At 55.0% G+C, this 56,353-nt stretch carries 59 protein-coding genes, 2 tRNA genes and 1 other RNA gene (2 of these 62 running past the window's edge); 33 read left to right on the top strand and 29 right to left on the bottom strand.

Going from position 1 to position 56,353, the window contains the following annotated elements; translation table 11 throughout:
* From exuR to AC236I_RS03010, 10 genes are all read left to right on the top strand, one after another.
* Positions 1 to 124: the end of a transcriptional regulator ExuR gene (exuR, locus tag AC236I_RS03055; protein ID WP_004867938.1), read on the top strand. It extends 653 nt beyond the left edge of the window; only the last 124 of its 777 coding nucleotides appear in the window; the start codon falls outside the window, past its left edge; the stop codon is at positions 122 to 124.
* Between the two features lie 336 nt (positions 125 to 460).
* Positions 461 to 1,123: a DedA family general envelope maintenance protein YqjA gene (yqjA, locus tag AC236I_RS03050; protein ID WP_004867940.1), complete on the top strand. Its 663-nt coding sequence runs from the start codon at positions 461 to 463 to the stop codon at positions 1,121 to 1,123.
* A gap of 2 nt (positions 1,124 to 1,125) precedes the next feature.
* Complete coding sequence (gene mzrA / locus AC236I_RS03045; RefSeq protein ID WP_004867943.1) at positions 1,126 to 1,509, top strand: EnvZ/OmpR regulon moderator MzrA; 384 nt, start codon at positions 1,126 to 1,128, stop codon at positions 1,507 to 1,509.
* Between the two features lie 150 nt (positions 1,510 to 1,659).
* On the top strand, positions 1,660 to 2,028 hold the full coding sequence (locus tag AC236I_RS03040; protein WP_032690623.1) for a DUF1090 domain-containing protein: 369 nt from the start codon (positions 1,660 to 1,662) through the stop codon (positions 2,026 to 2,028).
* Positions 2,029 to 2,069: 41 nt separating this feature from the next.
* Positions 2,070 to 2,375, top strand: a complete 306-nt coding sequence (locus AC236I_RS03035; RefSeq protein WP_004867946.1) for an ElaB/YgaM/YqjD family protein — start codon at positions 2,070 to 2,072, stop codon at positions 2,373 to 2,375.
* 2 nt (positions 2,376 to 2,377) lie between these two features.
* Positions 2,378 to 2,776 carry a phage holin family protein gene (locus tag AC236I_RS03030; RefSeq protein WP_004867949.1) on the top strand — a complete coding sequence of 133 codons (399 nt, stop codon included), beginning with the start codon at positions 2,378 to 2,380 and terminating at the stop codon, positions 2,774 to 2,776.
* A complete protein-coding gene (locus AC236I_RS03025; RefSeq protein ID WP_004867953.1) occupies positions 2,773 to 3,069 on the top strand; it encodes a YqjK-like family protein in 297 nt (98 codons plus the stop codon). The genes AC236I_RS03030 and AC236I_RS03025 overlap by 4 nt, the downstream gene beginning before the upstream one ends.
* A 311-nt stretch (positions 3,070 to 3,380) precedes the next feature.
* Positions 3,381 to 3,773, top strand: a complete 393-nt coding sequence (locus AC236I_RS03020) for a DoxX family protein (protein WP_004867955.1) — start codon at positions 3,381 to 3,383, stop codon at positions 3,771 to 3,773.
* 77 nt (positions 3,774 to 3,850) lie between these two features.
* A complete protein-coding gene (locus AC236I_RS03015; protein ID WP_004867958.1) occupies positions 3,851 to 4,837 on the top strand; it encodes a glutathione S-transferase family protein in 987 nt (328 codons plus the stop codon).
* A gap of 127 nt (positions 4,838 to 4,964) precedes the next feature.
* Complete coding sequence (locus tag AC236I_RS03010) at positions 4,965 to 5,333, top strand: DUF805 domain-containing protein (protein ID WP_004867959.1); 369 nt, start codon at positions 4,965 to 4,967, stop codon at positions 5,331 to 5,333.
* 38 nt (positions 5,334 to 5,371) lie between these two features.
* Here the strand turns inward: AC236I_RS03010 and AC236I_RS03005 are convergent, their stop codons facing one another.
* Positions 5,372 to 6,268 carry a LysR family transcriptional regulator gene (locus AC236I_RS03005; protein WP_004867964.1) on the bottom strand — a complete coding sequence of 299 codons (897 nt, stop codon included), beginning with the start codon at positions 6,266 to 6,268 and terminating at the stop codon, positions 5,372 to 5,374.
* A gap of 104 nt (positions 6,269 to 6,372) precedes the next feature.
* Between AC236I_RS03005 and AC236I_RS03000 the strand changes: the two genes are divergently transcribed.
* Both AC236I_RS03000 and AC236I_RS02995 read left to right on the top strand, forming a co-directional pair.
* Entirely contained in the window at positions 6,373 to 7,074 is a 702-nt protein-coding gene (locus AC236I_RS03000) for a pirin family protein (RefSeq protein WP_004867969.1), read from the top strand.
* A gap of 24 nt (positions 7,075 to 7,098) precedes the next feature.
* Positions 7,099 to 7,266: a hypothetical protein gene (locus tag AC236I_RS02995; protein ID WP_004867972.1), complete on the top strand. Its 168-nt coding sequence runs from the start codon at positions 7,099 to 7,101 to the stop codon at positions 7,264 to 7,266.
* A gap of 433 nt (positions 7,267 to 7,699) precedes the next feature.
* Here the strand turns inward: AC236I_RS02995 and rnpB are convergent.
* The 4 genes from rnpB to garL all read right to left on the bottom strand — a co-directional run bounded on the left by rnpB (position 7,700) and on the right by garL (position 11,007).
* Positions 7,700 to 8,076: RNase P RNA component class A (gene rnpB, locus AC236I_RS02990), an RNA gene on the bottom strand.
* Positions 8,077 to 8,108: 32 nt separating this feature from the next.
* On the bottom strand, positions 8,109 to 9,254 hold the full coding sequence (garK, locus tag AC236I_RS02985; protein ID WP_004867976.1) for a glycerate 2-kinase: 1,146 nt from the start codon (positions 9,252 to 9,254) through the stop codon (positions 8,109 to 8,111).
* Positions 9,255 to 9,317: 63 nt separating this feature from the next.
* The gene (gene garR, locus AC236I_RS02980) at positions 9,318 to 10,208 is read right to left on the bottom strand and encodes a 2-hydroxy-3-oxopropionate reductase (protein ID WP_004867977.1); all 891 of its coding nucleotides are present in this window, start codon (positions 10,206 to 10,208) and stop codon (positions 9,318 to 9,320) included.
* 28 nt (positions 10,209 to 10,236) lie between these two features.
* Positions 10,237 to 11,007 (bottom strand): 2-dehydro-3-deoxyglucarate aldolase, encoded by a 771-nt coding sequence (gene garL / locus AC236I_RS02975; protein WP_004867979.1) that lies wholly within the window; start codon positions 11,005 to 11,007, stop codon positions 10,237 to 10,239.
* Between the two features lie 511 nt (positions 11,008 to 11,518).
* Between garL and garD the strand changes: the two genes are divergently transcribed.
* The gene (gene garD, locus AC236I_RS02970; protein ID WP_438303327.1) at positions 11,519 to 13,090 is read left to right on the top strand and encodes a galactarate dehydratase; all 1,572 of its coding nucleotides are present in this window, start codon (positions 11,519 to 11,521) and stop codon (positions 13,088 to 13,090) included.
* Between the two features lie 65 nt (positions 13,091 to 13,155).
* On the opposite strand, the gene AC236I_RS02965 is transcribed toward garD, so the two are convergent.
* Entirely contained in the window at positions 13,156 to 13,977 is an 822-nt protein-coding gene (locus AC236I_RS02965; protein WP_004867990.1) for a DeoR family transcriptional regulator, read from the bottom strand.
* Between the two features lie 238 nt (positions 13,978 to 14,215).
* Between AC236I_RS02965 and kbaZ the strand changes: the two genes are divergently transcribed.
* From kbaZ to AC236I_RS02920, 9 genes are all read left to right on the top strand, one after another.
* Positions 14,216 to 15,523, top strand: coding sequence for a tagatose-bisphosphate aldolase subunit KbaZ (gene kbaZ, locus AC236I_RS02960; protein WP_071984184.1), 1,308 nt, complete (start codon positions 14,216 to 14,218; stop codon positions 15,521 to 15,523).
* 19 nt (positions 15,524 to 15,542) lie between these two features.
* Complete coding sequence (gene agaV / locus AC236I_RS02955) at positions 15,543 to 16,016, top strand: PTS N-acetylgalactosamine transporter subunit IIB (RefSeq protein ID WP_015585677.1); 474 nt, start codon at positions 15,543 to 15,545, stop codon at positions 16,014 to 16,016.
* Positions 16,017 to 16,026: 10 nt separating this feature from the next.
* The gene (agaW, locus tag AC236I_RS02950; RefSeq protein WP_015585676.1) at positions 16,027 to 16,806 is read left to right on the top strand and encodes a PTS N-acetylgalactosamine transporter subunit IIC; all 780 of its coding nucleotides are present in this window, start codon (positions 16,027 to 16,029) and stop codon (positions 16,804 to 16,806) included.
* Positions 16,796 to 17,674, top strand: coding sequence for a PTS N-acetylgalactosamine transporter subunit IID (agaE, locus tag AC236I_RS02945; protein WP_015585675.1), 879 nt, complete (start codon positions 16,796 to 16,798; stop codon positions 17,672 to 17,674). The genes agaW and agaE overlap by 11 nt, the downstream gene beginning before the upstream one ends.
* 17 nt (positions 17,675 to 17,691) lie before the next feature.
* The gene (gene agaF / locus AC236I_RS02940) at positions 17,692 to 18,126 is read left to right on the top strand and encodes a PTS galactosamine/N-acetylgalactosamine transporter subunit IIA (protein ID WP_015585674.1); all 435 of its coding nucleotides are present in this window, start codon (positions 17,692 to 17,694) and stop codon (positions 18,124 to 18,126) included.
* On the top strand, positions 18,123 to 19,256 hold the full coding sequence (gene nagA / locus AC236I_RS02935) for an N-acetylglucosamine-6-phosphate deacetylase (RefSeq protein ID WP_065907118.1): 1,134 nt from the start codon (positions 18,123 to 18,125) through the stop codon (positions 19,254 to 19,256). Before agaF ends, nagA begins: the two co-directional genes overlap by 4 nt.
* Positions 19,257 to 19,555: 299 nt before the next feature.
* The gene (locus AC236I_RS02930; RefSeq protein WP_048023316.1) at positions 19,556 to 20,713 is read left to right on the top strand and encodes an AgaS family sugar isomerase; all 1,158 of its coding nucleotides are present in this window, start codon (positions 19,556 to 19,558) and stop codon (positions 20,711 to 20,713) included.
* A gap of 12 nt (positions 20,714 to 20,725) precedes the next feature.
* Positions 20,726 to 21,598 carry a tagatose-bisphosphate aldolase subunit KbaY gene (gene kbaY / locus AC236I_RS02925; protein ID WP_048023314.1) on the top strand — a complete coding sequence of 291 codons (873 nt, stop codon included), beginning with the start codon at positions 20,726 to 20,728 and terminating at the stop codon, positions 21,596 to 21,598.
* A 94-nt stretch (positions 21,599 to 21,692) separates the two neighbouring features.
* Complete coding sequence (locus AC236I_RS02920) at positions 21,693 to 23,582, top strand: alpha-galactosidase (protein ID WP_015585670.1); 1,890 nt, start codon at positions 21,693 to 21,695, stop codon at positions 23,580 to 23,582.
* Between the two features lie 32 nt (positions 23,583 to 23,614).
* On the opposite strand, the gene rsmI is transcribed toward AC236I_RS02920, so the two are convergent.
* On the bottom strand, positions 23,615 to 24,475 hold the full coding sequence (gene rsmI / locus AC236I_RS02915; protein ID WP_015585669.1) for a 16S rRNA (cytidine(1402)-2'-O)-methyltransferase: 861 nt from the start codon (positions 24,473 to 24,475) through the stop codon (positions 23,615 to 23,617).
* A 63-nt stretch (positions 24,476 to 24,538) separates the two neighbouring features.
* On the opposite strand from rsmI, the gene AC236I_RS02910 reads away from it, so the two are divergent.
* The 4 genes from AC236I_RS02910 to dolP are packed head-to-tail and all read left to right on the top strand — an operon-like array spanning position 24,539 to position 28,189.
* Positions 24,539 to 26,647 (top strand): penicillin-binding protein activator, encoded by a 2,109-nt coding sequence (locus AC236I_RS02910; RefSeq protein WP_015585668.1) that lies wholly within the window; start codon positions 24,539 to 24,541, stop codon positions 26,645 to 26,647.
* Positions 26,605 to 26,991, top strand: coding sequence for a YraN family protein (locus AC236I_RS02905; protein WP_004868021.1), 387 nt, complete (start codon positions 26,605 to 26,607; stop codon positions 26,989 to 26,991). Before AC236I_RS02910 ends, AC236I_RS02905 begins: the two co-directional genes overlap by 43 nt.
* Positions 26,992 to 27,013: 22 nt before the next feature.
* Positions 27,014 to 27,604 carry a DnaA initiator-associating protein DiaA gene (diaA, locus tag AC236I_RS02900; RefSeq protein WP_004868024.1) on the top strand — a complete coding sequence of 197 codons (591 nt, stop codon included), beginning with the start codon at positions 27,014 to 27,016 and terminating at the stop codon, positions 27,602 to 27,604.
* Between the two features lie 9 nt (positions 27,605 to 27,613).
* Positions 27,614 to 28,189: a division/outer membrane stress-associated lipid-binding lipoprotein gene (gene dolP, locus AC236I_RS02895; protein WP_004868028.1), complete on the top strand. Its 576-nt coding sequence runs from the start codon at positions 27,614 to 27,616 to the stop codon at positions 28,187 to 28,189.
* Between the two features lie 81 nt (positions 28,190 to 28,270).
* Here dolP and AC236I_RS02890 read toward each other — a convergent pair whose 3' ends face one another.
* The 3 genes from AC236I_RS02890 to AC236I_RS02880 all read right to left on the bottom strand — a co-directional run bounded on the left by AC236I_RS02890 (position 28,271) and on the right by AC236I_RS02880 (position 30,530).
* Complete coding sequence (locus tag AC236I_RS02890; RefSeq protein WP_004868030.1) at positions 28,271 to 29,308, bottom strand: permease; 1,038 nt, start codon at positions 29,306 to 29,308, stop codon at positions 28,271 to 28,273.
* 47 nt (positions 29,309 to 29,355) lie between these two features.
* On the bottom strand, positions 29,356 to 30,000 hold the full coding sequence (locus tag AC236I_RS02885; protein WP_015585665.1) for an NAD(P)H-binding protein: 645 nt from the start codon (positions 29,998 to 30,000) through the stop codon (positions 29,356 to 29,358).
* A 92-nt stretch (positions 30,001 to 30,092) separates the two neighbouring features.
* Complete coding sequence (locus AC236I_RS02880) at positions 30,093 to 30,530, bottom strand: YhbP family protein (RefSeq protein ID WP_004868037.1); 438 nt, start codon at positions 30,528 to 30,530, stop codon at positions 30,093 to 30,095.
* A gap of 55 nt (positions 30,531 to 30,585) precedes the next feature.
* Here AC236I_RS02880 and AC236I_RS02875 point away from each other — a divergent pair, with 55 nt between their 5' ends.
* The gene (locus AC236I_RS02875; protein ID WP_004868040.1) at positions 30,586 to 30,870 is read left to right on the top strand and encodes a GIY-YIG nuclease family protein; all 285 of its coding nucleotides are present in this window, start codon (positions 30,586 to 30,588) and stop codon (positions 30,868 to 30,870) included.
* Here AC236I_RS02875 and AC236I_RS02870 read toward each other — a convergent pair.
* Positions 30,857 to 31,360, bottom strand: a complete 504-nt coding sequence (locus AC236I_RS02870; RefSeq protein WP_004868043.1) for a GNAT family N-acetyltransferase — start codon at positions 31,358 to 31,360, stop codon at positions 30,857 to 30,859. The genes AC236I_RS02875 and AC236I_RS02870 overlap by 14 nt on opposite strands.
* On the bottom strand, positions 31,354 to 31,878 hold the full coding sequence (ubiT, locus tag AC236I_RS02865; RefSeq protein WP_004868045.1) for a ubiquinone anaerobic biosynthesis accessory factor UbiT: 525 nt from the start codon (positions 31,876 to 31,878) through the stop codon (positions 31,354 to 31,356). Before ubiT ends, AC236I_RS02870 begins: the two co-directional genes overlap by 7 nt.
* A gap of 221 nt (positions 31,879 to 32,099) precedes the next feature.
* Between ubiT and ubiU the strand changes: the two genes are divergently transcribed.
* The 3 genes from ubiU (at position 32,100) to AC236I_RS02850 (ending at position 35,132) form a co-directional block, all read left to right on the top strand.
* Positions 32,100 to 33,095 carry a ubiquinone anaerobic biosynthesis protein UbiU gene (gene ubiU, locus AC236I_RS02860; RefSeq protein ID WP_004868047.1) on the top strand — a complete coding sequence of 332 codons (996 nt, stop codon included), beginning with the start codon at positions 32,100 to 32,102 and terminating at the stop codon, positions 33,093 to 33,095.
* 8 nt (positions 33,096 to 33,103) lie between these two features.
* Positions 33,104 to 33,982: a U32 family peptidase gene (locus tag AC236I_RS02855; RefSeq protein ID WP_487608685.1), complete on the top strand. Its 879-nt coding sequence runs from the start codon at positions 33,104 to 33,106 to the stop codon at positions 33,980 to 33,982.
* A gap of 142 nt (positions 33,983 to 34,124) precedes the next feature.
* Entirely contained in the window at positions 34,125 to 35,132 is a 1,008-nt protein-coding gene (locus AC236I_RS02850) for a luciferase-like monooxygenase (RefSeq protein ID WP_004868051.1), read from the top strand.
* An 83-nt stretch (positions 35,133 to 35,215) separates the two neighbouring features.
* Here the strand turns inward: AC236I_RS02850 and mtr are convergent, their stop codons facing one another.
* The 12 genes from mtr to AC236I_RS02790 form a co-directional block, all read right to left on the bottom strand.
* On the bottom strand, positions 35,216 to 36,460 hold the full coding sequence (gene mtr / locus AC236I_RS02845; RefSeq protein ID WP_004868052.1) for a tryptophan permease: 1,245 nt from the start codon (positions 36,458 to 36,460) through the stop codon (positions 35,216 to 35,218).
* A 142-nt stretch (positions 36,461 to 36,602) separates the two neighbouring features.
* Complete coding sequence (locus AC236I_RS02840; RefSeq protein WP_004868054.1) at positions 36,603 to 38,570, bottom strand: DEAD/DEAH family ATP-dependent RNA helicase; 1,968 nt, start codon at positions 38,568 to 38,570, stop codon at positions 36,603 to 36,605.
* A complete protein-coding gene (yrbN, locus tag AC236I_RS02835) occupies positions 38,563 to 38,643 on the bottom strand; it encodes a protein YrbN (protein ID WP_099001532.1) in 81 nt (26 codons plus the stop codon). The genes AC236I_RS02840 and yrbN overlap by 8 nt, the downstream gene beginning before the upstream one ends.
* A gap of 102 nt (positions 38,644 to 38,745) precedes the next feature.
* Complete coding sequence (nlpI, locus tag AC236I_RS02830; protein ID WP_004868058.1) at positions 38,746 to 39,630, bottom strand: lipoprotein NlpI; 885 nt, start codon at positions 39,628 to 39,630, stop codon at positions 38,746 to 38,748.
* Positions 39,631 to 39,738: 108 nt separating this feature from the next.
* Positions 39,739 to 41,874 (bottom strand): polyribonucleotide nucleotidyltransferase, encoded by a 2,136-nt coding sequence (gene pnp, locus AC236I_RS02825; RefSeq protein WP_004868062.1) that lies wholly within the window; start codon positions 41,872 to 41,874, stop codon positions 39,739 to 39,741.
* Positions 41,875 to 42,116: 242 nt separating this feature from the next.
* Positions 42,117 to 42,386: a 30S ribosomal protein S15 gene (gene rpsO, locus AC236I_RS02820; protein ID WP_004868066.1), complete on the bottom strand. Its 270-nt coding sequence runs from the start codon at positions 42,384 to 42,386 to the stop codon at positions 42,117 to 42,119.
* A gap of 147 nt (positions 42,387 to 42,533) precedes the next feature.
* The gene (gene truB / locus AC236I_RS02815) at positions 42,534 to 43,478 is read right to left on the bottom strand and encodes a tRNA pseudouridine(55) synthase TruB (protein ID WP_004868069.1); all 945 of its coding nucleotides are present in this window, start codon (positions 43,476 to 43,478) and stop codon (positions 42,534 to 42,536) included.
* Positions 43,478 to 43,879: a 30S ribosome-binding factor RbfA gene (rbfA, locus tag AC236I_RS02810; protein WP_004106092.1), complete on the bottom strand. Its 402-nt coding sequence runs from the start codon at positions 43,877 to 43,879 to the stop codon at positions 43,478 to 43,480. Before rbfA ends, truB begins: the two co-directional genes overlap by 1 nt.
* A gap of 289 nt (positions 43,880 to 44,168) precedes the next feature.
* Entirely contained in the window at positions 44,169 to 46,853 is a 2,685-nt protein-coding gene (gene infB, locus AC236I_RS02805) for a translation initiation factor IF-2 (RefSeq protein WP_004868071.1), read from the bottom strand.
* 24 nt (positions 46,854 to 46,877) lie between these two features.
* Positions 46,878 to 48,365, bottom strand: coding sequence for a transcription termination factor NusA (gene nusA / locus AC236I_RS02800; RefSeq protein WP_004868073.1), 1,488 nt, complete (start codon positions 48,363 to 48,365; stop codon positions 46,878 to 46,880).
* A gap of 27 nt (positions 48,366 to 48,392) precedes the next feature.
* Positions 48,393 to 48,845: a ribosome maturation factor RimP gene (gene rimP / locus AC236I_RS02795; protein ID WP_004868075.1), complete on the bottom strand. Its 453-nt coding sequence runs from the start codon at positions 48,843 to 48,845 to the stop codon at positions 48,393 to 48,395.
* A gap of 206 nt (positions 48,846 to 49,051) precedes the next feature.
* Positions 49,052 to 49,128: transfer RNA gene (locus AC236I_RS02790), tRNA-Met, on the bottom strand.
* Positions 49,129 to 49,581: 453 nt separating this feature from the next.
* On the opposite strand from AC236I_RS02790, the gene argG reads away from it, so the two are divergent.
* The 3 genes from argG (at position 49,582) to AC236I_RS02775 (ending at position 52,963) form a co-directional block, all read left to right on the top strand.
* Complete coding sequence (gene argG / locus AC236I_RS02785; protein WP_004868077.1) at positions 49,582 to 50,925, top strand: argininosuccinate synthase; 1,344 nt, start codon at positions 49,582 to 49,584, stop codon at positions 50,923 to 50,925.
* 169 nt (positions 50,926 to 51,094) lie between these two features.
* The gene (locus tag AC236I_RS02780; protein WP_004868081.1) at positions 51,095 to 51,724 is read left to right on the top strand and encodes a helix-turn-helix domain-containing protein; all 630 of its coding nucleotides are present in this window, start codon (positions 51,095 to 51,097) and stop codon (positions 51,722 to 51,724) included.
* Positions 51,725 to 52,411: 687 nt separating this feature from the next.
* The gene (locus AC236I_RS02775) at positions 52,412 to 52,963 is read left to right on the top strand and encodes a YfaZ family outer membrane protein (protein ID WP_004868084.1); all 552 of its coding nucleotides are present in this window, start codon (positions 52,412 to 52,414) and stop codon (positions 52,961 to 52,963) included.
* Between the two features lie 37 nt (positions 52,964 to 53,000).
* Here AC236I_RS02775 and AC236I_RS02770 read toward each other — a convergent pair whose 3' ends face one another.
* The 5 genes from AC236I_RS02770 to folP form a co-directional block, all read right to left on the bottom strand.
* Entirely contained in the window at positions 53,001 to 53,402 is a 402-nt protein-coding gene (locus tag AC236I_RS02770) for a hypothetical protein (RefSeq protein WP_004868088.1), read from the bottom strand.
* Positions 53,403 to 53,548: 146 nt separating this feature from the next.
* Positions 53,549 to 53,635: transfer RNA gene (locus AC236I_RS02765), tRNA-Leu, on the bottom strand.
* Between the two features lie 13 nt (positions 53,636 to 53,648).
* On the bottom strand, positions 53,649 to 53,978 hold the full coding sequence (secG, locus tag AC236I_RS02760; RefSeq protein WP_004868090.1) for a preprotein translocase subunit SecG: 330 nt from the start codon (positions 53,976 to 53,978) through the stop codon (positions 53,649 to 53,651).
* 305 nt (positions 53,979 to 54,283) lie between these two features.
* On the bottom strand, positions 54,284 to 55,621 hold the full coding sequence (gene glmM, locus AC236I_RS02755) for a phosphoglucosamine mutase (protein WP_487608684.1): 1,338 nt from the start codon (positions 55,619 to 55,621) through the stop codon (positions 54,284 to 54,286).
* A protein-coding gene (folP, locus tag AC236I_RS02750; RefSeq protein WP_004868096.1) for a dihydropteroate synthase crosses the window boundary here: on the bottom strand, positions 55,614 to 56,353 show its 3' portion. The gene runs 109 nt beyond the window's last position; the window shows 740 of its 849 coding nt (coding positions 110-849); the start codon falls outside the window, past its right edge — the gene reads right to left on this strand; the stop codon is at positions 55,614 to 55,616. Before folP ends, glmM begins: the two co-directional genes overlap by 8 nt.

The raw sequence follows: 56,353 nt of genomic DNA, 5'->3' as shown, positions 1-56,353 counted from the left end.
GGAGAACACTAAGCTGATGTTGTTCAACGAGACCAGCGACGATTTTGAATTCAATGCCGACCGCTATCTGTTTGCAGAAAATCCGGTCGTTCACCTCGATACCGCGGCCAATGGCGCAAAATAAGCGGTTATCTTCATTTCAGGCAGGCTGTCAGCGCCTGCCCGCAAACCCGCCAGGGTAAGCAAACATCTATAGTGTCAGCCTGTGTAAAGAGACTCGCCTCCCGCCACCGCAATCAGCAAAATCAACGAGCAACCGACTGCAATTTTTCTGACGTAAACTCAGCGATTTTGTTACAATTAGATGCATTTTGACGTTCTGAAGTAGGCTTGCGTTGATTTCACTTTTAACAGGGAACCGTTCAGAACGCACCAACAGCGACCATAATCTCATAAGAATCTATGTCGCAATACACGCTGCGTTCAGACATACCGTTAACCGATGTACCAGGAATCGTGAATGGAACTATTAACCCAATTGTTGAATGCTTTATGGAGCCAGGATTACGAGACCCTCGCGAATCCCTCCATGATTGGCATGCTTTACTTTGTCTTATTTATGATTTTGTTCCTTGAAAACGGCCTGCTTCCCGCCGCCTTTTTACCCGGCGACAGCCTGCTGGTGCTGGTCGGCGTTCTGATAGCCAAAGGGGCGATGGGTTTTCCCGAAACCCTGCTTCTGCTGACGACGGCAGCCAGCCTGGGTTGCTGGCTCAGCTACATTCAGGGCCGCTGGCTCGGCAATACGCGAATTGTGCAAAACTGGCTTTCACATTTGCCCTCCCACTACCACCAGCGCGCACATCACCTGTTTCATAAGCACGGGCTCTCCGCCTTGTTGATGGGCCGCTTTATTGCCTTCGTTCGTACGCTGCTGCCGACCATTGCCGGACTTTCGGGTCTGAACAATGCCCGCTTCCAGTTCTTTAACTGGATGAGCGGCCTGCTGTGGGTTTTGATTCTGACTTCCCTGGGTTACCTGCTGGGTAAAACCCCGGTATTCCTCAAATATGAGGATCAGCTGATGTCCTGCCTGATGCTGCTGCCGGTTGTGCTGCTGGTGTTTGGCTTAATCGGCTCGTTAGTTGTCCTGTGGAAGAAAAAATACAGAAGCCGGAGCTGATAATGGCCATAAAAAGCCTCTCCCGACGCCGGATTAGCTGGCTGCTGGGCGGTTCTGTTTTTTTGTGCGCGCTGTTCTGGCTATGGCTGGCGGTGCAGCAACAGGAATCAACCCTGACTATCCATCCTGTCTCCCAGGGCGTTGGCATGCCTGACGGTTTTTCCGTCTGGCATCATCTCGACGCAAACGGCATTCGTTTTAAAAGTATCACCCCGCAAAAAGACGGCCTGTTAATCAAATTTGATTCCAGCGCCCAGGGTATCGCCGCGAAAGAAGTGCTGGGCCGCGCCCTGCCACATGGTTATATTATTGCTTTGCTGGAGGAAGAAAATACGCCGACAGCATGGCTCTCCCGTCTGCGCGATGCGCCACACAGGTTGGGATAACTAGCCAAAATTCTGAATATTTTCACGCAGTTTGGTGGTTTCCCGTTTTCCTGACTATGCTTAAGACTGCGGGAGCCACCGGGCTGACGTTTATCGACTGGATCGGGCATATCTCCCGGGTATGCCCTCACACAATGGAAGGTAGCATCCATGAAATACCGCATCGCTTTGATTCTGGTTTTGACTTCGCTGAGCTCCAGCGCCTTTGCCATCTCCCCCTGTCAGGAAAAAGAGCAGGATATCCAGCGGGAGATTAGCTACGCCGAAAAACATCACAACCAGAACCGGATTGATGGTTTGAACAAAGCGCTTCGTGAAGTCAGAGCGAACTGCAGCGACGGTAAGCTCAAAGCCGAACATCAGCAAAAAATCGCAAAACAACGCGAGGAAATTACCGAGCGTCAGCGCGATTTGAAGGAAGCTGAGCAGAAAGGCGATGCCGATAAAATCAGCAAGCGCCAACGCAAGCTTGATGAAGCGCAGCACGAGCTGAAAACGCTTGAGTCGCGTGATTACTAATAAGCCACACTTTACATGGACCCACTCTACAGGAGAGAAAGATGCCTAAAGACAACGTTGCAGACGATCTGCGTGCAGAACTGAAGACGCTGGCTGATACCCTGGAAGAAGTGCTTAACTCCTCCACGGATAAGTCAAAAGAAGAGATTGGCAAACTGCGTAGCAAAGCAGAGAGCGCACTGAAAGAGAGCCGCGTCCGGCTCGGTGAAACCAGCGATGCCATCGTCAGACAAACGCGTGAAACCGCCGCCCGCGCCGACGAGTACGTCCGTGAAAATCCGTGGACCGGTGTAGGTATTGGCGCAGCCGTCGGGCTGGTGCTGGGTGTCCTGCTGACGCGTCGTTAATTATGGCGGATTCTCAACACACGCAGGGGCCGGGAAAGAGCGTTTTCGGTATCGGCCAGCGGATCATTACGCTGCTGGTTGAAATGGTCGAAACGCGCCTGCGCCTGGTGGTCGTGGAGCTGGAAGAAGAGAAGGCGAACCTCTTCCAGCTGTTTTTGATGCTGGGGCTGACGCTGCTGTTTGCCGCCTTTGGCCTGATGAGCCTGCTGGTTCTGATTATCTGGGCCATCGATCCCCAGTATCGGCTGTACGTAATGATTGCGACCACCGCTGTGCTGCTGCTCAGCTCGTTAATCGGCGGTATCTGGACGCTGCGCAAAGCCCGCCGTTCGACTTTCCTGCGCTTGACGCGCAAAGAGCTGGCTGAAGACCGCGCTCTGCTGGAGGACGAACGCCTATGAACAGCAAACAGCAACGCGAGCAGCGGAAAGCGCTGCTGCTGCGCCAGATCCAACAGCAGCGGCTGGATTTAATCGCCAGCCGTCGCGACTGGCTCGAAGCGACCGCCCCGTTCGACCGCGGCTGGCTGACCCTCCAGCATCTTCGCTCCTGGGCGGTGGTCGGCAGCGGTATCATGGCAGTATGGTCCGTTCGTCACCCGCGCTTTTTACTGCGCTGGACTAAACGCGGCTTCGGTCTCTGGAGCGCCTGGCGCATGGCAAAACGCCTGCTGCGCCAGACATCCTCCCTCTAAACACCCTGCCCGTCACACCTCCGCCATCCCTGTTTTCCTTGTTCCGGGGCGTAAACGCCTCGTAACTGGCGCCGCTCTTCGTCACCACTCCAGCCGCCGACGGCGGCGTTGAGCTCTGCTCGTGGCCCTTGTCAGGTCGCGTTTACCGATCGCGATCACTCAGAATCTTTGATGAAGATCTACAGTTTTCCTTGCTAACAATTCCTTTCGAGCCTCGCTAATATTCTCTCCATCGACAGCAACCCCGCGTAACTACGCAGGATTGCACCAAAAAACAAAATCGCCGCCCTTTGGGTTTTCTGGAGTAAGAAATGAAAAAATTAGAAGATGTTGGTGTACTGGTAGCACGCATTCTGATGCCAATCCTGTTTATCACTGCAGGTTGGGGAAAAATCACCGGTTATGCGGGTACTCAACAATATATGGAAGCCATGGGCGTACCGGGCGCATTACTGCCGTTAACCATTCTGCTGGAGTTCGGCGGCGGTCTGGCGATTCTGTTCGGTTTCCTGACACGTACTACCGCGCTGTTCACCGCAGGCTTCACCCTGCTGACCGCGTTCCTGTTCCACAGCAACTTTGCTGAAGGCGTGAACTCGCTGATGTTCATGAAAAACCTGACCATCGCAGGCGGTTTCCTGCTGCTGGCCATCACCGGTCCGGGCGCATTCAGCATCGACCGCGTGCTGAATAAAAAGTGGTAAGCACACTATACTGAGTGAAGAACAAAGCGAGGAGATATCTCCTCGCTTTTGCTATCTGAAGTCTGAAGGAGGAAAAAATGGGACAATTAATCGACGGCGTCTGGCACGATACCTGGTATGACACCAAATCCACCGGAGGGCGTTTCAAGCGTTCCGTTTCAGCCTTCCGCAACTGGCTGACCGCCGATGGCGCACCGGGCCCCTCCGGCGACGGCGGCTTTGCTGCAGAAAAAGATCGCTATCATCTGTACGTATCCCTCGCCTGCCCGTGGGCGCACCGCACGTTAATTCTGCGCAAGCTCAAAGGTCTGGATCCTTTTCTTTCCGTCTCGGTGGTTCACCCCCTGATGCTGGAAAACGGCTGGACTTTCGACGACGATTTTCCCGAGGCGACCGGCGATACGCTGTATCAACATGAATTTCTCTATCAGCTCTACCTGCACGCCGATCCGCACTACACCGGACGCGTCACGGTGCCGGTTCTGTGGGATAAAAAGCAGCATACGATCGTCAGTAATGAGTCGGCTGAAATCATCCGCATGTTCAATACCGCCTTTGACGGACTGGGCGCCACCGCCGGCGATTACTACCCGCCCGCGCTGCGCGAAAATATCGATGCGCTGAACGGTTGGATCTACGACAACGTCAATAACGGCGTCTATAAAGCCGGGTTCGCCACCAGCCAGCAGGCCTATGATGAGGCTGTCGATGCGGTGTTCACCTCGCTGGAGCGCCTGGAACAAATTCTGGGCCAGCATCGCTATCTGACGGGTAGCCAGCTGACCGAGGCCGATATTCGTCTGTGGACAACCCTCGTGCGTTTCGACCCGGTCTACGTGACCCACTTTAAGTGCGACAAACGCCGTATCAGCGACTACCCCAATCTGTATGGTTTCCTGCGCGATATCTACCAGATGCCGGGTATTGCGGAGACGGTGAATTTTGCCCACATCCGCCACCACTACTATCGCAGCCATAAAACGATTAACCCAACCGGGATTATCTCCGTCGGTCCTCAGCAGGATCTCACCGAGCCGCACGGCCGGGACCTTCTGTTCCGCTAACCTGCCGGGCGCCCTTCCCGGCGCCCGATATTTTCAGATCCGGCATATTTACCCGTCTGCTATTCGCGTCTATTCTTATTGCGATCGCTTTAAAAACAAGTGATTGACCGTTAATCGAGGCGTAAAAATGGACTGGTATTTAAAAGTACTGAGAAACTACATTGGATTTGGCGGCCGCGCACGCCGCAAAGAGTACTGGATGTTTATTCTGGTCAACATCATCCTGACCGGCGTACTGAGCATCATCGATAAAATGCTGGGATGGCAGCGCGCAGGAGGTGAAGGCATCCTGACGACGATTTATGGCGTGTTGGTCTTTTTGCCGTGGTGGGCGGTGCAGTTTCGCCGTTTACACGATACGGATCGCTCGGCGTGGTGGCTGTTGCTGATGCTGATTCCGGTTATTGGCTGGCTGATCATTCTGCTCTTCAATTGCCAGAACGGCACGCCTGGGAACAACCGTTTCGGGCCGGATCCCAAATCCCTGTCATCGTGAATGATGCGCTCCTCCCGCGGAAGGAGCGCATAGCGGATTTACTTCCCGGCAAACAGCTTAGGGATCTCCCGCAGACACCATGATTTCGCTTCGCCCATACTGTCGCGGCGCCACGCCATAATGATGTCAATTTCATTGGTATATTCCGGGCTGACAACCCGTAAGCGCCCTTCGGCGATGTCTTTCTCGACCAGCGGATAGGGCATCGTCGCCACCCCCAGTCCCGCCAGCAGAGCCTGACGTTTATCTTCAATAGTACTGACCGTTAAGCGCGGCTGTTTGTCGAGCAGCTGTACCGTCAGAACCGGACGCTCGCGGGCGGTATCTGCCACCGCCACGCCGCGATATTTTACCCGCGTCACTTCGGAAAGCGGCTCCGGCTCCTGGTGAATGGGGTGATCCGGCGCAGCAACATAGACGTTCAGCACCGAATAGAGTTTGCGGGAGTTAATCTCCGATGAGGAACGAAAATGCATATCAGGGGCGACAACGATATCCGCACGTCCCTGCTCCAGCCGCTCCCACGCGCCGGCCAGCACTTCGGTAAGCACCGACAGCTGGGTATTCGATTTGGTCGCCAGCTTCTCAATCAGCGGAAAGAAGTCCTGGGTTGGTACCAGGGCTTCGGTCACGATGGTCAGATGCGTTTCCCAGCCGCGCGAAAGCGCTTCGGCATCGGTGGTGAGCTTATCGGCCGCTTCCAGCAGCACGCGCCCGCGCTCCAGCAGCATCCGCCCAACGTTGGTGAATTTTGTCCGATGACCTGAGCGGTCAAACAGCACTACATCCAGTTCCTCTTCCAGCTTTTGCATGGTGTAGCTGAGGGCTGAGGGCACCCGTCCGAGTTCGTCGGCCGCAGCAGCAAAGCTCCCACGCCTGTCGATAGCGTCCATTACGCGTAACGCTTCCAGCGTCAATGCTCTCTCTTTAGCCATAGCACTCTCATTCAGGAAATTTGAATATACCGGGCAGAATATCTGGCTAACAATACAGCGTCCATACCTTTACCATTGATTTAGTGTAAAGAGAGGTCAAGAAAATGATTACTACCCGAACAGCCAAACAATGCGGACAAGCAGATTTCGGCTGGCTGCAGGCCCGCTACACCTTTTCCTTTGGACACTACTTTGACCCTAAACTGTTAGGCTACGCCTCTTTGCGCGTGCTCAACCAGGAAGTTCTGGCACCCGGCGCGTCGTTTCAACCGCGTACCTACCCGAAAGTCGATATCCTGAACCTGATTCTGGAAGGGGAAGCGGAATATCGTGACAGTGATGGCAACCATGTGCAGGCAAAGGCCGGCGAAGCGCTGCTGATATCCACTCAACCAGGGGTGAGTTACAGCGAGCACAATTTGAGTAAAGACGGTTCGCTGACGCGGATGCAGCTGTGGCTGGATGCCTGTCCGCAGCGGGAAAATCCGCTGCTGCAGAAAATGGCTATCGCTGGTAGCGGGCAACAGCTGCTCGCTTCACCTGACGGCGCGCACAACAGTTTACAGCTGCGTCAGCAGGTCTGGATCCACCATCTCGATCTCGCCAAAGGCGAGCGGGTTGATGTCCAGCTACACGGGCCGCGCGCCTACCTGCAATCGATTCATGGAACGGTGCATGCCGTCGCCCATGAAGAAGCAAAACAGGCCCTGACCTGCGGTGACGGGGCATTTATTCGTGACGAAGCTAACATTACCCTTGTTGCCGACACGCCATTGCGCGCTTTACTGATAGATTTACCGGTGTAATAACGGGAGTCATGGAGTCTGTCAGTGAGTAAGCATAAGAAGAAAGCAAAGAAAGCCGTATCGTCGCCCGAGCCGCTGTTAACGGAGCCAACGAAGGCCGTAAGTTTTGGCTATGAAGAGATGCTAAGCGAACTGGAAGCAATTGTTTCAGAAGCCGAAATTCGGATTCAGGACGAAGAAAACACCGCCTGAACGGCCACCTTCGGAAATAGCAAAACGCCCTGCTTAGCTTATCCTGCGCAGGGCGTTTTTGCATGATTGACGCTGACCGATAAGCCGCTTTCTTGTCATTGAGAGCGGAGTGGACTGTCATTCATCGTCTTCTGCCGCATATCGCAAAACGCCCATACAGATTGCGCTGTATGGGCGTTTTTGAATGAGTTGATGCTGACCGATAAGCCGCTTTCTTTTCATTGAGAGCGGAGTGGACAGTCATTCATCGTCTTCTGCCGCATATCGCAAAACGCCCATACAGATTGCGCTGTATGGGCGTTTTTGAATGAGTTGACGCTGACCGATAAGCCGCTTTCTTTTCATTGAGAGCGGAGTGGACAGTCATTCATCGTCTTCTGCCCCATATCGCAAAACGCCCATACAGATTGCGCTGTATGGGCGTTTTTGAATGAGTTGAAGCTGACCGATAAGCCGGGTTCTGTCGTGGACAGTCATTCATCTAGGCCAGCAATCGCTCACTGGCTCAAGCAGCCTACCCGGGTTCAGTACGGGCCGTACCTTGTGAACCCCTATTTGGCCTTGCTCCGGGTGGAGTTTACCGTGCCACGAACTGTTACCAGTCGCGCGGTGCGCTCTTACCGCACCCTTTCACCCTTACCTGATCCCGCTTGCGCGGGCCATCGGCGGTTTGCTCTCTGTTGCACTGGTCGTGGGTTTCCCCCCCAGGCGTTACCTGGCACCCTGCCCTATGGAGCCCGGACTTTCCTCCCCTCCGCCCGTCTCCCCCGAAGAGGACGACGACGAAGCGGCGACTGTCTGGTCAGCTTCGGCGCGAAGTATAAAAGGTTTACCGTCGGTTGTCATCCTTCCATCACAATCCCGACCTGCAAAGTCGCGGCAACATTCCGTGAAGCGCGATAAATATTGTCCGAAGCACCGCGGAAGGCCTCCTCCAGGCTCGTGATAGTGGTCAGCACGCTGAACACCGCGTCGATACCATACTGATGTACCACGCCGACATCGCGGGCCAGGCTGCCGGCAATACCAATCACCGGCTTACGGTATTTTTTCGCCACGCTCGCGACGCCGACCGGGACCTTACCGCTAATGCTTTGACTGTCGAGCCTTCCTTCACCGGTCACCACCAGCGAACAGTCAAGAATATGCTCTTCCAGATTCAGCGCCTGGGTCACAATCTCGATACCGCTACGTAATTCAGCATTCAGAAATGCCATCAGCGCCGCCCCCATGCCACCTGCGGCACCGGCTCCGGCGACCTCTTTGACATCGACACGCAGAGTTCGCTTAATCACATCCGCATAGTGCTCAAGATTACGATCCAGCTCGAGGATCATCGCTTCCGTCGCCCCTTTTTGCGGGCCGAAAATCCACGAAGCGCCCGTCTCGCCAGTCAGTGGGTTAGAGACATCGCAGGCCACGTGAATTGAACACTCCTGCAACCGAACATCCAGTGCGGACAGGTCAATCGAATTCAGGCAGGCAAGGCTGCCACCGCCGTCACCAATATCAACGCCGTTCGCGTCGCGAAGCCGCGCGCCCAGCGCCTGCACCATCCCTGCGCCACCGTCGTTGGTTGCACTGCCGCCAATACCAATAATGATCTTTCTCGCCCCATGCTCCAGCGCCTGCAAAATCAGCTCACCGGTACCACGCGAGGTCGTCAACAGCGGATTGCGCTGCGCGGGAGGCACCAGCCCCAGCCCGCTGGCCGCCGCCATTTCAATAAACGCGGTTTGACCATCCCCGGAAAGCCCCCAGCAGGCATCAACCGGCACACCCAGCGGCCCCGTCACACAAGCGCTCATTTTGGTTCCCTGTGTCGCGGCGATCATCGCCTCAACGGTCCCTTCTCCGCCATCGGCGAGAGGGACCTTCACATAGAGCGCATCGGGGAAAATCTCCCGAAAACCTTTTTCTATAGCCTGTGCAACCTCAGTGGCCGAGAGGCTTTCTTTATATGAGTCTGGGGCGATTACGATTTTCATAGTTATTAGCCTGACAGTGCCGCGCAAGGCAAGAATTACAGGGCGCTATCCGCGCCCTTCTTGTTAGCGAGTGACTTCCACTTTCGCCAGTTTTTCGTAGTAGCACGCAAGCGCGCTGTGGTCGGCGGTACCCAGACCGTCAGCGCGCAGCGCCTGCATCATCTCCATCACCGCCGCGGTCAGCGGCAGCTGCGCCCCCACGCCGTGGGACGTATCCAGCGCATTCGCCAGATCTTTGATATGCAAATCGATACGGAAGCCCGGTTTAAAGTTGCGATCCATCACCATCGGCGCTTTGGCATCCAGTACGGTGCTGCCGGCCAGACCGCCGCGGATTGCCTGATACACCAGATCCGGGTTCACACCTGCTTTGGTCGCCAGGGTCAATGCTTCAGACATGGCCGCAATATTCAGCGCCACGATCACCTGGTTGGCCAGCTTGGTCACGTTGCCCGCACCGATATCGCCGGTATGCACGACAGAACCCGCCATCGCTTTCAGCAGGTCATAATATTGGTCAAAAATCGCTTTATCACCGCCAACCATGACCGACAAAGTACCGTCAATGGCCTTCGGCTCGCCGCCGCTGACCGGCGCATCCAGCATATTTACGCCTTTCGCCTTTAGCGCATCGCTGATTTCGCGGCTCGCCAGCGGAGCAATGGAGCTCATATCAATCAGCACGGTGCCCGGCTTCGCCCCTTCAATAATGCCGCCTTCGCCCAGCGCCACCTCTTTCACATGCGGAGAGTTCGGCAGCATGGTGATGATCACCTCACACTGTTCAGCTATCGCTTTCGCCGAAGCGGCGGTTTCAGCGCCTGCGGCAATCACTTCTGCGATGGCTTCCGGATTACGATCGGCAACCACCAGCGAGTAACCCGCTTTGAGGAGGTTTTTACTCATGGGTTTACCCATGATGCCAAGGCCAATAAAACCAACTTTCATTGTCATGTCTTTATCTCTCTTGTTCCGGTGGCGGTTATTTCTTAAAGGAATCAGCCAGTTTCTGCGTGGCGGAGCGGAATACGCCCAGATCGCTGCCGACGGCGACAAAGGTCGCGCCCCATTCCAGATAACGACGCGCATCCGCTTCTACCGGCGCCAGAATACCGCTCGGCTTGCCGTGCTTTTTCGCGCTCGCAAAGATGTGCTGGATAGCCTGCTGGACCTGCGGGTGAGAGGCGTTGCCCAGATGTCCCAGCGCGGCGGCCAGGTCGCTTGGGCCGACAAAAATACCGTCAACGCCCGCAGTCGCGGCAATCGCATCGACATTATCCACCCCCTGCTGGCTTTCAATTTGTACCAGGAGGGTGATGTTTTGGTTCGACTGCGCGAAGTAATCCGGCACCGTGCCAAACATGTTGGCGCGGTGCGACACGGAAACGCCGCGAATTCCTTCTGGCGGATAGCGCGTGGCGGCGACAGCGTCGAGCGCTTCCTTTTCGCTTTCCACAAACGGGATCAAAAAGTTATAGAAACCAATATCCAGCAGGCGCTTAATGATCACCGGCTCGTTAGTCGGTACGCGCACAACCGGCGCGCTGACGCTGCCTTTCAGCGCCATCAACTGGGGGATAAAGGTGGAGATATCGTTCGGCGCATGTTCGCCGTCCAGCACCAGCCAGTCGAAACCGGCCAGGCCTAATACTTCTGTCGTGATGGGGCTGGCCAGGGCGGACCAGCAACCAATTTGAATCTGATGCGCCGCCAGGGCCGCCTTAAATTTGTTCGGGAAGATATCGTTATTCATCACTTATACCTTGTCACTCAACCGTTAATTATTTCTGCAGTTACACATATTGAATGTGGTCGACAATAAACGGATAGCCAATCATTGCTATCAGGCCGAACATTCAATGAAGATTAGCGCTGCGTTGAATAAGCGCATTGCACTTCATTTATTTATTTTTGGTGTGCCTCTTAATTGTTTATAAACCGATATCAGAAGCACTCGATTTACTCATCTGGCGCATAGCAAGCATGACTCAGTATAATCAGCTGGCGGTCATAGAACACCGTGCAAAAAACCCATAAAATAGAATAAATAATCATTATAATTGTGCATACGCCATAATCAGTGGGCGCTGATGCACAGTTCCAGTGTTTTCCCTTGGCAGCGGTTTTGCTCCCGCGACAATGAGTGACTGGGATCACACATCCAAATCAAAACACCTGACATTCTTTGCCGAAGAAATTCGTTCATCAGAAACTGAATAGCCGTTTTATTTTATTATTCGCACCTTGCTGGAGAATACTGGACAATGGCCGACATTGAAATCAGACAGGAATCGCCGACGGCGTTTTATATAAAAGTACACCAAACGGATAATGTAGCGATTATTGTTAACGATCGAGGTTTAAAAGCCGGAACGCGTTTCCCTGACGGACTGACGCTCATCGAACATATCCCGCAAGGTCACAAAGTAGCATTGATTGATATTCCTGTACGCGGTGAAATCATCCGCTATGGCGAAGTCATTGGCTACGCGGTGCGCGACATCCCGCAGGGTAGCTGGATTGACGAATCGCTGGTTGAACTGCCGAAAGCGCCGCCGCTGAACACGCTACCGCTGGCAAACAAAGTTCCGGAGCCTCTGCCTGCGCTGACCGGTTACACCTTTGAAGGGTATCGCAACGCCGATGGCAGCGTCGGCACCAGAAACCTGCTCGGTATCACTACCAGCGTGCACTGCGTCGCGGGAGTCGTCGACTATGTGGTGAAAATTATTGAACGAGACCTGCTGCCGAAATACCCGAATGTCGACGGTGTGGTCGGTCTCAACCACCTGTATGGCTGCGGCGTGGCGATCAACGCCCCGGCCGCCGTGATCCCTATTCGCACGATCCATAATCTGGCGCTAAACCCCAATTTCGGCGGTGAAGTCATGGTGGTTGGGCTCGGCTGTGAAAAGCTCCAGCCGGAACGCCTGCTCCAGGGCACCGAAGATGTTCAGCCCATCGCCGTCGACAGCGCCAGTATCATCCGCCTGCAGGATGAACAGCATGTCGGGTTCCAGTCAATGGTTGACGATATTTTGCAGGTAGCGGAACGGCATCTGACAAAACTGAATGCCCGCCAGCGTGAAACCTGTCCGGCCTCAGAGCTGGTGGTGGGCATGCAGTGCGGCGGCAGCGATGCCTTTTCCGGCGTGACCGCCAATCCGGCGGTGGGCTACGCTTCCGATCTGCTGGTCCGCTGCGGCGCCACCGTCATGTTCTCTGAGGTCACTGAGGTTCGCGATGCTATCCATCTGCTGACGCCGCGGGCGATCAACGAAGAAGTGGGTAAGCGTCTGCTCGAAGAGATGGCCTGGTACGATAACTACCTCGATTCAGGTCAAACCGATCGCAGCGCCAATCCCTCCCCCGGTAATAAGAAGGGCGGCCTGGCGAACGTAGTGGAAAAGGCGCTGGGTTCGATCGCCAAATCCGGCAAGAGCGCGATTGCCGAGGTCCTCTCACCAGGCCAGCGCCCAACCAAACGCGGCCTGATCTTTGCGGCTACCCCGGCCAGCGACTTTGTCTGCGGCACTCAGCAGGTTGCTTCGGGGATTACGGTTCAGGTGTTTACAACCGGGCGCGGCACGCCGTATGGTCTGGTCGCCGTGCCGGTCATCAAGATGGCAACCCGCACCGAGCTGGCAAACCGCTGGTATGACTTAATGGATATCAACGCCGGGACTATCGCCACCGGCGAAGAGACGATTGAAGAGGTTGGCCAGAAGCTGTTCGGGTTTATTCTTGATGTCGCCAGCGGCCGTAAGAAAACCTTCTCCGATCGGTGGGGCCTGTATAATCAGCTGGCGGTCTTTAACCCGGCGCCGGTGACCTGATTGCCCCTCGGGCGGCACGGTGCCAGCCGCCTGACCGCAGACCCTCTCCCCCTCGGGAAGGGGGTCTATGCCGCGTCCTGGCGCTTCACCAGTCGCACATCAATCCCGCTCTTGCGCAGCCCTTCCAGACTTTCCGTCGGAATGCCTTCATCGACAATAATCATATCAATGCGTTGCGTATCGATGATCTTATGCAGACTCGAACGATTAAATTTGGTGGAATCGGTGACGACGATAATGCGTTCCGCCACTTCACACATCCGCCGGTTCAGGCGGGCTTCATCTTCATTGTGGGTACTCACACCGCGATCGAGGTCGATGGCGTCGACGCCGAGAAAAAGCATATCGAAGTGGTAATTCAGTAAAGACTGCTCGGCCTGATCGCCATAAAACGACTGCGACTGACGGCGCAGATGTCCCCCGGTCATTAACAGTTCCACCCCTTCAGCATCCAGCAGCGCATTCGCCACATTCATCCCATTGGTCATCGCAATAATGTCCGTATGTTGATGCAACAGACGGGCGATTTCATAGGTGGTGGTCCCGGAATCGAGAATAATACGATGCCCCGGTTGAATCAGTTCTACCGCCGCCCGCGCGATGCTGCGCTTCACCGCGGTATTGAGCGAACTTTTATCTTCCACCGACGGTTCGGGAGCCGGCATTGTCCCGTCGCAGATCAGCGCGCCGCCGTAAGCGCGAACCGCAATACCTTGTTTTTCAAGGAAGGCCAGATCGTTGCGAATCGTCACCGTCGAGACACCGTATAAAAGAGAAAGATCGTTCACCTGCACGCTTCCCTGCTGCCGTAAGCGCTGGATAATCTGCTCACGCCTTTCACTGGTGCCGCTGATGCGCTTATCTGCAGAAGAGTCGGTACCGCTCATAAGTATTCCTTTCATCAAATCTTTCGTTTCATTTCGTTTGGTCTATTAACACCTTTCTTTTAACGGAATGCAAGCCCCATAAAGGCAGAGAGCAGCGCAACGCCCCTCGCTGAAACCTTTCATTATGTTTCTTTTGTGAAACAGATCGGAAAACTATTATCTTTCGTTTTATTTTTACATCACCATGATGCAGTATTAAATGAAACAAAACGAAAGATTAATCTCATTACCATCCGAAATGGAGAGGAAAGTGAAACATCTGACAAAAATGGTGGCGCAGCATAAACAAGGTAGAGGCAACGGTATTTATGCCGTCTGTTCCGCCCATCCACTGGTACTTGAGGCCGCCATTCGTTACGCCCGGGCGCAGCAAACCCCGTTACTGATTGAAGCCACATCCAATCAGGTCGATCAGTTCGGCGGTTATACCGGCATGACGCCGGCCGATTTCCGCGGTTTTGTCCACCAGCTCGCCGACTCGCTCGATTTTCCCCAATCACAGCTGATCCTCGGCGGCGATCACCTTGGGCCCAACCGCTGGCAAACCCTGCCTGCCGCCCAGGCGATGGCGAATGCCGATGATTTAATAAAAAGCTACGTCGCCGCCGGTTTTAAGAAGATCCACCTCGATTGCAGTATGTCCTGCGAAGGTGATCCGCTGCCGTTAACCGATGACATCGTCGCTGAACGCGCCGCGCGCCTGGCCGCGGTGGCGGAAGAGACCTGCCGTGAACGTTTCGGTGAATCTGACCTGGTCTACGTCATCGGCACCGAAGTCCCCGTCCCAGGCGGGGCTCATGAAACCCTGACCGAGCTACAGGTTACGACGCCTGATGCCGCGCGTGCGACGCTGGAAGCACATCGACATGCCTTTGAGCTACGCGGGCTGACCCACATCTGGCCACGTATCATCGGATTAGTGGTCCAGCCTGGCGTCGAATTCGATCACACGCATATTATCGACTATCAACCCCAGCAAGCCGAAGCGCTTAGCGCCATGGTTGAAGACTATGACGCGCTGGTCTTTGAAGCCCACTCGACCGATTACCAGACGCCGCAGGCGCTGCGGCAGCTGGTTAAAGATCACTTTGCTATTTTGAAGGTTGGCCCGGCGCTCACCTTCGCCCTGCGTGAAGCGCTGTTCTCACTGGCGGCAATAGAGGAGGAGCTGCTGCCTGCGAAGGCCTGCTCCGGGCTGCGTCAGGTGCTGGAAAACGTGATGCTCGATCGCCCGGAATACTGGCAAAACCACTATCACGGCGATGGTCATGCGCGACGTCTGGCGCGAGGCTATAGCTATTCAGACCGCGTGCGCTACTACTGGCCGGATCGGCAAATCGATGAGGCGTTTGCCCGCCTGGTGCGTAATCTCGCGGACTGGCCGCTCCCGCTGCCGCTCCTCAGTCAGTATATGCCGCTGCAGTACATCAAAGTTCGCGAGGGCGATCTCAAGGCGGAGCCGCGAGAACTCATCCTCGATCACATTCAGGACATACTGCAGCAGTACCACGCCGCCTGTGTGGGCGTTACGTCCCATAACGCATAACAACGAAGAGGAAAACGCGATGCCAAACATTGTCTTAAGCCGTATTGATGAACGTTTGATCCACGGTCAGGTAGGTGTCCAGTGGGTCGGATTTGCGGGAGCAAACCTGGTACTGGTGGCCAATGATGAGGTTGCTGAAGACCCGGTGCAGCAAAACCTGATGGAAATGGTCCTGGCAGAAGGGATCGCCGTACGCTTCTGGTCACTGCAAAAGGTTATCGACAATATCCACCGCGCCGCCGATCGACAAAAGATTCTACTGGTCTGCAAAACGCCAGCAGATTTCTTACGCCTGGTCGAAGGCGGCGTTCCCGTCACACGTATCAACGTAGGCAATATGCACTACGCCAATGGCAAACAACACATTGCCAAAACGGTTTCTGTAGACGCTGACGATATTGCGGCGTTTAACGGCCTGAAGGCCGCCGGGGTGGAATGCTTTGTTCAGGGCGTTCCGACAGAACCCGCTTTGGATCTCTTTAAACTACTCTGAGGGATTCATAATGGAAATCAGTCTGTTGCAGGCATTTGCGTTGGGCATTCTGGCCTTTATTGCGGGCCTGGATATGTTCAATGGTTTGACACATATGCACCGTCCGGTGGTGCTCGGCCCGCTGGTTGGCCTGATTCTGGGCGATCTGCATACCGGCATTTTAACCGGCGGTACGCTGGAACTGGTCTGGATGGGGCTGGCACCGCTGGCCGGCGCTCAGCCGCCAAACGTGATTATCGGTACCATCGTCGGCACCACCTTTGCCATTACTACCGGCGTGAAACCTGACGTTGCCGTCGGTGTCGCCGTGCCCTTCGCCGTCGCAGTACAAATGGGGATCACCTTCCTGTTCTCGGTGATGTCAGGGGTGATGTCTCGCTGCGACCGTATGGCAGCGAATGCTGATACCCGCGGTATTGAACGGGTTAACTATCTGGCGCTGCTGGCGCTGGGGATTTTCTATTTTCTCTGTGCTTTTCTGCCGATCTATTTCGGCGCGGAACATGCGAAAACGGCCATTGATGTTCTGCCTGAGCGCCTGATTGACGGTCTCGGCGTGGCTGGCGGCATTATGCCTGCTATCGGCTTCGCTGTTCTGCTGAAAATCATGATGAAAAACGTCTATATCCCCTATTTTATCATCGGTTTTGTCGCCGCTGCCTGGCTGAAGCTACCGGTGCTGGCCATTGCCGCCGCGGCGCTGGCAATGGCGTTAATAGACCTGCTGCGTAAATCTCCTGAACCGACTGCTTCTGCGGCACAGAAAGAGGAATTCGAAGATGGCATCTAATCAAACCACTCTGCCAGGCGTCTCCGCTCCTGAAGAGACGTTGCTTTCCGGCGTGAATGAAAACGTCTACGAAGACCAGAGTCTCGGTGCGGAGCTGACGAAAAAAGACATTAACCGCGTCGCCTGGCGGTCCATGCTTTTACAGGCCTCCTTCAACTATGAACGTATGCAGGCTTCAGGCTGGCTGTACGGTCTGCTGCCCGCGTTGAAAAAGATCCATACCAACCAACGCGACCTGGCACGAGCCATGAAAGGGCATATGGGGTTCTTCAACACCCATCCTTTTCTGGTGACTTTTGTTATCGGCATCATTCTCGCCATGGAACGTTCCAAGCAGGATGTCAACAGCATTCAGAGCACCAAAATTGCCGTGGGTGCCCCGCTCGGCGGGATTGGCGATGCAATGTTCTGGCTGACGCTACTGCCCATTTGCGGCGGGATTGGGGCCAGCCTCGCGCTACAAGGCTCTATCCTCGGCGCGGTGGTGTTTATTGTGCTGTTTAACGTGGTACATCTCGGATTGCGCTTTGGTCTTGCACACTACGCGTATCGTATGGGCGTGGCGGCGATCCCTTTGATTAAAGCCAATACCAAAAAAGTCGGACACGCGGCGTCTATTGTTGGCATGACGGTCATTGGCGCGCTGGTGGCCACCTATGTCCGTCTCAGCACTACGCTGGAGATCACCGCGGGTGATGCGGTGGTGAAACTGCAAACCGATGTCATCGATAAACTGATGCCGGCGTTTCTTCCACTGGTTTATACCCTGACCATGTTCTGGCTGGTGCGTCGCGGCTGGAGTCCGCTGCGCCTCATCGCGCTCACCGTTGTGCTGGGCGTTGTGGGTAAATTCTGCCACTTCCTGTAAAAACAAAGAGGTATTCGATGTTAGGCATTATTTTGACGGGGCATGGCGGCTTTGCCAGCGGTATGGAAATGGCGATGAAACAAATTCTGGGTGAACAATCGCAGTTTATTGCCATCGACTTTCCAGAAACCTCAACCACGGCCCTGCTGACTGCGCAGCTTGAGCAGGCAGTCAACGCACTGGATGCTCAGGACGATATCGTTTTTCTGACCGATCTCCTGGGGGGAACCCCCTTTCGCGTAGCCTCGACGCTGGCAATGCAAAAAACCGGGCGCGAGGTGATTACCGGCACGAATTTGCAGCTACTGCTTGAAATGGTGCTGGAACGCGAGGGGCTGAACAGCGAGGCGTTTCGCCTGCAGGCGCTGGAATGCGGGCATCGCGGGTTAACCAGCCTGGTCGATGAACTGGCGCGCTGTCGCGAAGAAAAACCGGTTGAGGAAGGAATATGACGCAAATTCTGCGTGCCAGACGCTTGCTAACCGAGCAGGGCTGGCTTGCCGATCATCAGCTTCGGATGGAAGCGGGCGTTATCACCGCCATCGAGCCCGTTCCGGTTGGCGTCACCGCGCGCGATGCCGATCTGCTTTGCCCGGCCTACATCGATACGCATGTCCACGGCGGCGCGGGTATTGATGTGATGGACGAGGCACCGGAAGCACTCGACAGGCTGGCGATGTATAAAACTCGCGAGGGAGTGGGGGCCTGGCTCCCGACTACCGTCACCGCGCCGTTGCAGGCCATCCACGATGCGCTGGAACGTATCGCCCGGCGCACGCTTTCCGGCGGCCCCGGCGCCCTGGTATTGGGGAGCTATCTTGAAGGCCCCTACTTTACGCCAGAAAATAAAGGCGCCCATCCACCCGAGTTGTTCCGTGAACTGGATATCGCCGAGCTGGATACGTTGATTACTCGCTCCCGGCAAACGCTGCGGGTCGTGGCCCTGGCACCGGAAAAACCGGATGCCATACGGGCTATTCGCCATCTTAAACAGCAGGGTATCCGCGTCATGCTGGGCCATAGCGCTGCCACCTATGCACAGACCCGAGCGGCGTTTACCGCAGGCGCTGACGGGCTGGTGCATTGCTACAACGGCATGAGCGGATTACATCATCGGGAGCCTGGCATGGTCGGTGCCGGGTTAACCACCCGGCATACATGGCTGGAACTTATCGCCGATGGTCATCATGTCCATCCTGCCGCCATGCAGCTGTGTTGCAGCTGTGCCAGAGAGAGGCTGGTCCTGATCACCGATGCGATGCAGGCAGCCGGCATGCCGGATGGCCACTATTCGTTGTGCGGCGAAGAGGTAGAAATGCGTAAGGGCATCGTACGTACCGCTTCCGGTGGCCTCGCGGGCAGCACGCTCTCTCTTGATGCCGCCGTTCGCAACATGGTTGAACAAGCAGGGGCCACGCCAGAACAGGCCATTCATATGGCATCGCTCCACCCTGCTCGTCTGTTGGGTATCGACGATCGGCTGGGATCGCTGCGGGCGGGAAAATACGCCAACGTTATTGCGCTGGATGACAGCCTGCAGCTGCAAAAAATCTGGATTCAGGGACAGGCTCTCTCCCTTTAATCCTTTCGTTATGTATCACATTGGCCTTCGGCGTTGTACCGAAAGGCCTTTTCCTTTCTTTCTGAAATAACGCCAGTCTGACAATAAAAACACGTAATTTATTGTTTATCAGTCACATAAAAACATCATAACTTCAAAGATCACAGTTTTCGTTTTATTTCTAATTTCTTCCATTGAACTTTCGATTTCTTTCATATAGATTTTATCTAACTGATTACATGAATAAGTGAAACGAAACGAAAGATAGCGACATTTTTGCCAGCGTCTGATGTGGAATTCACACGACTAAGGACTGAGTTATGCCTGAAACCTATACCGCCGCCTTTGCCTCGACTGGCACCTGGACTGAAGCAGAGATTCGTCAACAGCCCTCCTGCTGGCTTCGCTCACTCAACAACATCGACAATAATCGTGCAACGATCGACAGCTTCCTCGCCCCGCTGCTGCGCAAAAACGATCTGCGGATTGTCCTGACTGGTGCTGGCACCTCCGCCTTTATCGGCGAGATCATCGCGCCCTGGCTGTCGCGCCAGAGCGGAAAAAATATCAGCGCGATCCCAACGACGGACCTGGTCACCAACCCCATGGACTATTTTAACGCCGCACATCCGCTGCTGCTGGTCTCCTTTGCCCGCTCCGGCAATAGCCCGGAGAGCGTCGCCGCCGTTGAGCTGGCCAATCAGTTCGTACCGGAATGCTACCACCTGTCGATTACCTGTAATGAAGCCGGCAGCCTGTACCAAAATGCGGTGAACCGCGATAACGCCTTTGCGCTATTGATGCCGGCAGAAACACATGACCGCGGCTTCGCAATGACCAGCAGTATCACCACCATGATGGCAAGCTGCCTTGCGGTATTCGCGCCGGAGACGATCAACAGCAAAACCTTCCGTGACGTAGCGGATCGTTGCCAAACGATCCTCACGTCGCTGGGTGATTTTAGCGATGGGGTGTTTGGTTATGAGCCGTGGAAACGGATCGTCTATCTTGGCAGCGGCGGATTACAGGGCGCGGCTCGTGAATCGGCCCTCAAGGTCCTGGAGCTGACCGCCGGTAAGCTGGCGGCGTTTTATGACTCCCCAGTCGGCTTTCGCCACGGACCTAAATCGCTGGTGGATAATGAAACGCTGGTGGTGGTGATGGTGTCCAGCCATCCCTATACCCGCCAGTACGATCTCGATCTACTGGCCGAGCTGCGTCGCGACAACCAGGCCATGCGCGTGGTAGCAATAGCGGCCGAAAGCGACGCCGCCGTCGAAGCCGGCCCACACATCCTGTTACCGTCTTCTTCCCGCACCTTTAGCGATGTCGAGCAGGCGTTCTGCTTCCTGATGTATGCCCAGACGTTTGCGCTCGCACAATCTATCCGCGTTGGTAATACCCCGGATACCCCTTCCGCCAGCGGTACGGTTAACCGCGTGGTGCAAGGTGTTGTCATTCACCCCTGGAATGCTTGAGAGGAACGCATCATGAGTATTATTTCGACGAAATATCTCCTGCTGGATGCCCAGGCAAAAGGCTATGCGGTACCGGCATTCAACATTCATAACGCCGAGACGATCCAGGCGATCCTTGAAGTCTGCAGTGAAATGCGATCGCCGGTGATCCTCGCAGGAACGCCGGGCACGTTTAAGCACATCGCGCTGGAGGAGATCTATGCGCTATGCAGCGCTTACTCCACTACCTACGACATGCCGCTGGCGCTGCATCTCGATCATCACGAATCGCTGGAAGATATTACCCGTAAAGTAAATGCCGGCGTTCGTAGCGCCATGATCGATGGTAGCCATTTCCCGTTTGCAGAGAATGTCCGGCTGGTGAAATCGGTCGTGGATTTTTGCCATGCCCGTGATTGCAGCGTCGAAGCAGAACTCGGACGCCTGGGCGGCGTGGAAGATGATATGAGCGTTGATGCTGAAAGCGCTTTTCTGACCGATCCGCAGGAGGCAAAGCGTTTTGTTGAATTGACCGGAGTCGACAGTCTTGCGGTAGCAATCGGCACCGCCCACGGGCTCTACAGCAAAACGCCAAAAATTGACTTCCAGCGTCTGGCGGAAATCCGCGAGGTCGTGGACGTACCGCTGGTGCTGCACGGCGCAAGCGACGTACCTGACGATTACGTTCGCCGCACCATCGAACTGGGGGTATGTAAAGTCAACGTCGCCACCGAGCTAAAAATCGCCTTCGCCGCGGCGGTCAAAAAATGGTTCGCCGAAAATCCGCAGGGTAACGATCCTCGCTACTACATGCGCGTCGGTATGGATGCCATGAAAGAGGTGGTCAGACACAAAATCACCGTCTGCGGCTCAGCCAGCCGTCTACTGCTCCCCGCTGAAGCCTGATCGCTTTCGCAGGCGGTCATGATACGCCTCTGTCCCACAGCGTTATTCACGACAGGATAACGCTGATAAAACGAAAACAAAGGACCTCTGCCCCATGAAAAAAGCGCTCAATGTTTCGTTGCTCGCCCTGTTTATTTCACAAAGTGCCTTTGCGGCGAACTATGCACTGAATAACGACAATATGGCTTTCTCATTCGATGATGCCAGTTCGGCTGTGGTGGTTAAAGATACGCATTCCGGCCATCAGCTGTCGCCCCAGGAACCATTCTTTCTGACGCTACCGGATGAGACCGTTATCCATACGGCTGATTTTAAAATCAGCCACGTTGAGAAAAAAGAGAATACGCTGGTGGTGGAGTACGTCCATCCCGATTTCAACGTGACCATGACGCTGAACCTGCTGAAAGGCAAGTACGCCAGTATCGATTACACCATTGCCGCCGTTGGCAAAGCGCAGAATGTCGCGAAAATCACCTTCTTCCCGACCAAAAAACAGGCGCAGGCCCCTTATGTCGATGGCGCAATTAACAGTTCGCCGATTATTGCCGACACGTTTTTCATGTTGCCGAATAAGCCTGTCGTCAATACTTATGCCTATGAAGGCACCACCAATCTCAACGTCGAACTGAAAACGCCCGTCCAGCCAGAAACACCGGTGAGCTATACCACCTGGTTTGGCACCGTGGCGGAAACCAGCCAGCTGCGCCGCAGTGTTAACCAGTTTATCGATGCCGTTCGCCCGCGCCCTTATAAACCCTACCTCCACTACAATAGCTGGATGGACATCGGCTTCTTTACCACCTACACCGAGCAGGACGTGCTGGGGCGTATGGATGAATGGAATAAGGCGTTTATTACCGGCCGCGGCGTACCTCTCGATGCTTTCCTGCTGGATGATGGCTGGGACGATCGTACCGGCAGATGGTTATTTGGCCCGGCATTCAGTCAGGGTTTCGGCAAGGTCAGGGAGAAAGCGGACAGCCTGCATAGTTCCGTCGGTTTATGGCTCTCACCGTGGGGCGGCTACAATAAACCGCGCGATATTCGCGTCTCTCATGCCAAAGAGTATGGTTTTGAAACGGTCGACGGTAAATTTGCGCTCTCAGGGCCTCGTTATTTCAAGAACTTCAATGAACAGATCGCCAGCCTGATTAAGAACGAACACATCACCTCCTTCAAACTGGACGGCATGGGCAATGCCAACTCACATATTGAGGGTAGCCCGTTTGCTTCCGATTTTGATGCCTCTATCGCCCTGCTACACAACATGCGTAGCGCAAACCCGAACCTGTTTATCAACCTGACGACCGGCACCGATGCCAGCCCGTCATGGCTGTTCTACGCTGATTCGATCTGGCGTCAGGGCGATGATATCAATCTGTACGGTCCCGGAACGCCGGTACAGCAGTGGATGACCTATCGCGACGCGGAAACCTGGCGCTCAATCGTAAGAAAGGGGCCATTATTCCCACTTAATTCCTTGATGTATCATGGTATTGTCAGTGCAGAGAATGCCTATTATGGACTGGAGAAAGTGCAGAGCGACGGCGATTTTGCCGATCAGGTGTGGAGCTATTTCGCGACGGGGACCCAGCTACAGGAGCTGTACATCACGCCGTCCATGTTGAACAAAGCCAAGTGGGACGTTCTGGCAGAGGCCGCAAAATGGTCGCGTGAAAATGCCCACGTGCTGGTGGATACACACTGGGTCGGCGGCGATCCGACGGCGCTTGAGGTGTATGGCTGGGCCTCCTGGAGCAAAGACAAGGCGATACTGGGACTGCGTAACCCTTCCGATAAACCGCAAAGTTACTACCTGAATCTGAAAAAAGAGTTTGAAATTCCTCAGGGCGAAGCAACCCGGTTTACTCTGACCGCTCGCTACGGCAATAACCCAACGGTTCCGGAGCATTATCAGGACGCCGTGGTTATTACGCTACAGCCGCTACAAACGCTGGTTTTTGAAGCCACGCCGATCAAATAAGATAAATGGCCCGGGGTTCCCGGGCCTGTCTCTTATCCCTGCTGCTCCAGCGCATATTTATACAGCGCATTTTTCTTCACGCCGTGAATTTCCGCGGCCAGCGCAGCGGCTTTTTTCAGCGGTAGCTCCGCCTGCAGCAGAGCCAGCGTACGCAGCGCGTCTGCGGGCAGGGCTTCTTCCTGCGCTTTAAACCCTTCGACGATCAGTACCATCTCGCCTTTACGCCGGTTCTCATCCTCTTTCACCCACGCCAGCAGTTCGCCAATTGGCGCGCCGTGAATGGATTCCCAGGTTTTGGTCAGCTCACGCGCCAGCACCACGTAGCGGGACTCTCCCAGCACCGTGCAGATATCTTCCAGGCTTTCCAGTAAACGGTGAGTTGATTCGTAAAAGATCAGCGTACGCGGCTCTTCTTCCAGCGCCTTCAGCGTATCGCGACGTCCTTTTGATTTTGCCGGCAGGAATCCTTCGTAGCAGAAACGATCGGAAGGCAGGCCTGCCGCGCTGAGCGCAGCAATGGCGGCACAGGGGCCCGGAAGCGGCACCACGCGGATATTGGCCTCGCGACAAGCCCGTACCAGGTGATAGCCCGGATCGTTGATCAGCGGAGTCCCGGCGTCAGACACCAGCGCAATGTTCTGCCCGTCTTTTAATTTCGCCAGAAGTGTTTCAGCTTTTTGCTGTTCATTATGGTCGTGCAGCGCAAATAAACGGGCGTTAATCGCAAAATGCTGGAGCAGCAAACCGGTGTGGCGGGTATCTTCCGCGGCAACTAAATCAACGGCTTGTAATACTTCCAGGGCACGCTGCGTGATATCAGACAGATTTCCGATCGGAGTGGGCACAATATAGAGCTGCCCCTGAGAATTATCTGCTGATTCGTGTTGTTTCATTGTCTCGTCCGTATTGCCGAATTAATATTGAGCATTGAGCCAAAAAAATATCACTGGATACATATGGTACCGTCAACATTTCTTCGTTCTAAACCCGCGCGTTGTCTGCCCGTACTGCTGGCTGCTTTGATCTTCGCTGGCTGCGGCACCCATACCCCGGATCAAAGCACGGCGTTTTTACAGGGTACGGCACAGGCAGATTCCAGTTACTACCTACAGCAAATGCAGCAAAGCTCGAATGATAGCAAGACCAACTGGCAATTACTCGCCATTCGTGCACTGTTACAGGAAGGCAAAAAGCAGCAGGCCATCGACCTGTTCAACCAGCTGCCCTCTAATCTCAACGGTACCCAGGCCCGCGAGCAATCTCTGCTGGCCGTCGAAGTGAAGCTGGCACAGAACGATTTCCAGGGCGCTCAGGCGCTGCTGAGCAAGCTCGATCCGGCAAGCTTCGAGACGAATCAGCAGCCGCGATACTGGCAGGCGCAGATTGATGCCAGCCAGGGCCGTCCGTCAATTACGCTGCTACGTGCCCTGATCGCCCAGCAGCCGCTGCTGAGTCAGCCGAAACAACAGCAGCAGAATATCGACGCGACCTGGAAAGCGCTCACCTCAATGACCCAGGATCAGGCTAACGCGCTGATCATCAATGCCGATGAAAACGTCCTGCAGGGATGGCTGGATCTGCAACGCATGTGGTTTGACAACCGTAACGATCCCACCCTGCTCAAAGCCGGCGTGAAAGACTGGCAAACCCGCTATCCGCAGAACCCTGGCGCGAAAATGCTGCCAACGGCGCTGGTGAATATGCAAAATTATAAACCGGCCTCAACCAATAAGATCGCCCTCCTGCTGCCGCTCAACGGCCAGGCCGCCGTCTTCGGTCGTACCATCCAGCAGGGTTTTGAAGCGGCGAAAAATGGCGCGCCGACCGTCACCGGAAACGCCGTTCCTGCCCAGGTTGCGCAGGCCGCCAGTGTCGCCAGCAGCGACGTCGTGAGCCCTTCACAGGCCGAAGTGGGTGACCTGACCTCAACCAATACCGCGCCGGTCCCTGTACAGGCGCCAGAGGCCGATCGGGCGCCGGCTCCGGTCACTGCGCCGACCGCCACTCAGGCTGCCGCGGTGCCGGAGCAGTCAGCCACCAGCGACGCCACCGCCACAACCGCGCAACCTGCGGTCAGCGCACCGCAGACCCAGCCGGTTGCCACCACCCCGGCCAACCCTTCGGCTGAACTGAAAATTTACGACACCACCACGCAACCAATGAGTCAGCTGCTCGCGCAGGTACAGCAGGATGGCGCCACCCTCGTCGTCGGCCCGCTGCTCAAAGATAACGTCGAGGATGTCATCAAGAGCAATACCTCGCTCAACGTACTGGCGCTGAATCAGCCGGAGAAAGTCGAAAATCGCGCCAATATTTGCTATTTCGCCCTCTCCCCGGAAGATGAGGCCCGTGACGCGGCGCGCCATATTCACGATCAGGGCAAACAAACGCCGCTGCTGCTGGCGCCTCGCGGCGCGCTCGGCGATCGCGTGGTGAACGCCTTCGCCAACGAGTGGTTAAAACTGGGTGGCGGAACCGTCCTGCAGCAGCGCTTCGGTTCCGCTTCTGAGCTGAAATCCAGCGTCAACAGCGGTATCTCTCTGAGCGGTACGCCCGTTTCTACGCTGCCGTCAGCGTCTGACAGCAGCCTCGGCAACCCGGAAGATGTCCCGGTCAGCAGTAGCGGTGGCGTCGACGCCGCCTGGATCCTGGCGACGCCGGAACAGATTGCCTATATCAAACCGATGATCGCCCTGCGCAACGGCAGCCAGAGCAATGTCACCCTGTACGCCAGCTCTCGTAGCGCCCAGGGCACTGCCGGTCCGGATTTCCGCCTGGAGATGGAAGGTTTGCAGTATAGTGAGATCCCGATGCTGGCCGGCAGCAACCCGGCGCTGATGCAGCAGGCGCTCTCCGCCGTGCGCAACGATTACTCACTGGCTCGCCTGTATGCAATGGGCGCGGATGCCTGGTCTCTGGCTAACCATTTCGCCCAGATGCGCCAGACGCCGGGCTTCGAGCTGAACGGTAACACCGGCGATCTGACGGCCACGCAGGACTGCGTGATCAACAGGAAATTGTCATGGCTCAAGTACCAACACGGACAGATCGTCGCAGCCAACTAACCAAACAGACCGGAGATGCCTGGGAAAACCAGGCTCGCCGGTGGCTGGAAAGCCGGGGGCTGCATTTTATCGCCGCCAACGCCCGCGAGCGGGGCGGTGAGATTGACCTCATCATGCGCGATGGCGCGGTAACCGTTTTTGTGGAAGTGCGCTATCGGCGCAGCGCAAGCTACGGGGATGCCGCCTCCAGCGTCACGCAAAAAAAACAACAAAGACTCCTCCAGGCTGCTCGCCTGTGGCTCTCCCGGCAGAATGGGAGCTTTGACACTGTGGATTGCCGTTTCGATGTGGTAGCCTTCACCGGAAACGACATCCAATGGCTGAGAAACGCCTTTGGCGAATAGCGTAAATGAATTAAGGGATCCCGTGCTCGATAGAATTAAAGCCTGCTTTACTGAAAGCATTCAAACCCAAATTGCAGCAGCGGAAGCTCTCCCGGATGCCATCTCCCGTGCGGCCTTGACCCTGGTACAGTCGCTGCTCAATGGCAACAAAATCCTCTGTTGTGGCAATGGCACCTCTGCCGCCAACGCACAGCATTTTGCTGCCAGCATGATTAATCGTTTTGAAACAGAGCGTCCTGGTTTACCCGCCATTGCACTAAATACCGATAATGTGGTCTTAACCGCAATTGCCAACGATCGCCTGCATGACGAAATCTACGCCAAGCAGGTTCGCGCGTTAGGCCACGCAGGTGATGTTCTGCTGGCCATTTCCACGCGCGGCAATAGTCGGGACATCGTGAAAGCCGTTGAAGCTGCCGTCACCCGCGATATGACCATCGTCGCACTCACCGGCTACGACGGCGGTGAGCTGGCTGGTCTGCTGGGCCAGCAGGATGTCGAAATCCGCATTCCGTCTCATCGCAGCGCGCGAATTCAGGAAATGCATATGCTCACCGTTAACTGCCTGTGCGATTTGATTGATAACACGCTTTTTCCACACCAGGACGATTAAGGAGAACACATGAAGGCTCTCTCGCCCCTCGCCATCATTCTTTCTGCGCTACTGCTACAAGGATGCGTTGCCGCAGCGGTAGTCGGAACGGCAGCTGTCGGCACCAAAGCCGCCACGGACCCGCGTACGGTCGGTACTCAGGTTGATGACAGTACGCTGGAACTGCGCGTCAACAGCGCGCTGTCGAAAGACGAGCAAATTAAGAAACAGGCGCGGATTAACGTTACCGCCTATCAGGGCAAAGTCCTGCTGACCGGTCAGTCTCCGGTGGCGGATCTCTCCGCGCGCGCGAAACAAATCGCCATGGGCGTCGAAGGCACAACGGAAGTCTTTAACGAAGTGCGTCAGGGCCAGCCGATTGGTTTAGGTACCGCCTCTTCCGATACCTGGATTACGACCAAAGTGCGCTCTCAGCTGCTGGGCACCGATCAGGTCAAATCGTCAAACGTTAAAGTAACGACCGAGAATGGCGAAGTGTTCCTGATGGGTCTGGTCACGGAGCGTGAAGGTCGTGCGGCGGCAGATATCGCCAGTCGGGTAAGCGGCGTATCGCGTGTGACCACCGCCTTTACCTATATCAAGTAAGTCCCCCAAATAGTCCCGGCTCGCGCAATGCTGAGCCGGGTGACGAACCGGGCAAGGCGTTAGCCGCAGCCCGGGATTTCCTCAGAGTAACGCCAGTCCGCCAACCACCGCGCCGCATAGGGCCACCAGCCCACCGGTCAGCCACAGCGCTTTCGCCGGAAAAGCCTTACGCAACATAATCAACGACGGCACGCTGACCGCAGGCAGCGTGATGAGCAGCGCCAGCGCCGGGGCAAACCCCATTCCCGCCAGCATCATGGTTTGGACGATAGGGATCTCCGCCGCGGTAGGGATGACAAACAGACAGCCGGCTATCGCCATCGCCACCACCCAGAACAGGGTATTCCCCACCACGCCATCGGCATGCGGGAACAGCCAGACACGTGCCGCCCCCAGCACCAGGACCGCCAGAATATAGACCGGGATAGTATTCCAGAACAGGGTCCAGAGTGCGCTCAGCCAGCGGGTGAAAAAAGGCCCCTGTGCGGTACCATCGACAGCCGGAAGATCTGACGGTTGCGTTGCCGCCTCTTTGACCCATTTTTGCACCAGCGTCGCCACGATCAACACCGTTGCCAGCCCGGCAGCCAGGCGAATCAACGCAAACTGCCAGCCCAGCACAAAGCCCATAAACACCAGCGTTGCCGGATTCAGCAGCGGGTTGCCCATCCAGAACGCCAGCGCGCCGCCCATCGATACCTGCTGCTTACGCATCCCCGCCGCAACCGGTGCGGCGCAGCAAGTACACATCATACCAGGCAGAGAAAACAGCACCCCTGAGAGCGTACCGCGAAATCGCGATTGGCCCAGCGTACGCAGCAGCCAGTCGCGCGGGATCAGCACCTGAATCAGCGAACCGAGCAGGACGCCCAGCACCGCCGCTTTCCACACCGCCAGGAAGTAGACCACCGCGTAGTCCCATGCCGCTTTTAGCGGGTTGGCGTCGGCCTGGGCCAGGATCGATTTACCGATACTGTGCGTTTCTGCGGCCGTAAACGCCTTGCCATAGTAAGGCTGCCATTTGACGAACCACAGGCCAACGATAACAACGAGAAAAAAGAGTGCGGGCTTCCACCATTGAAACGGTGACGCCGCCTGAGATGAAGACTGACCAGCCATAGCATTCCCCAGGAAAGATGTGGTGATATGATGTGAAGCGCAGAATACTACGCTTCGCTGGCCGCAATTTCACGCAGTTTTGCCGATGGCAGAATCGTCACGCCTTCCCGGCCAGGGGTCAGCGCTTCGCTCAGCATCGCTTGCGCCACCTCATGGGCATGGATAGATTTCCAGTTTCCCGGCAGCAATCGGAATAATGGCGCCAGCACCGCTTCATTTGCCCTTTTTTGCTCTCGATCGCCCAGCAGCATCGACGGGCGCAAAATCGTCAGACGCGTCCACGGCTGCGCACGCAGCGCCTCTTCCATTTCGCCTTTAACGCGGTTGTAGAAGAACATCGAATGCGGATTGGCCCCCATCGCGCTGACCACCAGCATGTGCTTCGCGCCCAGCCGGAGCCCGGTGAGCGCCGTATCCACCACCAGCTGGTAGTCAGCCTGAATGAAGGCGGCTTTGCTGCCCGCGTCTCGCAGCGTGGTCCCGAGACAGCAAAACACGATATCAACAGGGTCAACAACCTGCGCCAGCGCATCGCTCAGCTCAGGCGCGTGGGGATTTAGCACCCCCTCTGCGTCCGCCAGCGGGCGGCGGGTCGCTGCGGTTATCGCCGCAATGTCCGGCGCCTCGATCAGCATTCGAAGTAAGTGCCCACCAACTAATCCGGTAGCCCCTGTTATTAGCACCTGACTCATTATGCCCCCTGAAAAATCAGCCCTTCAGCGGCGGATGCCGCGGTAACAAGAGTATGCGGGAAATGTGAGACTCTGCACGCCCGTGCGGGCTTTCACTCGCTATCCGGGTGACGTAGCCAGTGTAACTTGGTGCCAAACCCCAGCGTGTTATCGGTGAATTTGAGCTCATCCGGGCGGATTTCCCAGACCGGCGCACGCAGCATCCTGGCGATCGGAAAGCGGCTGACGTACCGCGCGCGCATCGTCTCTTCCTCGTGACCTGAAAGACGACGAATTTCACCTTTGAACTGGACGCCGCGAATACGGGCAACGGTTTTCGGCTGGCCATTGACGGTGCCGGCGACCTTTGCGCGCAGGCCGGTCATCTGCCCGTGGCGGGTACTGTCATCACTCAGGAGATAGAAGGCGACGTTTTGCGAGTCATACACATAGAACGCATTGGCGCACCACAGCTCTCCGTCGCTGGCAACGCACCAGCTAATCACATGCTGTTTGCCAAGCCAGCGGCTGATAGCAGCAAGTGTATCCATCTTTACTCTCCGGTATGTTATGGTGCAACTACCTTAACATACCGATCTTTCTACCGTGCGCTGGTTTCTCTATCTGATACGTACCGCCGATAATCGCCTTTACACCGGGATCACTACCGATGTTGCACGCCGTTTTTGTCAGCATCAGGATGGCAAGGGAGCAAAAGCATTGCGCGGAAAAGGCGAACTGCAGCTGGCGTTCAGCCAGGAAGTTGGTGAACACTCACTTGCGCTACGACTGGAGTATCGCATCAAGCAGCTAACGAAGCGCCAGAAAGAGCGCCTCGTTGCCGGAGATGGTTCTTTTGAGACTCTGCTGGAGAGCCTCAGAGGCGGTTAAAGCGATCGCAGTACTCTACCAGCCCATGCACCCCTTCCAGCGCGTCATCGGCCAACGGGCGCACCTGGAACGCCTCGCCGGTATCCGGCCAGCGGCAACGCAGATCGAAGCGGGCAGCCGGCTCAAAGCCGAGGCGGCCGTAGAAGGCCGGCTCGCCCAGCGTCACCACTGCGGCATAGCTAAACTCATTCAATGAATCCAGCCCTTCGTAGACCAGCTGGCTGCCGATTCCCTGGCCGCGATAGTTTTCATCTACCGCCAGCGGCGCCAGTCCGACCCACTGCAGCTCTTCGCCTTCAACGGAGACCGGGCTGAAGGCGACATAGCCAATAACCTGCCCTTCATCATCTGTCGCCACCACGCCCAGCGTGATCAGGCCGTCTTCACGTAAATCGTGCACCAGCTGCGCCTCGGCATCGCTGCCAAACGTACGGCGCAGTAACGCGTCGATTCCCGGTGCATCAATCCCAATTTCAACTCGAATCAGCATGCCTCACCTACCGATGTCTGTTCAGGTTTCCGCGGGCCGTTCAGCCCCGCTTCAACAAAGTCAGCCAGCTGCAGCAGCATCACGCGCAGCGCTTTTGGCATCTGCTCCAGCTCAATGGCATCCATCAGGTTTTTTACATACAGCCCCAGCTCAGTATCACCTTCGATGACCAGCCGACGCTGGAAGAACAATGTATCCGGATCCTGTTTACGCGCGGCGATCATCAGCAGATCGCTGGCATCGGCGCTGAAGCTCACATCCGCTTCGGCCGTAGCGCTGACCACCAGACGCCCTTCGCTCACCGAGGTATACCACAGCAAACCGATATCACGCACATTAATACTTAACCAGCGGCCTTCGAGAAAATCCAGTTCGCCCTCTTCCAGAGCCTGACGAAACTGCCAGCTTAATACCTGCTCCAGCACCTGGCGCTTGAGGGCAAAAGGCGCCAGCTTAACCGGCACGCTCATCAAAGACGGGCCAAAGTGGACCAGCCGGGAACGCAATTTATCCAACACAAGCCTTACTCCATGAAAGCAATAGTTCCGCTATTGTGCCATATCAAATAAACGACATAGCGGCGTAAATCAACAAAATCACCACAACGGGTACCAATTATTGGCGCCGCCAATACGCTTTTAACTGCCTCAAATCAAAAATTGTCACCAGAAGGTTAACTAAAATCCCTGCTCATTAACCCTATCAGCGTCCCTACGGGCCGCATTTTTCAGGAAAAATTATGGAGCTGCTCTGCCCAGCCGGCAACCTTCCGGCACTTAAGGCGGCCATCGAAAACGGTGCCGACGCCGTCTATATCGGGCTGAAAGATGACACCAACGCCCGCCACTTTGCCGGCCTTAATTTCACCGAAAAGAAACTGCAGGAGGCCGTTAGCTTTGTGCATCAGCACCGTCGTAAGCTGCATATAGCGATCAACACCTTTGCACATCCTGACGGTTATGCCCGCTGGCAGCGTGCGGTAGACATGGCGGCACAGCTGGGCGCGGATGCCTTAATCCTTGCCGATATCGCCATGCTGGAATACGCCGCAGAGCGTTATCCGCATATTGAACGCCACGTTTCGGTACAGGCGTCGGCAACCAACGAAGAGGCGGTGCGTTTCTATCATCGCAATTTCGATGTCGCCCGCGTTGTGCTACCGCGCGTGCTGTCGATTCATCAGGTAAAACAGCTCGCCCGCACGACGCCGGTTCCGCTGGAGGTCTTCGCCTTCGGCAGCCTGTGCATCATGGCAGAAGGCCGCTGCTACCTCTCTTCTTACCTGACCGGCGAATCGCCGAATACCGTCGGCGCCTGTTCACCTGCGCGCTTTGTCCGCTGGCAACAAACGCCGCAGGGTCTCGAGTCACGCCTCAACGAAGTGCTGATCGATCGCTATCAGGATGGTGAAAATGCGGGTTACCCGACGCTGTGCAAGGGTCGCTATCTGGTAGATGGCGAGCGCTATCATGCGCTGGAAGAGCCAACCAGCCTGAATACGCTGGAGCTCCTGCCGGAACTGATGGCGGCAAATATTGCGTCGGTGAAAATTGAAGGTCGCCAGCGCAGCCCCGCCTACGTCACCCAGGTGGCGAAAGTATGGCGCCAGGCGATCGATCGCTGCAAAGCCGATCCGCAAAACTTTATTCCGCAATCCGCATGGATGGAGACGCTCGGTGCCATGTCCGAAGGGACACAAACCACCCTTGGCGCCTACCACCGTAAATGGCAGTGAGAAAAGTAATGAAATATTCATTAGGGCCGGTGCTTTACTACTGGCCGAAAGAGACGCTGGAAGATTTTTACCAGCAGGCCGCACGATCCAGTGCTGATACGATCTATCTGGGCGAAGCCGTATGCAGCAAACGCCGCGCCACCAAAGTGGGCGACTGGCTGGAGATGGCGAAAGCGCTGGCGGGCAGCGGTAAGCAGGTGGTGCTCTCCACGCTTGCGCTGGTGCAGGCCTCTTCCGAACTCAACGAGCTGAAGCGCTATGTCGATAACGGTGAATTTCTGATCGAAGCCAGCGACCTTGGCGTCGTCAATATGTGCGCAGAGCGCAAACTGCCTTTCGTCGCCGGACATGCGCTCAACTGCTATAACGCCGTCACCCTGCGTCTGCTGCGTAAACAAGGAATGATACGCTGGTGCATGCCGGTTGAGCTGTCTCGCGACTGGCTGGTGAACCTGCTCGCCCAGTGCGAAGAGCTCGGTCTCCGCGACCAGTTCGAAGTGGAAGTCCTGAGCTACGGCCACCTGCCGTTGGCCTATTCCGCTCGCTGCTTTACCGCACGTTCCGAAGATCGCCCGAAAGATGAATGTGAGACCTGCTGCATCAAGTACCCGAACGGGCGCAGCGTGCTGTCCCAGGAAAATCAGCAGGTGTTTGTCCTGAACGGTATTCAGACCATGAGCGGCTATGTCTATAACCTCGGCAACGAACTGGCGTCGATGCAGGGGCTGGTCGATATGGTGCGCCTGTCACCGCTGGGTAACGATACCTTTGCTATGCTCGATGTCTTCCGCGCCAATGAAAACGGCGCCTCGCCGCTGCCGCTGATCGCCAACAGTGACTGCAACGGTTACTGGAAACGACTGGCCGGGCTGGAACTGCAGTCCTGAAAATAGCTCGCTTTGTTAACAGCATGCTTCGTCTTTTCATGCAGTATGAAAGCTGCAGCTTTTCTGGCTGGCGCTCGCTGAATGCGCCAGGCTGGAAGAAGACCTTCAATCTGATGACGATGCTGTAACAAAGTGAGCCTTTATGACTGACAAATCTATTCCGTTCTCGGTGCTCGATCTGGCACCGATCCCCGAGGGTTCTTGCGCCAAAACGGCCTTCTCACACTCTCTGGATCTCGCTCGCCTGGCTGAAAAACGCGGCTATCATCGCTATTGGCTGGCGGAACATCACAACATGGTTGGCATTGCCAGCGCCGCAACATCGGTGCTTATCGGCTATCTGGCGGCGAATACCACGACGCTGCATCTGGGATCCGGTGGCGTGATGTTACCCAACCATTCACCGCTGGTGATCGCCGAACAGTTCGGTACGCTCAATACCTTGTATCCAGGACGTATTGACCTGGGGCTTGGCCGTGCGCCGGGCAGCGACCAGCGGACGATGATGGCGCTCCGCCGCCATATGGGCGGGGATGTTGATAACTTCCCGCGCGATGTCGCCGAACTGGTGGACTGGTTTGATGCCCGCGATCCCAATCCGCACGTGCGCCCGGTTCCCGGCTACGGAGAGCAGATCCCGGTGTGGCTGTTAGGCTCCAGTCTGTACAGCGCACAGCTGGCGGCACAGCTTGGGTTGCCCTTTGCCTTCGCGTCGCACTTTGCGCCGGATATGTTATTCCAGGCGCTGCATCTCTACCGCACCCAGTTCAAACCGTCCGAGCGCTTAGCGAAACCGTACGCCATGGTATGTATTAATATCATCGCCGCCGATAGCAACCGTGATGCCGAATTCCTGTTCACCTCGATGCAACAGGCATTCGTGAAGCTGCGTCGCGGCGAAACCGGTCAGCTCCCGCCGCCGGTGGAAAATATGCATCAACTGTGGTCCGCCTCAGAACAGTATGGAGTACAGCAGGCGCTCAGCATGTCGCTGGTAGGGGATAAAGCCAAAATCCGCCACGGGCTGGAGTCCATTTTGCGGGAAACCCAGGCCGATGAGCTGATGGTGAACGGCCAGATCTTCGATCATCAGGCGCGCCTGCATTCGTTTGATTTAGCGATGCAGGTGAAAGAGGAGTTGCTGGGGTAGTTTTTTGCCGGATGGCGACGGCGTCTTATCCGGCCTGCTCGCTTCGGTAGGCCCGGTCAGCGTCGCGCCACCGGGCGTTCTGTTTACTGGTAAACAGGCAACAGATTAAAGCTCGACAGGAAATGCACGATGATGTTACCGGCACCAAACAGCAGAATCAGCACAATCATCGGCGTTCCGCCCCAGACACGAAACTGTGGGCTACCGAAGCGCTTGCGCGATGCGCGGGCCAGCAGCGCCGGGACAATCGCCGCCCAGACGGTTGCGGCCAGACCGGCATAGCCGATGGCATACAGGAAACCATTGGGCTGCAGCAGACCGCCAATGATCGGTGGAACAAAGGTCAGAAGCGCGGTCTTAAAACGGCCGAGAGCAGAATCATCAAACCCAAACAGGTCCGCCAGGTAGTCAAACAGTCCCAGGGTGACCCCAAGGAAAGAGCTGGCAACGGCGAAGTTCGAGAACACCACCAGCAGCAGGTCCAGACTACGGCTGTTGAGCACCCCGCTCAATGCCTGTACCAGCACATCTATGTTACCGCCCTTCTGCGCGATGCCGATAAACTCAGGGCGTGGAATGTTGCCCATCGTCACCAGTAACCAGACGACATACAGCCCGAGGGCCAGCAGCGTACCGTACACCAGGCAGCGGATAATGGTCCGGGGATCTTTGCCATAATACTTCATCAGGCTCGGTACGTTACCGTGATAGCCAAAGGAAGCCAGGCAAAACGGCAGCGTCATCAACAGGTACGGCGTGTAGGATGCATTCTTTTCGGCGACGTTAAACAGTGTCGTCGGCTCAACGTGCCCCAGCAGACTTCCAAAGGTCAGGAAGAAGGTAATAACCTTCGCTCCCAGTACGATTGCCGTCATTCGGCTCACCGCTTTGGTACTCAACCAGACGATAAAAGCCACCAGCAGCGCAAAGCCAAAGCCCGCAGCCCGCGCCGGCACATTCAATGAAAGCTCCGCGAAGGTATGGTGCAGTATGGAGCCGCTGGCCGAGATATAGGCGTAGGTCAGGATATAGAGCACAAAAGCGATCGACAGGCCGTTGACCAGATTCCAGCCTTTACCCAGCAGATCTTTCGTGATGGTGTCGAAGCTGGAGCCAATGCGGTAGTTCAGGTTCGCTTCCAGAATCATCAGTCCGGAATGGAGCATGCAAAACCAGGTAAAGATCAGCGCAGCCAGCGACCAGAAGAACCACGCACCGGACATGACCACCGGCAGCGAAAACATGCCTGCGCCAATGATGGTCCCGCCGATTATCACCACGCCGCCAAACAAGGACGGTCGGGTTGCCGTAGTGGTAAGTGTCGCCATTTGCCGAAATCTCCAGTCATTCATGCTTTTCGTTGTTAACGCGCAGCACTGTACCAGTACACGAGTACAAAAGAAATAAAAAAAGCCCCAATCATTACGATCGGGGCTGTATTATTTACTTTACGCTAGCGGAGTGCGCTAATTACGCATCGCCACCGAAACGACGACGGCCAGCGGAATCATCACGGCGCGGAGCCGCAGCGGCATCATCACGACGCGGAGCACGAGCACCGTCACGACGTTCGCCGCTGAAACGACGACCATCACCACGGCCGCCTTCGCGACGCTCACCACCACCGAAGTTGCGGCCGCCTTCACGACGTTCGCCACCGAATGCGCGACCGCCTTCACGGCGCTCACCACCGCCACGACGTTCGCCGCCACGGTCCGGACGCGGCTGAGCATCGCCCAGCAGCTGCATGTTCATCGGCTTGTTCAGGATGCGAGTACGAGTGAAGTGCTGCAGAACTTCGCCCGGCATGCCTTTCGGCAGTTCGATCGTGGAGTGGGTACCGAACAGCTTGATGTTACCGATGTAACGGCTGCTGATGTCGCCTTCGTTAGCGATAGCGCCAACAATATGACGAACTTCAACGCCATCATCGCGGCCCACTTCAATGCGATACAGTTCCATATCGCCCACGTCACGACGTTCGCGCTTAGGACGATCTTCACCGCTACGCTCCGGACGGTCGCCACGCGGGCCACGGTCGTTGCGGTCGCCACGGCGCTCGAAACGATCGTCACGGTCGCGGAATTCACGCTTAGGACGCATCGGCGCATCCGGCGGCAGAATCAGCGGACGTTCGCCCTGAGCCATTTTCAGCAGAGCTGCGGCCAGAGTTTCGATATCCAGCTCTTCACCTTCAGCAGACGGCTGGATTTTCGCCAGCAGCGCACGGTACTGATCCAGATCGCTGCTTTCCAGCTGCTGCTGAACTTTAGCGGCAAATTTTTCCAGGCGGCGTTTGCCCAGCAGTTCTGCGTTCGGCAGTTCTACTTCCGGAATCGTCAGCTTCATGGTGCGTTCGATGTTACGCAGCAGGCGGCGTTCACGGTTCTCAACGAACAGCAGCGCGCGGCCAGCACGACCCGCACGACCGGTACGGCCGATACGGTGAACGTAAGACTCGGAGTCCATCGGGATATCATAGTTAACAACCAGGCTGATACGCTCAACGTCGAGGCCACGAGCCGCAACGTCGGTCGCAATCAGGATATCCAGACGACCATCTTTCAGACGCTCCAGAGTCTGCTCACGCAGCGCCTGGTTCATGTCACCGTTCAGCGCGGCGCTGTTGTAGCCGCTACGCTCCAGCGCTTCAGCCACTTCCAGGGTCGCGTTTTTGGTACGAACGAAGATAATCGCCGCATCAAAATCTTCCGCTTCCAGGAAACGCACCAGCGCTTCATTTTTACGCATACCGTAAGCAGTCCAGTAGCTCTGGCTGATGTCCGGGCGAGTCGTGACGCTGGACTGGATGCGCACTTCCTGCGGCTCTTTCATAAAGCGGCGGGTAATGCGACGGATCGCTTCCGGCATGGTGGCAGAGAACAGAGCGGTCTGATGACCTTCCGGGATCTGCGCCATAATCGTTTCTACGTCTTCGATGAAGCCCATACGCAACATTTCGTCAGCTTCATCCAGTACCAGACCGCTCAGTTTAGAGAGATCAAGAGTACCGCGCTTCAGGTGGTCCAGCAGACGACCCGGGGTACCCACAACGATTTGTGGTCCCTGGCGCAGAGCACGCAGCTGCACGTCATAACGCTGGCCGCCGTAAAGGGCTACCACGTTTACGCCGCGCATATGTTTAGAGAAGTCCGTCATTGCTTCAGCGACCTGTACCGCCAGTTCGCGGGTCGGCGCCAGCACCAGAATTTGCGGTGCTTTCAGCTCAGGATCAAGATTGTTCAGCAGCGGTAAAGAGAACGCTGCGGTTTTACCGCTACCCGTCTGGGCCATACCCAGAACGTCGCGGCCGCCCAGAAGATGCGGAATGCACTCAGCCTGGATCGGAGATGGTTTTTCGTAACCCAGATCGTTAAGCGCTTCAAGGATGGGAGCCTTCAGGCCCAGATCTGCAAAAGTGGTTTCGAATTCAGCCATGTAGTACGTGTGCCTCAAAATTAATGGCGGCCAGTCTACATAACTCAACGTGAAAATTTAGAGTAATTTTCATTGAAAAGTGTGAACCGGCTCAAAGTAGGTGTATTAACGAACAACAACGCCCTCACCCGTTAAGGTGATGGCAAACAAAAAAATGGGCTGATGTGTTCGTCAGCTATTGCTGGTCCGATTCTGCCAGGTCATCTTGCTCCTGGCCCAAGAGCGATAATTCCAACAATGCGTATCGGTGCTCAACGTAGTTGTGAACGTTGTTTGCGACCGCCAGTTTGAACAGTGCCGTAGCGCTGTCCTTGTCCCCCAGACTTAGGTAGTACTTACCTAAATAGAAGTTGGTTTCACTGAGATGCTCAGCGAGCGAGGTGTTATCCGTTGCGTCTGCCTTCAAACGGTCCATCAACGTTTTTTCGTTGATGTCGCTAAGGTAGAACTCGACAATGTTCCATCCCCATTGTTCTTTATCCGATTTGTCGAAGCGCTGTTTCAGTGCTTCAAGCGCCTGCTTCTCGTCGAGTTTACGCTCAGCGAGGTAAAGCCACAGGCTACGGAAAGGATCATTGGGATCGTCTTGATAAAACGCCAGCAGATCATCTTGCGCTAACTTAGCGCGACCGCCGTAATAAAGGGCGATACCGCGATTTAAGTGCGCGTAGTTGTAAGTTGGATCAAGCTCAAGTACAGAATCAAACGCTTCATAGGCAGCATCAAAATTGCCTGCCTGCGTTAAATAAATGCCTAAGTAATTGAATACTTCAGGCATATCAGGTCGGATTGCCAACGCTTGTGAAAAATCATTTCGCGCTAATGCCCTCAGACCGAGACTATCATACAACACTCCGCGCTCATATAAAAGCTGTGCGCGTTCGTCATCGGTTAAAGCCCGACTGGCAAGAATTTGTTCCATGCGCGCCAGAATCACTTCTTGCTGCAAAGTCGGTTGCAATGGCACCGCGAGGACTGCGTCCTTACGCCAGGCAGAGTTGCTGCATCCTGCCAGCGTGAGAGCTGTCGCCACGAAACACCAGCGCAAAAAAGGCTTCATTTCCCACTCCCGAAGACAACGATTGGATGAACGTCCAGTTCCCCGGCTGCAAACAGGGCGTCCTGCCCGTAATACGCCCTCCGCCAACGCGGAGGGCAAACGGCAACCTTACTCGCCTTGCTCAGCAACCGGAGCTTCCGGTGCAGCGGCAGGCTGAGTCTGTTCAGCTGCTTCTTTAATGCTCAGACGAACGCGGCCCTGACGGTCAACTTCCAGAACTTTAACCGGCACTTCCTGACCCATCTGCAGGTAATCGGTCACTTTCTCTACGCGCTTGTCAGCGATCTGAGAGATGTGGACCAGACCTTCTTTACCGCCGCCGATGGCAACAAATGCGCCAAAGTCAACGATACGGGTCACTTTACCATTGTAAACGCGGCCAACTTCGATCTCAGCCGTGATCTCTTCGATACGACGGATAGCGTGCTGCGCTTTATCGCCATCGGTTGCTGCGATCTTCACGGTACCGTCATCTTCGATTTCGATGGTAGTACCGGTCTCTTCAGTCAGCGCACGAATCACAGAGCCGCCTTTACCGATCACGTCTTTGATCTTGTCCGGGCTGATCTTGATGGTGTGGATACGCGGTGCGAATTCAGAGATATCGCCGCGCGGCGCGTTAATCGCCTGCTCCATTACGCCCAGGATGTGCAGACGTGCACCTTTCGCCTGGTTCAGTGCAACCTGCATGATCTCTTTGGTGATGCCTTCAATTTTGATATCCATCTGCAGCGCAGAGATACCGTCGCGGGAACCCGCCACTTTGAAGTCCATATCACCGAGGTGGTCTTCGTCACCCAGAATGTCAGACAGAACGACGTAGTTGTCGCCTTCTTTCACCAGACCCATCGCGATACCCGCAACGGCAGCCTTCACCGGCACACCAGCATCCATCAGCGCCAGAGAAGCACCGCACACGGAAGCCATGGAGGAAGAACCGTTAGATTCGGTGATTTCAGATACCACGCGAACGGTGTACGGGAATTCTTCGGTGGTCGGCATCACGGCCAGTACGCCGCGCTTAGCCAGACGACCGTGACCGATTTCACGACGCTTCGGTGAACCCACCATGCCAGTCTCACCGACAGAGTACGGAGGGAAGTTGTAGTGGAACAGGAAGGAGTCAGTACGCTCGCCCATCAGTTCGTCAATGTTCTGCGCATCACGTGCGGTACCCAGGGTCGCAGTCACCAGCGCCTGAGTTTCGCCACGGGTGAACAGTGCGGAACCGTGAGTACGCGGCAGTACGCCAGTACGAACATCCAGACCACGAATCATATCTTTTTCACGGCCATCGATACGCGGCTCGCCTGCCAGTACGCGGCTACGTACGGCATTTTTCTCGATAGCGTGCAGGATTTCACCCAGTTCGTTAGCATCCAGGGTTTCGTCTTCAGCAATCAGAGTCGCGATAGTTTCCGCTTTGATCACGTCAATCTGAGCGTAACGCTCTTGTTTATCAGTGATACGGTAAGCATCGCTCAGACGCGCTTCGGCCAGGGCAGCAACGCGCGCATTCAGCGCTTCGTTGACGGCTTCAGGCTGCCAGTCCCAGCGCGGTTTACCCGCTTCTTTAACCAGGTCGTTGATGTTCTGAATGACAATCTGCTGCTGCTCGTGGCCAAAGACCACCGCACCCAGCATCTGGTCTTCGCTCAGCAGTTCAGCTTCAGATTCAACCATCAGCACGGCCGCTTCGGTACCGGCAACCACCAGGTCCAGCTTACTTTCTTTCAGCTCATCCTGAGTCGGGTTCAGAACGTACTGGTCGTTGATATAACCAACGCGAGCAGAACCGATAGGACCGTTGAACGGAATACCTGACAGAGACAGCGCTGCGGAAGCACCAATCATCGCCACGATATCCGGGTTAACCTGCGGGTTAACGGAAACAACGGTAGCGATAACCTGAACTTCGTTGACGAAGCCTTCCGGGAACAGCGGACGAACCGGGCGGTCAATCAGACGCGCGATCAGGGTTTCGCCTTCGCTTGGACGGCCTTCACGACGGAAGAAACCACCCGGGATTTTACCTGCTGCGTAAGTACGCTCTTGATAGTTAACAGTCAGCGGGAAGAAGTCCTGACCTGGCTTCGCTTTTTTCTGACCAACAACGGTAACGAATACCGCAGTGTCATCCATGCTAACCATGACAGCAGCAGTGGCCTGACGAGCCATCATGCCGGTTTCCAGCGTTACGGTATGTTGGCCGTACTGGAATTTACGAACGATCGGATTTAGCAAAATTCTATCCTTTATATCAATAGGTGACGCGATATCCACGACATAGCGTCAGTTGACCCGATCTCCTGCATCCTCGCGACTAATGACAACCTTTACCCGCACCTGCGGATCAAGCCTCTCATTAGCCGCGCGAACCTCTGCACGAAGATCATTAATAGCAACAATACATGAGTTTTTAGTGAATTGCTGCCGCCTGGTCGAAAAAAGGGGCCCTGAGGCCCCTTTTTCTGAAACTCGCAGAATTAGCGACGCAGACCCAGACGCTCGATCAGCGAAGAGTAACGTGCAACATCTTTACGTTTCAGGTAGTCGAGCAGTTTACGACGCTGGGAAACCATGCGCAGCAGACCACGACGGCTGTGGTGATCTTTTTTATGCTCGGAGAAGTGACCCTGCAGATGGTTAATCTGTGCAGTCAGCAGTGCAACCTGAACTTCGGTAGAACCGCTGTCGTTTTCGCCACGACCAAACTCAGAAACGATTTTTGCTTTAGCTTCAACGCTTAGAGACATTTTAAAACTCCAGATTTAAAAGAAAGAAAGGGTGCCGATCTCTAATTCAGCGACCCCTGATGCAACGCCCGAAAATGTTAAAACACTTTTGCGGACGTTAAGCGGCGATATTCTACCCGCAGCCGGCTTTTATCGCAAGAACAGCCCTCAAGCTGGGTATTCGACAACCAGACGACGCGGCGCCACGCGGCCTTCATCGTCAATCTCACCCATACCGAGAAACTTACCCTCTTCACCTTCAGTGACCCGCACCAGGCCCTGTAACGGGGCGCCTGCTGTACGGACCGGGTTGCCATTCTTAAAGTAAACAGCCGATGTTTCGGGAATGTTAACCAGAGGATAGTCCGACGCCGGGCTGTCCATCGGCATCAGCAGCGGATCGAGCAGCTGCGCGGCAGGAATATCCTGCGCCATGGCCTGTTCAACCAGCGCCTGCAGCTGCTCCAGCGTCACCATCCGCTCAACCGGATATTTGCTGACGGCCAGACGACGCAGATAAATAACGTGTGCGCCACAGCCCAGTTTCTCACCCAGATCGTCAATAATCGTCCGGATATAGGTGCCTTTGGAGCAGTGAATTTCCAGCTCCAGCTCATCCCCTTCGTGGCGGATAAACAGCAGCTCATAGACGTTAATCGGCCGGGCTTCACGCGGGACGTCAATCCCCTGACGGGCATATTCGTAGAGCTTTTTCCCCTGGTATTTCAGCGCCGAATACATCGACGGTACCTGTTGGGTTTCGCCGCGGAAACTGTCCAGCGCCGCCGCCAGCTGTTCGTCGCTGAAAGTCAGCGGGCGCTCTTCCACCACCAGGCCATCGGCATCAGAGGTGTCGGTACGCTGTCCGAGCTTCGCAATCACACGATAGCGCTTATCGGAATCCAGCAGATACTGGGAAAACTTCGTGGCTTCCCCGAGACAAATCGGCAGCATGCCGGTTGCCAGCGGATCCAGCGCACCGGTGTGCCCTGCGCGATTCGCGTTATAGATACGTTTGACTTTCTGCAGTACATCGTTGCTGGACGCGCCCTGAGGTTTATCCAGCAACAGCACGCCATGCACATCGCGACCGCGACGACGAGGACGACTCATCAGTCCTCCTTGCTGTCGTCCGGGTTCACACGACGCTCATCGTCATGCTTCACCACGCTGGTCACCAGGTTAGACATACGCATCCCTTCAACCAACGAGTTGTCGTAGAAGAAGGTCAGTTCCGGCACGATACGCAGTCGCATCGCTTTCCCCAGCAGGGAACGGATAAAGCCGGATGCTTCCTGCAATGCTTTGATACCGGCTTTCACCGCGGCTTCGTCTTTGTCGTTCAGAAAGGTTACGAAGACTTTGGCATAAGCCAGATCGCGAGACATTTCAACACCAGAAACGGTGGTCATCATGCCCAGACGCGGGTCTTTAATTTCGCGCTGCAGGATGATAGCAATCTCTTTTTGCATCTCCTGAGCCACGCGCTGCGGGCGACCAAATTCTTTCGCCATAATAAATTCTCCAGATAAAGACAAAAAAGGGGCCATAAGCCCCTTTTTAGAATTATTGCCGGGTGGCGCTATGCTAACCCGGCCTACGCTAGTCAATCGTCTAAGGATGTTGGGTGGCAACAAGGCGGCAGGCTCGTGACAAATTCATCGGGGACGAATTTGAACAACCGAAGGCTGGCCTCCGGTGAGAGAGACAGAGGTCTCTCATCAATCCCCGGGAGCATAGATAACGATGCGACCGGGGCGAGCGAGCGCAGCCAACGCGTGGCGGCCCAAAAACCGACGAAGATTAGGCGATGGTACGCTGGATCTCGATGATTTCGAACACTTCGATCATATCGCCAACGCGAACGTCGTTGTAGTTCTTCACGCCGATACCACATTCCATACCGTTACGGACTTCGTTAACGTCATCTTTGAAGCGGCGCAGGGATTCCAGCTCGCCTTCATAGATAACCACGTTGTCGCGCAGAACGCGGATTGGGTTATGACGTTTGATCGTCCCTTCGGTAACCATACAGCCCGCGATAGCGCCAAATTTCGGCGATTTAAAGACATCACGGACTTCAGCCAGACCGATGATCTGCTGTTTCAGTTCCGGAGAGAGCATACCGCTCATCGCCGCTTTCACTTCGTCGATCAGGTTATAGATGACGGAGTAGTAGCGCAGATCCAGGCTTTCCGCTTCGATAACTTTACGTGCAGATGCATCGGCACGTACGTTGAAGCCGACCAGGATGGCGTTGGATGCCGCAGCCAGGGTCGCGTCGGTTTCGGTGATACCACCTACGCCAGAACCGATGATCTTCACTTTGACTTCGTCGGTAGACAGTTTCAGTAAAGAGTCGGAGATCGCTTCGACAGAACCCTGAACGTCCGCCTTCAGTACGACGTTCACTTCGTGAACTTCGCCTTCAGTCATGTTAGCGAACATGTTCTCGAGTTTAGATTTCTGCTGGCGCGCCAGTTTAACTTCACGGAATTTGCCCTGACGATACAGCGCAACTTCACGCGCTTTCTTCTCGTCACGAACAACGGTCACTTCATCACCCGCAGCCGGAACACCGGACAGACCGAGGATTTCCACCGGAATGGACGGACCCGCTTCCAGAACTTCCTGACCCAGTTCGTTACGCATCGCACGAACGCGACCGTATTCGAAGCCGCACAGAACGATGTCGCCCTTGTGCAGAGTACCTTCGCGAACCAGAACGGTTGCTACCGGACCACGACCTTTATCCAGGAAGGATTCGATAACCGCGCCGCTGGCCATACCGTTACGTACAGCTTTCAGCTCCAGAACTTCAGCCTGCAGCAGGATAGCATTCAACAGATCATCAATACCGGTACCCGCTTTCGCAGAAACAGGGATGAACTGAGATTCGCCGCCCCACTCTTCCGGCATAACGCCGTACTGAGACAGTTCGTTTTTAACGCGATCCATATCCGCTTCAGGTTTGTCGATCTTGTTGACCGCAACCACTACCGGCACCTGAGCCGCTTTTGCGTGCTGGATAGCTTCGATAGTCTGTGGCATCACGCCATCGTCGGCAGCAACAACCAGAACAACGATATCCGTTGCCTGCGCACCACGAGCACGCATTGAGGTAAACGCAGCGTGACCCGGAGTATCCAGGAAGGTGATCATCCCGTTTTCGGTTTCAACGTGGTATGCACCGATGTGCTGGGTAATACCACCCGCTTCGCCGGATGCCACTTTGGTTGAACGAATGTAGTCCAGCAGAGAGGTTTTACCGTGGTCAACGTGACCCATGATGGTCACAACCGGTGCACGGGCTTCTGCCGCCGCGCCGGTATCACGGTCGCTCATTACCGCTTCTTCCAGCTCGTTCTCACGACGCAGGATAACTTTGTGGCCCATCTCTTCGGCAACCAGCTGTGCGGTTTCCTGGTCGATGACCTGGTTGATGGTTGCCATCGCGCCCAGCTTCATCATCGCTTTGATGACCTGAGAGCCTTTGACCGCCATCTTGTTAGCCAGCTCGCCAACGGTGATGGTTTCACCGATGATAACGTCACGGTTTACAGCCTGCGCAGGCTTCTGGAATCCCTGTTGCAGAGAAGAACCTTTACGCTTGCCGCCTTTGCCGCCACGAACGGCTGCACGGGCTTCTTCACGATCGGCTTTTGATTCGGCGTGCTTGTTGCCTTTCTTCGGACGCGCAGCTTTGCTGTTGCGACCGCGGCCACGGCCGCCTTCTACTTCGCGATCGTTATCATCTTCAGCCTGACGAGCGTGCTGAGACGTCGTCACGTGATAATCGCTGGTTTCTTCTGGAGCTTCTGGCGTTTCGGTCCAGTTCTTTTCGTTTTCTGCAGCCATACGGCGTGCTTCGTCCGCTACGCGGCGCGCTTCTTCTTCAAGCTTGCGACGTGCTTCTTCTTCCGCTTTACGTTTCAGCTCTGCTGCTTCGTTTTCACGGCGGATCTTTTCAGCCTGGGCGCTTTTTGTCATGTCGTCGGTTTGTTGATTGCTCACTTTGTCTTTTTCCGCAGCTTCACGTTTCGCTTTCTCAGCGACTTCACGTTTAGCTTGTTCTGCGGCCTCACGTTCAGCTTTTAATTGCGCCTCTCGCTTGGCAGCTTCTTCTGCCTCGCGATGGGCTTGCTCTTCCGCTTCACGCTGCGCCTGCTCTTCCGCGGCAAGGCGTTCTGCCTCTTGCGGGTCGCGTTTCACAAAGGTGCGCTTCTTGCGGACTTCGATTTGTACCGATTTACTTTTACCACCGGTACCTGGAATATTTAACGTGCTGCGCGTTTTGCGCTGCAGCGTCAGCTTGTCGGGCGCCGAACCGTGTTCACGGTTCAGGTGCGTCAACAAGGTCTGCTTCTCTTGCGCCGTCACAGAATCATCAGCCGATTTGCGAATCCCTGCATCAGCAAATTGCTGTATCAGGCGATCCACAGAGGTCTGAATCTCTGAGGCCAGCGCTTTAATGGTCACATCTGTCATGCTGTTCCTTCCTGCTACAGTTTATTACGCTTCGTCGCCGAACCAACAAATATTACGGGCGGCCATGATGAGCTCTCCGGCTTTTTCGTCGGTCAACCCTTCGATATCAGCCAGATCATCAATGCCCTGCTCGGCGAGATCTTCCAGCGTACAAACACCACGGGCAGCCAGTTTGAAAGCCATCAAACGTTCTAAACCTTCCAGATTTAATAAATCATCGGCAGGTTTAGTATCTCCCAGGCTTTCTTCCTGAGCCAGCGCCAACGTGGTCAGCGCGTTTTTCGCACGCTCGCGAAGTGCTTCAACGGTGGCTTCATCCAGACCGTCGATTTCCAGCAGTTCTTTCACCGGCACATAGGCCAGTTCTTCCAGCGTCGCGAAACCTTCTTCAACCAGCAGCGTGGCGAAATCTTCATCAATATCAAGATATTTCGTGAAGGTATCGATAGCCGCGTGGGCTTCGGCCTGATGCTTCGCCTGCAGGTCGTCAACGGTCATCACGTTGAGTTCCCAGCCGCTCAGCTGTGAGGCCAGACGCACGTTTTGACCGTTACGGCCAATCGCCTGCGCCAGATTGCCCGCTTCAACCGCAATATCCATGGTGTGTTTATCTTCATCCACCACGATAGATGCGACGTCAGCCGGTGCCATCGCGTTAATCACGAATTGCGCCGGGTTATCATCCCACAGGACGATATCGATACGCTCGCCGCCCAGTTCGGTTGAAACCGCCTGAACGCGTGCGCCACGCATACCTACGCAAGCGCCAACCGGGTCGATACGCTTATCGTTGGTTTTCACCGCAATCTTGGCACGGGAGCCCGGATCGCGAGCGGCGGCTTTGATTTCGAGAACTTCTTCGCCGATTTCCGGTACTTCAATACGGAACAGTTCAACCAGCATTTCCGGCTTAGAACGGGTTACGAACAGCTGAGCGCCGCGCGCTTCCGGACGAACCGCATACAGGACACCGCGAATACGGTCACCTGGACGGAAGTTCTCACGCGGCAGCATATCTTCACGCAGGATCACGGCTTCAGCATTGCTGCCCAGATCCAGAGTGATGTTGTCGCGGTTTACTTTCTTCACTACGCCGGTGATGATTTCACCTTCGTGCTCGCGGAACTGATCGACAACCATGGCGCGTTCAGCTTCACGGACTTTCTGTACGATAACCTGTTTCGCGGTCTGCGTAGTGATACGGTCGAAGGTGACGGATTCAATCTGGTCCTCAACGTAGTCACCAGGATTCATGCTCTCGTCTTCGTAGCGCGCCGCTTCAAGCGTAATTTCGCGCGTCGGCTGAGTCACTTCTTCAACGACCAGCCAGCGACGGAAGGTATCAAAATCGCCGCTACGACGATCGATGCTTACACGCACATCGATCTCTTGTTCGTATTTTTTCTTGGTTGCCGTTGCCAGAGCACTTTCCAGCGCTTCGAAAATCTTTTCGCGCGGCAGCGCCTTTTCGTTGGAAACGGCTTCAACAACAGCCAAAATTTCTTTGTTCATCGGGGCCTTTCACCTCAATCCAGACTGTTAAAAGTGGGGAACCAGGTTCGCCTTCTGGATGTTACTCAGCGCGAACACTTCATCTTTGCCTTCGACGGTTACCGTGATCATTTCACCGTCTACCGCTTTGATAATGCCCTGCCATTTGCGACGGTTCTGTACCGCCATACGCAATACCAGCGCGACTTCCTCACCGGAAAAACGCTCATAGTGTTCGGCGGTAAACATCGGGCGATCGAGACCAGGTGAAGACACTTCCAGGTTGTAAGCTACGGTGATTGGATCTTCGACATCCATGACAGCGCTGACCTGGTGGCTCACATCAGCACAATCATCAACATTGATGCCATCATCACTATCAATATAGATGCGCAGTGTGGATGTGCGACCGCGAATGAATTCGATGCCGACCAGCTCAAAGCCAAGCGCTTCAACCGGCGCCGTGAGCATCTCTGTTAATTTTTGCTCTAATGTGGACAAACCCACCCCCAAGACATAAAAAAAGGGCGTATAGCCCAGTTATTCTGAAGTCAGATAACAAAAAACCCCGATAAATCGGGGTTTTAGATAACTGAACCCTGCGATCGCAACTGCGATCTGGAACACCTTCCAGGAGAATTCTTTCAAATTCGGATACGAAGGACCAGGTCCTCACAGTATATTTGAAAAAGTACTCAATGGGAAAGTGGTTGCGGGGGCCGGATTTGAACCGACGACCTTCGGGTTATGAGCCCGACGAGCTACCAGGCTGCTCCACCCCGCGCCTGAAACGTGGCATATTTTACTCTTATTGAGCAAAAGACGCAAATACTGCTGGGATTTGGTACCGAGGACGGGACATAAAATCGTGGTAAAGTTTATTGATAAACTCTATATTTTGTCAACATGTATTTCATCTCTCCCTGTTCGCGTTTGTGCTGCCATCTCGCTCTTTTTTAGCAAAAAAGCAATGAAGCACTTCCTGTCATCCGCAAAAGATGATTAAATGAAAACTCATAATTAATGCATAAACATGCAATAAGAACTTGTTCCATTTGACGCCATTGCTACCGCCTCTTTGGGTACGGAAGCGCGCAGTCACCAGCGCAGCGTCAATGCTCGTGAAGATTATGCACTTTGTCCGGAGAAAAAACGGCAGGCAGAATAGTCAAATGGGACAGGTTCTACGACTTGATAAACCGAACTCACAACAGTCTATCTAGCAGGGTTTTATTTTATGACGACGATTCTTAAGCATCTCCCGGTTGGTCAACGTATTGGTATCGCTTTCTCTGGTGGTCTGGATACCAGCGCCGCACTGCTGTGGATGCGCAAAAAAGGTGCAGTTCCTTATGCCTATACCGCAAACCTGGGCCAGCCTGACGAAGAAGATTACGATGCAATCCCTCGTCGCGCCAAAGAGTACGGTGCAGAAGGCGCTCGTCTGATCGACTGCCGTAAGCAGCTGGTCGCCGAAGGGATCGCCGCGATTCAGTGCGGTGCTTTCCACAATACCACTGGCGGTCTGACCTACTTTAACACCACCCCGCTGGGCCGCGCGGTAACCGGCACAATGCTGGTTGCCGCGATGAAAGAAGATGGCGTCAATATCTGGGGTGACGGCAGCACTTACAAAGGCAACGATATCGAGCGTTTCTATCGCTATGGTCTGCTGACCAATGCCGAGCTGAAAATTTACAAACCGTGGCTGGATAGCGACTTTATCGATGAGCTGGGCGGTCGCCAGGAAATGTCTGAGTTCATGATTTCCTGCGGCTTTGACTACAAAATGTCCGTTGAAAAAGCCTACTCCACCGACTCCAATATGCTGGGCGCAACGCACGAAGCGAAAGATCTGGAATTCCTCAACTCCAGCGTGAAAATCGTTAACCCGATCATGGGCGTCAAGTTCTGGGACGAAAGCGTCAAAATCCCGGCCGAGGAAGTGACTGTCCGTTTTGAACAGGGTCATCCGGTGGCGTTGAACGGTAAAACCTTCAGCGATGACGTTGAGCTGATGCTGGAAGCGAACCGCATCGGCGGTCGCCACGGTCTGGGCATGAGCGATCAGATCGAGAACCGCATCATCGAAGCGAAGAGCCGCGGTATTTATGAAGCCCCGGGGATGGCACTGCTGCATATTGCTTATGAGCGCCTGCTGACCGGTATCCATAACGAAGATACCATCGAGCAGTACCATGCCCATGGTCGTCAGCTGGGCCGCCTGCTGTATCAGGGCCGTTGGTTCGATTCCCAGGCCCTGATGCTGCGCGATGCGCTGCAGCGTTGGGTGGCCAGCGCCATTACCGGCGAGGTGACGCTGGAGCTGCGTCGCGGAAACGACTACTCCATCCTGAATACCGTCTCCGATAATCTGACCTACAAAGCCGAACGTCTGACGATGGAAAAAGGCGACTCCATGTTCTCGGCGGAAGACCGTATTGGTCAACTGACGATGCGTAATCTGGATATTACCGATACCCGTGACAAGCTGTTTGGTTACGCGCAATCGGGCCTGCTGAGCGCCTCTTCGGCCACCGGCCTGCCGCAGGTAGAAAACCTGGAAAACAGAGACAAATAATCTGTTTTCAACTATGCTCTCAGCCGACGTTAATCCGTCGGCTTTTTTATCTGCTCAACACACGACATCAGAAAAGTCTTAGTCTGGTAATTTTTACCTGTCGCAATTTTTTATAATTATTGTCTATAATCACCCGAATACATTTATCCTTGACCCCACGAGGATCGCGATGAATATTAATCCCCCGGTCAGGCCAAACCAGGCGATCAACCGTCTGCTGGAAACGCTCGAACCGTATGCTACACCTATGAATGTCGTTGCCAGAAAAAGGCTGACGCCGAACTATAAAGGTAAAGCGCAGCTCTACCTTTTAAAAAAAGGTGAGCTGTCCGTCATTCGTTCATCTGATAAATTATTGATCGTGACCGTCTATGAACCTCATCTGTTTGGCGTCGCCGAGATACTGCAGCCGAGCCATAGCCACGCTCTGCGTGCTGAGGTCGCCTCCGAAGTTCTGCGTATCGACAGCGAGCAAGCCATCAAACTGTTCCGTGAGCATAACCTGTGGGAAGAGGTGACCCGTCTGCTGGCATACCATACTTCCTATCTGGTGTACCGGGACGATCTGGTGCTGCAGCAACGTACCTACTCGGTGATTCGCAATCATCTGCTGGAGATGCTGCTGTTGCCGGAAGAGACGCGGCTACGGGTCTCTATCCTCGAATATATTCAGGACCGCACCCATCTTTCACGCAGCAGTATTCTCAATGTCCTGTCGGCGTTAAAAAAAGGAGGATATATTGAGTTCGCCCGCGGTGGTTATTTACAAAGCGTAAGCTCGCTTCCTGAAAAATTCTAATCATCCATCGGCTATTTATCGCTTATCTATTGTTGTCGGCGCCGGGTCGACTGAAGAATTTAAATTTAAACAAACAAATGATAACGACAAGCGATAAATAATTTTATTCTGGGCTCATGTATTTATCACACTGATTGTGTGTTGAAAACTGAACAACAAGCTCAGGAATGAAGATGGTTCTCCTTATACCATTCACAGTCAATCCCTGTACCGTGCGAAGGTTAATATCCTTCTGTCCCGGTGCACGATACGACAACACCGGTTTCTGCAGCTGGCACTATGACGATCTTCTTCGACCGTACCTCATCGACCAGGTGGGCGATGCGTTGGGAAGAGTTGTCTGATGTGAGGATTAACCCTCATCCGGCTGCTGCAGGCATTTATGTCCCTTCAGGCGCGAGGATGGGTGGAGAAATCAGGTGCTTCAGCTGTCCCTGAAAACGCCTGATGGATGGTCCGTCAGCAGATGGCGCGCTATCCGGATGTCATACCAGACTGGGCTGGTCGCGCGATCTTTTAGCGCGCCAGCGACGCTGCCAATAATCAGCAAAGCGTAAGTGTCGATACCCCTGGCGCAATCGTGACAAAGGTATCGCGCTTCAGTAAATAACGATTAAACCCAAAAACCCGTTAAATTTTTGCCCGAACGCCCGTATCGGGCATTTTTTTACCTGAAGGAATTCAACAATGAGCATGATCACTCCGAAATCAGTTCTGTTAGTTGCCGCTCTCGGCGCCAGCAGCGCCGCCTGCGCATCGGTAAACTTACACGGAGAGGCGGGGGAAGAATTCACTAACCTTTCCGCCAGCTTCGGTGCCGAAGAACCGGGTATGACCTTTAACGGCAACTGGGCGCACAGCGATAATGACGGCGATGTCGCCGGGTTAGGCATGGGCTATAACTTTAACCTCGGTCCGTTTCTCCTGACTCTGGGTGGCAAAGCGCTCTATCTGAATCCGCAAGACAGCGATGAAGGCTACGCCGTCGCACTGGGCGGCGGTGCACAGCTTCCGCTGGGCCAATACTTTACGCTTTTCGGTGAAACCTATTATTCTCCGGACTCCATGTCCAGCGGCGTCGATGACTACGTGGAAGCCAATGCCGGCGTGCGGATTAACGTGATTAAATCGCTGAATATTGAAGCCGGATATCGCTATATCGATATGGCGGGGAAAGACGCTCATCATGACAACACGTTGGCTGATGGCGCTTATGCAGGTTTCAACTTCCGTTTCTGATGCAAAAAGGGATTGCCGACGGCAATCCCTCATTCGCCTATGCCGCCACAGGAACGGCTTTCAGCAGGCGGTTAATCACCTGCAGTCCGGCAATGTTGTTCTCTTTACGATAAACCTCGTTCATCGCTGACATCTGTTCCAGTTTCGTCAGAGCGCTGTAGACGTGGAACGCCTCGCTGTCTTTATCAAAGATGTCTTTTTTAGAAGCATCCTGCAGGTAGTTATCTTTTAACGACCGGCTCAGGCTGCCGATAATTGCGCTATTATCCTGGAAACAACTGACCACCGCCTGAGCACTCTGCCCTGAAAGCTGCGCGTCACTATGCAATACCGGCACCGTTAAAGTGTTAATAGTGTCCACGGTATCCGCCGACGGCGTAGTACTGCATCCGGACAAACACAGGGCGCCGGCAATGATAAACGACCTGATTTTTTTCATGGCGTCACTTCACCTCTTCTGAATAGATGAGCGCGACTTTAGCGATTGCGGTGGGTTCAAGACCAGTGAAGAGTTATTTATAAATAAATAAGCGCCTGTCGAAGGCAAAAAAAAAGACGCTTTTCAGCGTCTTTTTTTCGGAATATTGGTACCGAGGACGGGACTTGAACCCGTAAGCCCAATCGGGCACTACCACCTCAAGGTAGCGTGTCTACCAATTCCACCACCTCGGCACGGATATAACTATTAGTGCGGGATATCGCTGCTCGGCTGTGCCGGCGCTGTTGGCTGAGTCTGCTCGGTTTTCGGCGCGCTCAGATTATCCCACTCACTTCCTTTATTGGTCTTGTTGCTGTTGATATTGCCCAGCACCAGACTGATGATGAAGAACAACGCTGCCAGAATACCAGTCATGCGGGTCATGAAGTTACCAGAACCGCTGGATCCAAACAACGTGCCGGAAGCGCCTGCTCCGAAGGAGGCTCCCATATCAGCGCCTTTACCTTGCTGCAGCATGATCAGACCAACGAGGCCAATCGCTACAATAAGGAAAACAACTAAAAGAGCTTCTTGCATAATCAACCTGTTCCTTGCGGATTCGCCGCATACCAATTGCTTCAACCAATAAAGCGGGAGGTTTTAATGTTTCCCACTGAAGCGGGTGTGAATACTAACCAAAGCGAATGACCTTCGCAAGGGCAATTTCGGTGCATTGTATCAACTGCGGAAAAAAACAGCAAAAAACGATTTTTTGGCGAAGAAAAAGGCGGCAAGCGCCGCCTTTTTAAACACTTAGCACCCTGTCAGTCCGCATAATTATTTCACGTTGTCTGGCGCCGACGGCACCACTGCGCAGACGAGAAAATAAATCACCGGCTTAATCAGGCGTTTTTCACCGCCTCGGCGATACGATGCGCGAACTCATGCACCTGCTCTTCGTGCTCGCCTTCGACCATGACGCGAATGAGCGGCTCGGTACCCGATTTGCGCAGCAGCACACGACCACGGTTGCCCACTGCCGCTTCCACTTCCGCCATCACCGCTTTCACGTTTTCATGTTCCAGCGGGTTGCCACTGCCTTCGGTGAAACGGACGTTGACCAGGATTTGCGGGAACATTTTCATGCCGCTACACAGGTCATGCAGACTCATGTGGTTACGCACCATCGCCGCCACAACCTGCAGACTCGCGACGATACCGTCACCGGTGGTGGTTTTATCCAGCAGGATAACGTGGCCGGAGTTTTCCGCGCCGATACGCCAGCCTTTCTCCTGCAGCTTCTCGAGGACATAGCGGTCACCCACTTTAGCCCGGACAAACGGAATGCCCAGCTGTTTGAGCGCCAGCTCCAGCCCCATATTACTCATTAACGTTCCCACCGCGCCGCCGCGCAGCTGGCCCTGCCGCAGACCTTCCCGGGCGATGATATACAGAATCTGATCGCCATCGACCTTGTTACCTTCATGGTCGACCATGATGACGCGGTCGCCATCGCCATCATAGGCGATACCCAGATCGGCTTTTTCGGCCAGTACGCGAGCCTGCAGGGCGCGTACGTCGGTTGCCCCGACCTCTTCGTTGATATTGAGCCCGTTCGGCTCACAACCCATCGCGATCACCTGAGCACCCAACTCGCGGAACACATTCGGCGCAATGTGATAGGTCGCGCCATGGGCGCAGTCGACAACCACTTTGAGCGCATTCAGGCTCAGTTCGTTCGGGAAGGTACCTTTGCAGAATTCAATATAACGGCCGGCGGCATCCACGATACGGCTGGCTTTGCCCAATTCGGCCGAATCAACGCAGGTGAGCTCTTTTTCCATTTCCGCTTCAATCGCCTCTTCTACGTTATCCGGCAGCTTTGTGCCTTCAATAGAGAAGAATTTGATCCCGTTGTCATAGAACGGGTTATGCGAAGCTGAAATGACAATTCCGGCTTCAGCACGGAAGGCTCGCGTCAGGTAAGCCACCGCCGGAGTAGGCATTGGACCGGTGAAAGAAGCGGAGAGCCCCGCCGCAGCCAGCCCTGCCTCCAGCGCCGATTCCAGCATATAGCCAGAGATACGGGTATCTTTACCAATAATGATTTTGCGTGAACCGTGGCGCGCCAGCACCTTGCCCGCAGCCCAGCCTAGCTTGAGCACGAATTCCGGGGTAATTGGCGCATCACCCACGCGGCCACGGATACCATCGGTGCCAAAATATTTGCGGTTACTCATAACGTTTATTTTCCTTTGTGCTCAGGGTGGCTTCCACCACGCGTAGCGCTTCTACCGTTTCTTTGACGTCATGGACGCGAATAATCTGCGCGCCCTGCATCGCTGCAATCACTGCACACGCCAGGCTGCCGCTGAGGCGTTCCGTCGGCCCGACGTTAAGCAGTTGGCCGACCATCGACTTGCGCGACATGCCAACCAGCAGCGGGAGACCGAACTGATGGAACTCGCCGAGTCGGGCAAGTAGCTCATAATTATGGGCAAGATTTTTACCGAAACCGAATCCCGGGTCGAGCAACAATTTCTCTTTTGCGATACCCGCCTGTTCACAGCGCACGATATGCTCGGTGAAGAAGCGGGCGACATCGGCAAAGACATCATCGTACTTCGGTGCTTCCTGCATCGTTTTTGGCTGCCCCTGCATATGCATCAGACACACCGGTAGCCCGGTTTGTGCCGCGGCTTCCAGCGCCCCAGGCTCGGTCAGCGAACGGATATCGTTAATAATATGCGCGCCTGCCCGAGCGGACTCACGGATCACTTCTGGCTTCGACGTGTCTACCGAGATCCAGACTTCAAAACGCTGAGCAACGGCTTCTACCACCGGGATCACGCGCGCCAGCTCCTCTTCGACGCTCACATCCAACGCTCCCGGACGGGTCGATTCGCCGCCGATATCAATGATAGTCGCTCCCGCATTTATCATCAGATTGGCATGCTTAACCGCCTCCACGA

Source organism: Klebsiella sp. Sb-30 (assembly GCF_057652795.1).
Note: the sequence above shows the minus strand (reverse complement) of the source record. Positions and strands in the feature narration are given on the sequence as shown.

Coding starts and splice junctions, on each gene's coding strand:
- yqjA (WP_004867940.1), top strand. CDS start 461: ATGGAACTATTAACCCAATTGTTGAATGCTTTATGGAGCCAGGATTAC.
- mzrA (WP_004867943.1), top strand. CDS start 1,126: ATGGCCATAAAAAGCCTCTCCCGACGCCGGATTAGCTGGCTGCTGGGC.
- AC236I_RS03040 (WP_032690623.1), top strand. CDS start 1,660: ATGAAATACCGCATCGCTTTGATTCTGGTTTTGACTTCGCTGAGCTCC.
- AC236I_RS03035 (WP_004867946.1), top strand. CDS start 2,070: ATGCCTAAAGACAACGTTGCAGACGATCTGCGTGCAGAACTGAAGACG.
- AC236I_RS03030 (WP_004867949.1), top strand. CDS start 2,378: ATGGCGGATTCTCAACACACGCAGGGGCCGGGAAAGAGCGTTTTCGGT.
- AC236I_RS03025 (WP_004867953.1), top strand. CDS start 2,773: ATGAACAGCAAACAGCAACGCGAGCAGCGGAAAGCGCTGCTGCTGCGC.
- AC236I_RS03020 (WP_004867955.1), top strand. CDS start 3,381: ATGAAAAAATTAGAAGATGTTGGTGTACTGGTAGCACGCATTCTGATG.
- AC236I_RS03015 (WP_004867958.1), top strand. CDS start 3,851: ATGGGACAATTAATCGACGGCGTCTGGCACGATACCTGGTATGACACC.
- AC236I_RS03010 (WP_004867959.1), top strand. CDS start 4,965: ATGGACTGGTATTTAAAAGTACTGAGAAACTACATTGGATTTGGCGGC.
- AC236I_RS03005 (WP_004867964.1), bottom strand. CDS start 6,268: ATGGCTAAAGAGAGAGCATTGACGCTGGAAGCGTTACGCGTAATGGAC.
- AC236I_RS03000 (WP_004867969.1), top strand. CDS start 6,373: ATGATTACTACCCGAACAGCCAAACAATGCGGACAAGCAGATTTCGGC.
- garK (WP_004867976.1), bottom strand. CDS start 9,254: ATGAAAATCGTAATCGCCCCAGACTCATATAAAGAAAGCCTCTCGGCC.
- garR (WP_004867977.1), bottom strand. CDS start 10,208: ATGACAATGAAAGTTGGTTTTATTGGCCTTGGCATCATGGGTAAACCC.
- garL (WP_004867979.1), bottom strand. CDS start 11,007: ATGAATAACGATATCTTCCCGAACAAATTTAAGGCGGCCCTGGCGGCG.
- garD (WP_438303327.1), top strand. CDS start 11,519: ATGGCCGACATTGAAATCAGACAGGAATCGCCGACGGCGTTTTATATA.
- AC236I_RS02965 (WP_004867990.1), bottom strand. CDS start 13,977: ATGAGCGGTACCGACTCTTCTGCAGATAAGCGCATCAGCGGCACCAGT.
- kbaZ (WP_071984184.1), top strand. CDS start 14,216: ATGGAGAGGAAAGTGAAACATCTGACAAAAATGGTGGCGCAGCATAAA.
- agaV (WP_015585677.1), top strand. CDS start 15,543: ATGCCAAACATTGTCTTAAGCCGTATTGATGAACGTTTGATCCACGGT.
- agaW (WP_015585676.1), top strand. CDS start 16,027: ATGGAAATCAGTCTGTTGCAGGCATTTGCGTTGGGCATTCTGGCCTTT.
- agaE (WP_015585675.1), top strand. CDS start 16,796: ATGGCATCTAATCAAACCACTCTGCCAGGCGTCTCCGCTCCTGAAGAG.
- agaF (WP_015585674.1), top strand. CDS start 17,692: ATGTTAGGCATTATTTTGACGGGGCATGGCGGCTTTGCCAGCGGTATG.
- nagA (WP_065907118.1), top strand. CDS start 18,123: ATGACGCAAATTCTGCGTGCCAGACGCTTGCTAACCGAGCAGGGCTGG.
- AC236I_RS02930 (WP_048023316.1), top strand. CDS start 19,556: ATGCCTGAAACCTATACCGCCGCCTTTGCCTCGACTGGCACCTGGACT.
- kbaY (WP_048023314.1), top strand. CDS start 20,726: ATGAGTATTATTTCGACGAAATATCTCCTGCTGGATGCCCAGGCAAAA.
- AC236I_RS02920 (WP_015585670.1), top strand. CDS start 21,693: ATGAAAAAAGCGCTCAATGTTTCGTTGCTCGCCCTGTTTATTTCACAA.
- rsmI (WP_015585669.1), bottom strand. CDS start 24,475: ATGAAACAACACGAATCAGCAGATAATTCTCAGGGGCAGCTCTATATT.
- AC236I_RS02910 (WP_015585668.1), top strand. CDS start 24,539: ATGGTACCGTCAACATTTCTTCGTTCTAAACCCGCGCGTTGTCTGCCC.
- AC236I_RS02905 (WP_004868021.1), top strand. CDS start 26,605: ATGGCTCAAGTACCAACACGGACAGATCGTCGCAGCCAACTAACCAAA.
- dolP (WP_004868028.1), top strand. CDS start 27,614: ATGAAGGCTCTCTCGCCCCTCGCCATCATTCTTTCTGCGCTACTGCTA.
- AC236I_RS02890 (WP_004868030.1), bottom strand. CDS start 29,308: ATGGCTGGTCAGTCTTCATCTCAGGCGGCGTCACCGTTTCAATGGTGG.
- AC236I_RS02885 (WP_015585665.1), bottom strand. CDS start 30,000: ATGAGTCAGGTGCTAATAACAGGGGCTACCGGATTAGTTGGTGGGCAC.
- AC236I_RS02880 (WP_004868037.1), bottom strand. CDS start 30,530: ATGGATACACTTGCTGCTATCAGCCGCTGGCTTGGCAAACAGCATGTG.
- AC236I_RS02870 (WP_004868043.1), bottom strand. CDS start 31,360: ATGCTGATTCGAGTTGAAATTGGGATTGATGCACCGGGAATCGACGCG.
- ubiU (WP_004868047.1), top strand. CDS start 32,100: ATGGAGCTGCTCTGCCCAGCCGGCAACCTTCCGGCACTTAAGGCGGCC.
- AC236I_RS02855 (WP_487608685.1), top strand. CDS start 33,104: ATGAAATATTCATTAGGGCCGGTGCTTTACTACTGGCCGAAAGAGACG.
- AC236I_RS02850 (WP_004868051.1), top strand. CDS start 34,125: ATGACTGACAAATCTATTCCGTTCTCGGTGCTCGATCTGGCACCGATC.
- mtr (WP_004868052.1), bottom strand. CDS start 36,460: ATGGCGACACTTACCACTACGGCAACCCGACCGTCCTTGTTTGGCGGC.
- AC236I_RS02840 (WP_004868054.1), bottom strand. CDS start 38,570: ATGGCTGAATTCGAAACCACTTTTGCAGATCTGGGCCTGAAGGCTCCC.
- yrbN (WP_099001532.1), bottom strand. CDS start 38,643: ATGAAAATTACTCTAAATTTTCACGTTGAGTTATGTAGACTGGCCGCC.
- nlpI (WP_004868058.1), bottom strand. CDS start 39,630: ATGAAGCCTTTTTTGCGCTGGTGTTTCGTGGCGACAGCTCTCACGCTG.
- rpsO (WP_004868066.1), bottom strand. CDS start 42,386: ATGTCTCTAAGCGTTGAAGCTAAAGCAAAAATCGTTTCTGAGTTTGGT.
- truB (WP_004868069.1), bottom strand. CDS start 43,478: ATGAGTCGTCCTCGTCGTCGCGGTCGCGATGTGCATGGCGTGCTGTTG.
- rbfA (WP_004106092.1), bottom strand. CDS start 43,879: ATGGCGAAAGAATTTGGTCGCCCGCAGCGCGTGGCTCAGGAGATGCAA.
- infB (WP_004868071.1), bottom strand. CDS start 46,853: ATGACAGATGTGACCATTAAAGCGCTGGCCTCAGAGATTCAGACCTCT.
- nusA (WP_004868073.1), bottom strand. CDS start 48,365: ATGAACAAAGAAATTTTGGCTGTTGTTGAAGCCGTTTCCAACGAAAAG.
- argG (WP_004868077.1), top strand. CDS start 49,582: ATGACGACGATTCTTAAGCATCTCCCGGTTGGTCAACGTATTGGTATC.
- AC236I_RS02780 (WP_004868081.1), top strand. CDS start 51,095: ATGAATATTAATCCCCCGGTCAGGCCAAACCAGGCGATCAACCGTCTG.
- AC236I_RS02775 (WP_004868084.1), top strand. CDS start 52,412: ATGAGCATGATCACTCCGAAATCAGTTCTGTTAGTTGCCGCTCTCGGC.
- AC236I_RS02770 (WP_004868088.1), bottom strand. CDS start 53,402: ATGAAAAAAATCAGGTCGTTTATCATTGCCGGCGCCCTGTGTTTGTCC.
- secG (WP_004868090.1), bottom strand. CDS start 53,978: ATGCAAGAAGCTCTTTTAGTTGTTTTCCTTATTGTAGCGATTGGCCTC.
- glmM (WP_487608684.1), bottom strand. CDS start 55,621: ATGAGTAACCGCAAATATTTTGGCACCGATGGTATCCGTGGCCGCGTG.